Annotated in this window: 55 protein-coding genes and 1 pseudogene (2 of these 56 running past the window's edge); 42 read left to right on the top strand and 14 right to left on the bottom strand. The window is 63.8% G+C overall.

Going from position 1 to position 57,671, the window contains the following annotated elements:
• From EA473_RS09225 to EA473_RS09200, 6 genes are all read left to right on the top strand, one after another.
• Positions 1 to 81 carry the final stretch of an FIST signal transduction protein gene (locus EA473_RS09225; protein ID WP_124195374.1) on the top strand. The gene continues 1,113 nt to the left of window position 1, outside the view, so 81 of the gene's 1,194 nt are visible here — the last part of the coding sequence; the start codon falls outside the window, past its left edge; its stop codon occupies positions 79 to 81.
• Complete coding sequence (locus tag EA473_RS09220; RefSeq protein WP_124195373.1) at positions 81 to 1,325, top strand: two-component system sensor histidine kinase NtrB; 1,245 nt, start codon at positions 81 to 83, stop codon at positions 1,323 to 1,325. Before EA473_RS09225 ends, EA473_RS09220 begins: the two co-directional genes overlap by 1 nt.
• Before the next feature lie 84 nt (positions 1,326 to 1,409).
• Positions 1,410 to 2,189 carry a hypothetical protein gene (locus EA473_RS09215; protein ID WP_124195372.1) on the top strand — a complete coding sequence of 260 codons (780 nt, stop codon included), beginning with the start codon at positions 1,410 to 1,412 and terminating at the stop codon, positions 2,187 to 2,189.
• A 26-nt stretch (positions 2,190 to 2,215) separates the two neighbouring features.
• Positions 2,216 to 4,105 carry an excinuclease ABC subunit C gene (locus EA473_RS09210; protein WP_124195371.1) on the top strand — a complete coding sequence of 630 codons (1,890 nt, stop codon included), beginning with the start codon at positions 2,216 to 2,218 and terminating at the stop codon, positions 4,103 to 4,105.
• Between the two features lie 784 nt (positions 4,106 to 4,889).
• Positions 4,890 to 5,165: a hypothetical protein gene (locus EA473_RS09205; RefSeq protein WP_243645220.1), complete on the top strand. Its 276-nt coding sequence runs from the start codon at positions 4,890 to 4,892 to the stop codon at positions 5,163 to 5,165.
• A gap of 337 nt (positions 5,166 to 5,502) precedes the next feature.
• Positions 5,503 to 5,847: a cupin domain-containing protein gene (locus tag EA473_RS09200; RefSeq protein ID WP_124195370.1), complete on the top strand. Its 345-nt coding sequence runs from the start codon at positions 5,503 to 5,505 to the stop codon at positions 5,845 to 5,847.
• A 267-nt stretch (positions 5,848 to 6,114) separates the two neighbouring features.
• Here EA473_RS09200 and EA473_RS09195 read toward each other — a convergent pair whose 3' ends face one another.
• Positions 6,115 to 6,723 carry an IMPACT family protein gene (locus EA473_RS09195; RefSeq protein WP_124195369.1) on the bottom strand — a complete coding sequence of 203 codons (609 nt, stop codon included), beginning with the start codon at positions 6,721 to 6,723 and terminating at the stop codon, positions 6,115 to 6,117.
• A 269-nt stretch (positions 6,724 to 6,992) separates the two neighbouring features.
• On the opposite strand from EA473_RS09195, the gene EA473_RS09190 reads away from it, so the two are divergent.
• Positions 6,993 to 7,388, top strand: a complete 396-nt coding sequence (locus EA473_RS09190; protein ID WP_124195368.1) for a DUF7522 family protein — start codon at positions 6,993 to 6,995, stop codon at positions 7,386 to 7,388.
• A gap of 45 nt (positions 7,389 to 7,433) precedes the next feature.
• On the opposite strand, the gene EA473_RS09185 is transcribed toward EA473_RS09190, so the two are convergent.
• A complete protein-coding gene (locus EA473_RS09185; protein ID WP_124195367.1) occupies positions 7,434 to 7,937 on the bottom strand; it encodes an amino acid-binding protein in 504 nt (167 codons plus the stop codon).
• A gap of 94 nt (positions 7,938 to 8,031) precedes the next feature.
• Between EA473_RS09185 and EA473_RS09180 the strand changes: the two genes are divergently transcribed.
• The gene (locus EA473_RS09180) at positions 8,032 to 9,069 is read left to right on the top strand and encodes a hypothetical protein (RefSeq protein WP_124195366.1); all 1,038 of its coding nucleotides are present in this window, start codon (positions 8,032 to 8,034) and stop codon (positions 9,067 to 9,069) included.
• A gap of 15 nt (positions 9,070 to 9,084) precedes the next feature.
• Here the strand turns inward: EA473_RS09180 and hisB are convergent, their stop codons facing one another.
• On the bottom strand, positions 9,085 to 9,672 hold the full coding sequence (hisB, locus tag EA473_RS09175) for an imidazoleglycerol-phosphate dehydratase HisB (protein WP_124195365.1): 588 nt from the start codon (positions 9,670 to 9,672) through the stop codon (positions 9,085 to 9,087).
• Positions 9,673 to 9,957: 285 nt separating this feature from the next.
• Between hisB and EA473_RS09170 the strand changes: the two genes are divergently transcribed.
• Both EA473_RS09170 and EA473_RS09165 read left to right on the top strand, forming a co-directional pair.
• Positions 9,958 to 10,224, top strand: coding sequence for a hypothetical protein (locus EA473_RS09170; protein WP_124195364.1), 267 nt, complete (start codon positions 9,958 to 9,960; stop codon positions 10,222 to 10,224).
• Between the two features lie 163 nt (positions 10,225 to 10,387).
• Complete coding sequence (locus EA473_RS09165; RefSeq protein ID WP_124195363.1) at positions 10,388 to 11,917, top strand: TrkH family potassium uptake protein; 1,530 nt, start codon at positions 10,388 to 10,390, stop codon at positions 11,915 to 11,917.
• 28 nt (positions 11,918 to 11,945) lie between these two features.
• Here the strand turns inward: EA473_RS09165 and EA473_RS09160 are convergent, their stop codons facing one another.
• Together EA473_RS09160 and EA473_RS09155 are read right to left on the bottom strand one after the other, a co-directional pair.
• Positions 11,946 to 12,542, bottom strand: coding sequence for a DJ-1/PfpI family protein (locus tag EA473_RS09160; protein ID WP_124195362.1), 597 nt, complete (start codon positions 12,540 to 12,542; stop codon positions 11,946 to 11,948).
• 231 nt (positions 12,543 to 12,773) lie between these two features.
• A complete protein-coding gene (locus tag EA473_RS09155) occupies positions 12,774 to 13,592 on the bottom strand; it encodes an inositol monophosphatase family protein (RefSeq protein ID WP_124195361.1) in 819 nt (272 codons plus the stop codon).
• 99 nt (positions 13,593 to 13,691) lie between these two features.
• On the opposite strand from EA473_RS09155, the gene EA473_RS09150 reads away from it, so the two are divergent.
• On the top strand, positions 13,692 to 13,997 hold the full coding sequence (locus EA473_RS09150; RefSeq protein WP_124195360.1) for a MazG nucleotide pyrophosphohydrolase domain-containing protein: 306 nt from the start codon (positions 13,692 to 13,694) through the stop codon (positions 13,995 to 13,997).
• Positions 13,998 to 14,007: 10 nt separating this feature from the next.
• Here EA473_RS09150 and EA473_RS09145 read toward each other — a convergent pair whose 3' ends face one another.
• Positions 14,008 to 15,183, bottom strand: coding sequence for an HD domain-containing protein (locus EA473_RS09145; RefSeq protein WP_124195359.1), 1,176 nt, complete (start codon positions 15,181 to 15,183; stop codon positions 14,008 to 14,010).
• Positions 15,184 to 15,406: 223 nt separating this feature from the next.
• Entirely contained in the window at positions 15,407 to 15,907 is a 501-nt protein-coding gene (locus EA473_RS09140; protein WP_124195358.1) for an AAA family ATPase, read from the bottom strand.
• Positions 15,908 to 16,233: 326 nt separating this feature from the next.
• Here EA473_RS09140 and EA473_RS09135 point away from each other — a divergent pair, with 326 nt between their 5' ends.
• The 10 genes from EA473_RS09135 to pheT all read left to right on the top strand — a co-directional run bounded on the left by EA473_RS09135 (position 16,234) and on the right by pheT (position 29,867).
• Positions 16,234 to 17,307: a PhnD/SsuA/transferrin family substrate-binding protein gene (locus EA473_RS09135; protein WP_124195357.1), complete on the top strand. Its 1,074-nt coding sequence runs from the start codon at positions 16,234 to 16,236 to the stop codon at positions 17,305 to 17,307.
• A gap of 36 nt (positions 17,308 to 17,343) precedes the next feature.
• A complete protein-coding gene (phnC, locus tag EA473_RS09130) occupies positions 17,344 to 18,111 on the top strand; it encodes a phosphonate ABC transporter ATP-binding protein (protein ID WP_124195356.1) in 768 nt (255 codons plus the stop codon).
• Positions 18,108 to 18,992, top strand: a complete 885-nt coding sequence (phnE, locus tag EA473_RS09125; protein ID WP_124195355.1) for a phosphonate ABC transporter, permease protein PhnE — start codon at positions 18,108 to 18,110, stop codon at positions 18,990 to 18,992. The genes phnC and phnE overlap by 4 nt, the downstream gene beginning before the upstream one ends.
• Before the next feature lie 234 nt (positions 18,993 to 19,226).
• The gene (locus EA473_RS09120) at positions 19,227 to 20,003 is read left to right on the top strand and encodes a DUF91 domain-containing protein (RefSeq protein WP_124195459.1); all 777 of its coding nucleotides are present in this window, start codon (positions 19,227 to 19,229) and stop codon (positions 20,001 to 20,003) included.
• A gap of 181 nt (positions 20,004 to 20,184) precedes the next feature.
• The gene (gene endA / locus EA473_RS09115) at positions 20,185 to 21,237 is read left to right on the top strand and encodes a tRNA-intron lyase (RefSeq protein WP_124195354.1); all 1,053 of its coding nucleotides are present in this window, start codon (positions 20,185 to 20,187) and stop codon (positions 21,235 to 21,237) included.
• Positions 21,238 to 21,390: 153 nt separating this feature from the next.
• The gene (locus EA473_RS09110) at positions 21,391 to 22,731 is read left to right on the top strand and encodes a cell division protein FtsZ (protein WP_124195353.1); all 1,341 of its coding nucleotides are present in this window, start codon (positions 21,391 to 21,393) and stop codon (positions 22,729 to 22,731) included.
• A 148-nt stretch (positions 22,732 to 22,879) separates the two neighbouring features.
• Positions 22,880 to 24,460: a tryptophan--tRNA ligase gene (locus EA473_RS09105; protein WP_124195352.1), complete on the top strand. Its 1,581-nt coding sequence runs from the start codon at positions 22,880 to 22,882 to the stop codon at positions 24,458 to 24,460.
• Between the two features lie 135 nt (positions 24,461 to 24,595).
• Positions 24,596 to 26,119: a hypothetical protein gene (locus EA473_RS09100; RefSeq protein ID WP_124195351.1), complete on the top strand. Its 1,524-nt coding sequence runs from the start codon at positions 24,596 to 24,598 to the stop codon at positions 26,117 to 26,119.
• A gap of 488 nt (positions 26,120 to 26,607) precedes the next feature.
• Positions 26,608 to 28,134, top strand: a complete 1,527-nt coding sequence (pheS, locus tag EA473_RS09095) for a phenylalanine--tRNA ligase subunit alpha (RefSeq protein ID WP_124195350.1) — start codon at positions 26,608 to 26,610, stop codon at positions 28,132 to 28,134.
• The gene (gene pheT, locus EA473_RS09090) at positions 28,134 to 29,867 is read left to right on the top strand and encodes a phenylalanine--tRNA ligase subunit beta (protein WP_124195349.1); all 1,734 of its coding nucleotides are present in this window, start codon (positions 28,134 to 28,136) and stop codon (positions 29,865 to 29,867) included. Before pheS ends, pheT begins: the two co-directional genes overlap by 1 nt.
• 441 nt (positions 29,868 to 30,308) lie before the next feature.
• On the opposite strand, the gene EA473_RS09085 is transcribed toward pheT, so the two are convergent.
• From EA473_RS09085 to EA473_RS09070, 5 genes and pseudogenes are all read right to left on the bottom strand, one after another.
• Entirely contained in the window at positions 30,309 to 30,827 is a 519-nt protein-coding gene (locus EA473_RS09085; protein WP_124195348.1) for a hypothetical protein, read from the bottom strand.
• Complete coding sequence (locus EA473_RS23060; RefSeq protein WP_279387655.1) at positions 30,817 to 30,945, bottom strand: hypothetical protein; 129 nt, start codon at positions 30,943 to 30,945, stop codon at positions 30,817 to 30,819. Before EA473_RS23060 ends, EA473_RS09085 begins: the two co-directional genes overlap by 11 nt.
• A gap of 105 nt (positions 30,946 to 31,050) precedes the next feature.
• Positions 31,051 to 31,323, bottom strand: a pseudogene (locus tag EA473_RS22755) (nucleotidyltransferase domain-containing protein); the annotation flags it as partial.
• Between the two features lie 691 nt (positions 31,324 to 32,014).
• Positions 32,015 to 32,932, bottom strand: coding sequence for a DUF7551 domain-containing protein (locus tag EA473_RS09075; protein ID WP_124195346.1), 918 nt, complete (start codon positions 32,930 to 32,932; stop codon positions 32,015 to 32,017).
• Between the two features lie 351 nt (positions 32,933 to 33,283).
• A complete protein-coding gene (locus tag EA473_RS09070; RefSeq protein WP_006111025.1) occupies positions 33,284 to 33,481 on the bottom strand; it encodes a hypothetical protein in 198 nt (65 codons plus the stop codon).
• 238 nt (positions 33,482 to 33,719) lie between these two features.
• Here EA473_RS09070 and EA473_RS09065 point away from each other — a divergent pair, with 238 nt between their 5' ends.
• From EA473_RS09065 to EA473_RS09025, 9 genes are all read left to right on the top strand, one after another.
• The gene (locus EA473_RS09065; RefSeq protein ID WP_124195345.1) at positions 33,720 to 34,028 is read left to right on the top strand and encodes a non-histone chromosomal MC1 family protein; all 309 of its coding nucleotides are present in this window, start codon (positions 33,720 to 33,722) and stop codon (positions 34,026 to 34,028) included.
• Positions 34,029 to 34,243: 215 nt separating this feature from the next.
• Positions 34,244 to 35,056: a prephenate dehydratase gene (gene pheA / locus EA473_RS09060; protein WP_124195344.1), complete on the top strand. Its 813-nt coding sequence runs from the start codon at positions 34,244 to 34,246 to the stop codon at positions 35,054 to 35,056.
• Between the two features lie 101 nt (positions 35,057 to 35,157).
• Complete coding sequence (locus tag EA473_RS09055) at positions 35,158 to 35,616, top strand: peroxiredoxin (RefSeq protein WP_124195343.1); 459 nt, start codon at positions 35,158 to 35,160, stop codon at positions 35,614 to 35,616.
• 114 nt (positions 35,617 to 35,730) lie between these two features.
• Entirely contained in the window at positions 35,731 to 36,150 is a 420-nt protein-coding gene (locus EA473_RS09050; protein ID WP_124195342.1) for an Hsp20/alpha crystallin family protein, read from the top strand.
• A 218-nt stretch (positions 36,151 to 36,368) separates the two neighbouring features.
• Complete coding sequence (gene leuS / locus EA473_RS09045; protein WP_124195341.1) at positions 36,369 to 39,029, top strand: leucine--tRNA ligase; 2,661 nt, start codon at positions 36,369 to 36,371, stop codon at positions 39,027 to 39,029.
• A gap of 234 nt (positions 39,030 to 39,263) precedes the next feature.
• Positions 39,264 to 41,093, top strand: a complete 1,830-nt coding sequence (locus tag EA473_RS09040; protein WP_124195340.1) for a sensor histidine kinase — start codon at positions 39,264 to 39,266, stop codon at positions 41,091 to 41,093.
• A 265-nt stretch (positions 41,094 to 41,358) separates the two neighbouring features.
• Positions 41,359 to 42,114, top strand: a complete 756-nt coding sequence (locus EA473_RS09035) for a hypothetical protein (protein WP_124195339.1) — start codon at positions 41,359 to 41,361, stop codon at positions 42,112 to 42,114.
• A 163-nt stretch (positions 42,115 to 42,277) separates the two neighbouring features.
• Positions 42,278 to 42,556 (top strand): hypothetical protein, encoded by a 279-nt coding sequence (locus tag EA473_RS09030; protein ID WP_124195338.1) that lies wholly within the window; start codon positions 42,278 to 42,280, stop codon positions 42,554 to 42,556.
• Positions 42,553 to 42,990, top strand: coding sequence for a type II toxin-antitoxin system VapC family toxin (locus EA473_RS09025; RefSeq protein WP_124195337.1), 438 nt, complete (start codon positions 42,553 to 42,555; stop codon positions 42,988 to 42,990). The genes EA473_RS09030 and EA473_RS09025 overlap by 4 nt, the downstream gene beginning before the upstream one ends.
• Before the next feature lie 747 nt (positions 42,991 to 43,737).
• On the opposite strand, the gene EA473_RS09020 is transcribed toward EA473_RS09025, so the two are convergent.
• Complete coding sequence (locus EA473_RS09020) at positions 43,738 to 45,903, bottom strand: (Fe-S)-binding protein (RefSeq protein ID WP_124195336.1); 2,166 nt, start codon at positions 45,901 to 45,903, stop codon at positions 43,738 to 43,740.
• A 373-nt stretch (positions 45,904 to 46,276) separates the two neighbouring features.
• Between EA473_RS09020 and EA473_RS09015 the strand changes: the two genes are divergently transcribed.
• The 12 genes from EA473_RS09015 (at position 46,277) to sufU (ending at position 57,260) form a co-directional block, all read left to right on the top strand.
• Positions 46,277 to 46,867, top strand: a complete 591-nt coding sequence (locus tag EA473_RS09015; RefSeq protein WP_124195335.1) for a conditioned medium-induced protein 4 — start codon at positions 46,277 to 46,279, stop codon at positions 46,865 to 46,867.
• 155 nt (positions 46,868 to 47,022) lie between these two features.
• A complete protein-coding gene (locus EA473_RS09010) occupies positions 47,023 to 47,718 on the top strand; it encodes a CRISPR-associated protein Cas4 (protein WP_124195334.1) in 696 nt (231 codons plus the stop codon).
• Positions 47,719 to 47,812: 94 nt separating this feature from the next.
• Positions 47,813 to 48,619 (top strand): tetratricopeptide repeat protein, encoded by an 807-nt coding sequence (locus EA473_RS09005; protein ID WP_124195333.1) that lies wholly within the window; start codon positions 47,813 to 47,815, stop codon positions 48,617 to 48,619.
• A gap of 2 nt (positions 48,620 to 48,621) precedes the next feature.
• Positions 48,622 to 48,912 (top strand): DUF424 domain-containing protein, encoded by a 291-nt coding sequence (locus EA473_RS09000; protein WP_124195332.1) that lies wholly within the window; start codon positions 48,622 to 48,624, stop codon positions 48,910 to 48,912.
• Between the two features lie 94 nt (positions 48,913 to 49,006).
• Entirely contained in the window at positions 49,007 to 49,918 is a 912-nt protein-coding gene (locus EA473_RS08995; protein WP_124195331.1) for a hypothetical protein, read from the top strand.
• An 87-nt stretch (positions 49,919 to 50,005) separates the two neighbouring features.
• Positions 50,006 to 51,250: an aminotransferase class V-fold PLP-dependent enzyme gene (locus tag EA473_RS08990; RefSeq protein ID WP_124195330.1), complete on the top strand. Its 1,245-nt coding sequence runs from the start codon at positions 50,006 to 50,008 to the stop codon at positions 51,248 to 51,250.
• Between the two features lie 212 nt (positions 51,251 to 51,462).
• Positions 51,463 to 52,665, top strand: coding sequence for a PGF-CTERM-anchored ABC transporter substrate-binding protein (locus EA473_RS08985; protein ID WP_124195329.1), 1,203 nt, complete (start codon positions 51,463 to 51,465; stop codon positions 52,663 to 52,665).
• Between the two features lie 12 nt (positions 52,666 to 52,677).
• Positions 52,678 to 53,565, top strand: coding sequence for an ABC transporter substrate-binding protein (locus tag EA473_RS08980; RefSeq protein WP_124195328.1), 888 nt, complete (start codon positions 52,678 to 52,680; stop codon positions 53,563 to 53,565).
• A 136-nt stretch (positions 53,566 to 53,701) separates the two neighbouring features.
• The gene (locus EA473_RS08975) at positions 53,702 to 54,334 is read left to right on the top strand and encodes an HD domain-containing protein (protein ID WP_124195327.1); all 633 of its coding nucleotides are present in this window, start codon (positions 53,702 to 53,704) and stop codon (positions 54,332 to 54,334) included.
• 308 nt (positions 54,335 to 54,642) lie between these two features.
• On the top strand, positions 54,643 to 55,044 hold the full coding sequence (locus EA473_RS08970; RefSeq protein ID WP_124195326.1) for a carboxymuconolactone decarboxylase family protein: 402 nt from the start codon (positions 54,643 to 54,645) through the stop codon (positions 55,042 to 55,044).
• A 342-nt stretch (positions 55,045 to 55,386) separates the two neighbouring features.
• Positions 55,387 to 56,604: a DUF418 domain-containing protein gene (locus EA473_RS08965; RefSeq protein ID WP_124195325.1), complete on the top strand. Its 1,218-nt coding sequence runs from the start codon at positions 55,387 to 55,389 to the stop codon at positions 56,602 to 56,604.
• 236 nt (positions 56,605 to 56,840) lie between these two features.
• Complete coding sequence (gene sufU, locus EA473_RS08960; protein ID WP_124195324.1) at positions 56,841 to 57,260, top strand: Fe-S cluster assembly sulfur transfer protein SufU; 420 nt, start codon at positions 56,841 to 56,843, stop codon at positions 57,258 to 57,260.
• Between the two features lie 297 nt (positions 57,261 to 57,557).
• On the opposite strand, the gene radA is transcribed toward sufU, so the two are convergent.
• Positions 57,558 to 57,671, bottom strand: the 3' portion of a protein-coding gene (gene radA, locus EA473_RS08955) for a DNA repair and recombination protein RadA (protein WP_124195323.1). The gene runs 918 nt beyond the window's last position; the window shows 114 of its 1,032 coding nt (coding positions 919-1,032); its start codon lies beyond the right edge, outside the window; its stop codon occupies positions 57,558 to 57,560.

Genomic DNA, 57,671 nt, shown 5'->3' with positions numbered 1-57,671 from the left:
TACGGCGAAGTCTGTATGGGTCCGGGACAGTTCAGCGGCTATCACAACACGACGACCGTCGCCCTCCTGCTCCCCGAGTGATGGATCACGACGAACTCGTCTCGACGTTCGGCCAGACGGTCGGCGTCGAAAAAGCGCGCTCGCTGGTCGACGATGCCCTCGAGGACCTCGGGATCGATCGGGCGGAGACGTACTCGAGTCACGAGGTCGCCGACATCTGCGAGACGATCCGTCGGAACACCGACGGCTACCTCGAGATCGTCGCGAGCGAGATACGGGTGCGCGAGAAAGCCCAGCGCCGGTTCGACGCCCTGCTCGAGGAGATCTCCGACCCCGTGGTGACGGTGTCGTTTAACCAATCGTCGCCGGTCGTCACCGCGATCAATCCGGCGTTCGAGGAGACGTTCGGCTACGGAACGGAGGTGATCGGGGAGTCGCTACCGGAGTTGATCGTGCCCGAACGGGCGCGAGCCGATCCGATCGATCTCTGGTTCCGATCGGACGAGAACGGAACGGAGATCGATCGACTAACCGCGGACGGCGAACGGCGGACGTTCATCTTCCAGTCGGTCGTCGTCTCGAGTTTCGACGGCGAGATCGAGGGCTATGGAATCTACACGGACATCACCGAGCGCAAGCGCCGCGAACGGACACTCGAGCGCCAGAACGAACAGCTCGAGCGATTCGTCAGCGTCGTTTCACACGACCTTCGAAACCCTCTGACCGTCGCCCAGGGAAACGCCGAACTCGCCGCCGAACTCAGTTCGGATCCGGAGGTCGGCGAGCGCCTCGAGGGCGTCATCGCCGCACAGGAACGGATGGGGACTCTCATCGACGATCTGCTGACGCTGGCCAGCCAGGGGAAGATCGTCGACGACCCCTGTCCAGTCCGACTCGAGGCCGTCGTCTCGAGGAGCTGGCAGTACGTCGAAACGTCGGCCGCGGAACTCGAGGTGGACGTTCCCGACGGGTTGCGGATTCAGGCCGACGGCGAACGGCTCTGTCAACTGTTCGAGAACCTGTTTCGGAACGCGATCGAACACGGACGCGCCGACGCTCCGGCGGGCGAACCCGCCGACGTCACCGTTCGGGTCGAATGGGAGGAAGGCGTCCTGTTCGTCGAGGACGACGGTCCCGGTATTCCGCCGGACAAACGAGAGGAGGTCTTCGATCACGGGTACACGACCTCGGCGGAGGGAACCGGGTTCGGCCTCGCGATCGTCGAGGCGATCGTGGACGCCCACGGGTGGGCGATCGACGTCGACGAGGGACGGACCGGCGGTGCGAGATTTGCGATTCGCGGGATCTCCGTCGGCGATCGGTAACTGGCCCGTACGTACTTGTCCGTCGGCGATCGATAACTGGCCCGTACGTACTTGTCCGTCGGCGATCGATCCAGTACCGAATCCATGAACTGGGGCGACCGCGTCGACCGGTTGCTGTACGACGGCGAACGGGTCGAGTGTCGCGTCGAACTGGGAAACGGCGAGTTCGTCGTCACGACACATCGGGTGCTCGCGTTCACCCCTCGCGGCGGCGGCCCGTCCTATCGCCACGCGGATCTGCCGAACGTCGGCGACGTCTCCCTCGAGACCGGCGGGCGGCTCCGCCCGCTCCTGTTTTCGGTCGTCTCGATGGTCCTCGGGACTGGCCTGCTCGCGACGAGCGCGGCCGTCAGCTTCGTCGATCTGGTCGCGCTTCCCGACCTCGAGCCCGACGGGGCACAACCTGCGGCGAACCCGGCCGGAGACGCCGCCAGCGACGTCGTCGGCACCGTCGAGACGGCGCTCGCCCTCGTCGACCTCGCGGTGCTCGCCGTCGGAACCCTCTCGATCGGGATCGGCGTGGCGTTCGCCCTGCTCTACCTTCGGTCGCGTTCACGTCGACTGGTACTCGAGATCCGCGGACAGGACGACATCGAACTGGCCGTCTCGGAGGGCGACGACGCCGGATCGGCCGTCCTTGCACTCGAGGAGGCCCCTCACCTCGGACCGTCGCCCGGTGGGATCGGGACCGGCGGTGGTGGTCTCGGACCCGATGAGAGTATCGACTCGGGGAGCGGCGTCGGTGAGGACGAGTCGATCGGCGGGTTCGACAGCGATCGGGTCGACGACGAGGGCGACGCCGATCGACTCGACTCGGAGCCTGCGGACGCCCGGTTCGAGGGCGACCGCGAGGAGTCAACCTGAAACCCGCCGACGCCCTAGGGCCGCCGATGAACGCAGACGGGGTCCGCGACCGTGCGCGATCGCTGCCGCGCGAGCCCGGCGTCTACCAGTTTCTTGACGGCGACACGACCCTCTACGTCGGAAAGGCCGTCGACATCCGGAGCAGAGTTCGGTCGTACGCCGATCCGCGAAGCGCGCGAATCGGCCGGATGGTCGACCGGGCCGACGACCTCGAGATCGCCGTCACCGACACGGAGACGCAGGCGCTGTTGCTCGAGGCGAACCTGATCAAGCGCCACCAGCCCCGGTACAACGTCCGGCTCAAAGACGACAAGTCCTACCCGATGGTCCAGCTGACCGGCCACGAGGCCCCCCGGATCGAGGTGACTCGCGATCCCGACGGCGAGAGTGGGAAGGGGGCAGGCGGTGGCTCCGGCGCAGCCACCGTCTTCGGGCCGTACACGAACAAGGGGCGAGTCGAGACGGTCGTGAAAGCCCTGCGGGAGACCTACGGCGTGCGGGGCTGTTCCGATCACAAGTACGCGAACCGGGATCGACCCTGCCTCGATTACGAGATGGGGCTCTGTACCGCCCCCTGTACCGGCGAGATCGACCTCGAGAGCTACGGGGAGGACGTCACCGCGGTCGAGCGCTTCCTCGAGGGGGAGACGGGGATCCTGGCCGACCCGCTGCGACGGGAGATGGAGGCCGCCGCGCAGCGTCAGAACTTCGAACGAGCGGCGAACCTGCGGGATCGGCTGGAGACGGTCGAGGCCTTCCACGGCGAGGGCGGCGAAGCCGTTCAGTCGGTCGGTGGCGAGCGGGCCGTCGACGTCCTGGGCGTCACCATCGAGGGCGAGGCGGCGACGGTCGCCCGGCTCCGATCGGAGGACGGCAAACTGGTCGACAGGGAGCGACACGCGCTCGAGGCACCGGGTTCTGGGTCGGTAGGGACACCCGGTTCGGGGGCTGCAGACGCGCCCGGCTCGCAGGCAGCAGAGGGACGCGAATCGGGGACTGCAGACGCACCCGGCTCGCAGCCAGCGGGGGGAGGCGACGGCGAACGCGGCGGCGTTCCCGGGGTCCTCGCGGCGTTTCTCGTCCAGTACTACGCCGAGCGCGAGCTTCCGGACGCGTTGCTCCTGCCGGAGCGCCACGGCGACGAGGAGGTCGCGGCCTGGCTCGAGGCCGAAGGCGTCTCCGTCAGGGTGCCCGGCGCGGGCCGGGAGGCGAAGCTGGTCGAACTCGCCCTGAAAAACGCCCGGCGGAACGTCGGCGGCCGCGACGAGTGCGGCATGCTCGCCGACGCCCTCGAGATCGACGCCGCCCACCGGCTCGAGGGCTTCGACGTGAGCCACGCACAGGGGAAGTCGGCGGTCGGCAGCAACGTGACGTTCGTCGACGGCAGCGCCGAGACCGCCGACTACCGCCGGAAGAAACTGACCGAACAGAACGACGATTACGACAACATGCGGGCGCTACTCGAGTGGCGCGCTCGCCGCGCCGTCGAGGGGCGCGACGACCGGCCGGACCCGGACCTGCTGGTGATCGACGGCGGTGAGGGCCAGCTCGAGGCCGCCAGGGACGCGCTCGCGGACGTCGGCTGGGACGTGCCGGCGGTCGCGCTCGCGAAGGCCGAAGAGCGCGTGATCACCCCCCGACGCGAGTTCGACTGGCCCGACGACGCCCCCCACCTGCACCTCCTCCAGCGCGTTCGCGACGAGGCCCACCGCTTTGCGGTGCAGTACCACCGGACGGTCCGCGACGAGGTGAAGACGGTCCTCGACGACGTGCCAGGCATCGGCCCCGAGACGCGAAAGCGACTGCTCGGACGCTTCGGCAGCGTCGAGAACGTCCGCGAGGCGACCGTCGAGGACCTCACGAGCGTCCCCGGCGTCGGGGAGAAAACCGCCGAGACGATCCACTCGAGGCTGTGACGCGCCGGTCGTCTCGTGAGAAAATATCCGTGATCGAATGCCCGAACGTTCCAACGGTGCGACGCCGCGACAACCGTCAGCGCCCGCTCGTCCGTACCCCCGGCGCGTGCTGGCTCGCGCCGAGCGATCGCGAGGCGCGAGTCGACGCCGCGCGAGGGGGGAGCGACCGCAGGGAGCGACCCGGCTGGGGAGGACGAGGCTACTCCCCGTGTTTCGTGCGAGCAGAGCGCTCGAGCGAACGACGTCTCGACGCCTCGAGCCAATACTTCGAATTTCAAAGTAACGTAGAAGCGTCTCTCTCGGCCCCTCGCTATCTGGTTCGTGCGATTTCATAAGACGACGGATGCGTGAAGCCACAACTGAGCCTCTCGAGCCAATACTTCGACTTTCGAAGTAATGGAGACTAGCGCTTCTACAGCCGATCTTTCTCGAGAAATCCCCACTCGAGTATCTTCGAGTCCTCGGAAAACCCGCCGGCCGTGATCGAGAACTCGAGTCTTCAGTCCGACATCACCAACAATTATTCAAGCTGCCATCGGAAATTATAATAGCCATTACGCAGAATTCTACGATGGAAGTCAGTTCCAACGAGCCGCGGGGGCGTGCGCTGAAACGCCCCGGGTGCAGGAACACCCGAAGCTGGCTTCCAAGCTCATCCGGCTTCGAAAGCCATGTTTGCATTCCTGCTCGCGAGATATAAACGTCTCGCACGACGAGCGTACCGTTCACGACCGAAAAGCGACCGCCAGCCGGCCGAACCGCCGTCTCGAGCGCCCGCGCTCACGTGGACCCGGGTCCCGCTCGAGCCGCCGGAACCCCGTCGATCGCGGACGAATCGAACGGCCGATCGGAGGTCCCGATGACGGGCTGTTTCTGGGCGGACGACCCCTTCGAATCCGTCGATCCTGGCGGGCCCGACGAAGACGGCCCGACGCGGTGTCCGCGCTGTAACACGCCGATCGCCATGGTCTCGAGCATCGGCCCGACGACCCACGTCGCCACTCCCTGTGGCTGTCGGGTCCCCGGCGACGTCCTCGAGCGCGACGGCGACGGAACGTAGCGGACCACTGTCGGTTTTTCCGACGGCCGGCGCTGGGAGTGCCGACTGGCAGCGGTACTCGAGCAGTCGACTATTCATAGGGATTAGCAGGGCAATTCATAGTTTTACTTCAGTTCTCTCTACAGACTGATAGATATGCGGTGATGAATACACAGCGCGAATGTGGCACAGATTGAGGGCGATCTTTGAGAGGTGTGGTTGATCAGTGGAGGTCGTAGATGTCACGCCGTAGATTCAATCTTCCTGCCATCTGCCAGAACCGACGCGCTGAAGACAGCGATTGCGCGTCCTGTCCAGTGAAACAATTATCTCCTCTTCCAGCGTGCTACAAATTGCCATGATAGATGAATTAGTGGTTAAATCGTTCGAGTCACCTGATGAGACAATGACTCTCGAGAATGCGAAAGGTGAATGTGTACAATTGGGAGAGCGGAAGTTCTGGTTGGCAACGGCAGAACCGGGATGGAAGTTCTCCAGAGATAACGGTCCCGATATGGGAACGGAGTGGTGCCCGTCTCCACACCGCCTGTACATGCTCTCTGGACAGATGACTGTTGAAATGGAAAACGGGACCCGGAAAACAATCGAGAAAGGCGATGTCGCCTTGCTTCCACCTGGACACGATGCATGGGTGGAAGGTGACAAACAGGTTGTGTGGTTCGAGGAAGAACTTGACGAATAATCTCTCCTACGAACCCTCCTGTGTCTACGTGCGTTGAATGTTGTAGAACTTATCTACTGTGATTGGCAGAACCATCGATGGTCATTACGCAGATCCACTGATCGGCTGCTTCAGCGTGATTATATTGGAACAAACGGAGTCCGTTTGCTGCATCCATCCTCGATATTCATCACACCGGATTACACGTATCCGTGATCTTCCACACCGAAACGTATGAGAATCGACGCTACCCCCTATCACTTGCTCGAGCACCCGGAACCCACCCACTCACTCGAGGTCGACCCGGCCGCTGGTGGCGCTGTTGAGCCGATCCCGCAGGGCCGCGCTCTCTGCGAGGGGAACCCGAACCGAAAACGAGACGTCGGCTCCGTAATCGGCGTCGAACTCGTGGCCCTCGCTCTCGAGGATGCTCCGAACCGTCCCCGAGTCGTCGTACTCGACGGTGATCGAGAGGGTTTCGTGGGGCCGGCGTTCGACGATCCCAGCCGCGTCGACCGCGTCTTTGACCGCCCGTGAGTACGCCCGTACGAGGCCGCCGACGCCCAGGTTGGTGCCGCCGTAGTAGCGGGTGACGACGACCGCACAGTTCTCGATATCCTGCTGCGTGAGGACGTTCAGCGCCGGCTTTCCGGCCGACCCCGACGGCTCGCCGTCGTCGCTCGAGTACTCCCGCAGGAGGTCGCCGTCGGCGTCGGCCCGCACCCGGTAGGCGGGGACGTTGTGCGTGGCGTCGTCGTACTCGGACTCGATCGCGTCGACGAACGCCTCGGCGGCGTCGACGGAGTCGACCGGCCGGGCGTGACCGATGAATTCGGACCCCTGGACGACGAACTCGGCCGTCGCGGGCTCCTCGAGCGTTCGAAACGAGCGGCTCACGGCCGGTCACCGCGTTCGGATCGCGTCCCGCCGTCACCGCGCGTGTCCGGGTCGTCGACCATAGCGGCGGTAGTTTCGCCGCCGAAAAGAGCGCATCGGTCCGATCCACGCGGAACCGTCGCCGTTTCCCTCGAAGTCGTTACGTCCTTCTCCGGGGCCGTCACACCCAACTCGAGGCTGTCACATCTTTCCCCGAAGCCGTCACGCCTTCCCCCGAAGCCGTCACGCCCTCCCCCGAAGCTATTGGCCTGGGCGTGGTGTTCCGTCCCATGACGCCGGACTCGAGCGAGCCCCCGATTGCGGACGAACTGATCAGCGCCTGTCGGACGACCGTCGGCGACGAACTCCGGAGTATCGCCTACTTCACCGAAGACCGGGTCGACCAGCTGTACCTTCGTGCCGACCTCGAGCAGACGGCCGATTTGGTCGGCTTCGCGGACCACGAGCGGTTCGGATTCCGGTCGCAGTCGGCTTACCGCAACACCGAACTCGGCGAGTACGAGGCGACGATTCGCATGTTCGAGAACGGCTACCTGACGCGGGTGATCCGGGGCGACCACGGCACCTGGGTCACCACGGACGAACTCTCGATCGAACGGTTCGAGGAGCTCACGAGCGCACTCGCGGCGATCCTCGGCGACGCGGATCCGGGCAACGGCGGCTGACGGAGGAAATAGCCGGGCGACGGCGGCCGACCACCCGCTTCCCGGTCACTGAATTTCGATCTTGCGCACGAACTCGAGGTTTCGCAACGCCGTGATGGCTTCGCCCGACAGTTCCTGGTCGGTGATGAGGTAGAGCCGGGGTTCGTCGGTGAACTCCGGATCCTCGCTGATCGTCTGGCGGATCGAGACGTCGTTGTCCGCGAGCGTGCCGGTGACGCCGGCGACGATACCCTTGGACTCCGGATCCGCCACCGCGATCGACAACACGGTGAGGTCGAGAACGGGCGCGAGATCCATCAGACTCGGCACTTGCGAGATGTTCTGGAAGATCCGCCGGAGTTCGGGATCCTCGAGAATGGTGTCGGTCGTCGAGTCGACGACCCGCCGATCCACGTCGATTTCGCGTGCGATTCCCGTGTTCGGAATCTCGATGCCGCCCGAGACGACTCGACCCTCGTCGTTGACGGAGAAGCCGCGCTCGAGTAACAGGCGGATGACCGCCTGCTGGCTCGGCGACCCCTCGAACTTCTCCATGATCTCGTCGAACATTTGCCGGATCTACGGCCCCGTCCGTATAATGGTCGGTGGTTGAGACGGAACCGTCTGACTGACGTTTTTAGGGTGGCGAGTACTACCCCCGCTCATGCGAGCACTTCGCAGCTGTGACTTCTGTGAGGACGACGCCGCCGGGACGTTCGAGGTCCTCCCGGCGGAACTCGAGCCGACGGAGGACGAACAACGCCGCGTCGTCCTCTGTCGCGAGTGCAAAGACCAACTCGAGGCGCTGCTCGAGCCGTTGCTCGCCCGGGCCGGCGCGACGGGCGATCCGTCCACGAGCGGAGGCCGATCGACGCCAGAAAACCTGGGCGGGTCGGCCACGGAAGACCGACGCAGTTCGACGGCGGAAGACCGACGCAGTTCGACGGCGGAAGACCGAAACAGCTCGACGGCGGAAGACCGAAACGGTCCAGAACCGAAACCGAAAGACGACCCGGACGCACCTGAAAGCGAGTCGGGAACCGTCGTCGCCTCCGCAAACGAGACGACGCGGAAACGAGACCGAACGGCGAGCCCGAACGCGACCGTCTCCGAGGGCGAACCCGAACCGAACGCGAAAACGGGAATTACACTCGAGCAAGGCGAGCCGAGTCCGGAACCGGAGGGAACTGGTGAACGCGACGAGTCCAATGGCGCTGGTGAACGCGACGAGCCCAGTTCGAACTCGAGGGAAACAGTCGAACAAGACGACTCCGTGTCGGAGTCAGAGCGACCACCCGAAGAGGGCGAAGGCGGATCGACCCGTCGCTCCGAAGGGGACGAAGGCGCATCGGCCCGACGCTCCGAAGGAGAACAAAACGGATCGACCCACCGTTCCGAATCGGTCGACTCGAACGCCGGTTCTCGACGGGAAACGACGACAGCAACCGACTCGAGGAACGCGAGCAAGCAGACGACGACAGCAACCGACTCGAGGAACGCGAGCAAGCAGACGAGGCCGCGAAGATACGCCAAAGCGGTCCGACTGCTGCAAAATCGGGAGTTTCCGATGGAACGCGGGGCCGTCGAGTCGTTGATCGCCGGCGCGTACGACCTCGAGTCCCACGAAACCGAGGCGATCGTCGATCACGCACTCGAGACCGACGAGTTCGTCGAACGCGGCGGGAAACTCCACCGGTCGTAGCCGACGCCGAGCGGGCTACAACGTCCCTTTCGTGCTCGGCGTTCCGTCCCGACGGTCGTCGATCCGCGTCGCGTCGTCGAGCGATCGGGCCAGACACTTGAACAGCGCCTCGACCTCGTGGTGGGCGTTCTCGCCGTCGACCTCGAGGTGGAGCGTCACGCCGGCGTGGGTGGCAAGGGACTCGCCGAAGTGTCTCGCCATGTCGCTCGTAAACTCCCCAACGGTGTCCTGGGAGAACGACCCGTCGAAGTAATATCGCGGCCGACCGCTCACGTCGACGACCGCACCGGCGACCGCTTCGTCGAGCGGGACGCGCCGATCGGCGTAGCGGACGATCGCCGATCGATCGCCGAGGGCCTCGTCGAATGCCGTCCCGATGACGATCGCGACGTCCTCGACCGTGTGGTGGTCGTCGATCTCGAGGTCGCCGTCGCAGTCGATCTCGAGGTCGAAGAGGCCGTGTTTCGCGAACGCCTCGAGCATGTGATCGAAGAACCCGATCCCCGTCTCGACCGCCGCAGTCCCGTCCCCGTCGATCGCGATCGTACACTCGATCGCCGTCTCCGCCGTCTCGCGCGTTACGGTCGCGGTTCGCTCGCTCATGTCGAAGCGATCGCACTACCAGTACAAGGGGATTGCGCTCGCGGTGGGAGGACCCGTTTCGGCCGGGGTTTGATCCGAGCCGCCCCATCGCGAGACGAACTCGAGTGCGAATTTTACTGGGGCCGCTAAGAACAGGTTATAAAACGTCTGCGGCGTTCTAAAAGCGTCGAGAAACGTGGTTGACACAGGTTACGATACTAAAACGGACCGAAACCAAGACAATATTCACTCCATTATATGATCGGAGGAGCGAATGTCGTTCGTACGAAGAGGTGCCCCGACTCGATGTCAAATCACTCTCCACTCCCGAACGAATCTATCGGTCCGTCAGGTCCGGAATCGGATCGACGATCCGGGACCAGTCGTCTCGTCCGCTCGCTCAAAGGCCCCGCACAGTTCCTGTCGTTCTGGGTCGCGATTGCACTCCCGTTCGTCCATCTCCCGCTGCTCGCACAGGGCCTCGGCGATATCGGCGTCACGACCGCGTTCTTCGCCCTTCTGGCGATCAACGTCCTCGCCCTGTACGTCGGCCACGGCTACAATCAGGAGTGAAACCGGATGATAGAGATTCGAGGGGAACGCCAGCGAACCACCGCGCTGTGACAGGCACAGACCATCCGGACCAGTCTCCAAATCGGTACCGTTCGAACCAGTCTCCGAACCCATTCGGTCTCCGAACACATTATTTTCTCCCGCGCAAAACGGCCAGTAACCGATGAGAGTCCGCGTCGACTGGCGCTCGAGTTGTAGTCTCACGGGGGCGGTGCTGAAGTGGCTTTCAGTGCCGCTCGTAGCCCCCGCGATGCTCGCGGTCATCGACGGCGACGACCCGGTTCCGTTTCTGGTCGCGATCGCGCTCACCGTCGTCGCCGGAGTCGCTCTCGAGCGGTTGAGCGACGACCGCGAACTCCACCAGCGAGAGGCGTTTCTGATGGTCGCGCTCACGTGGCTCGGCATCGCCGTCGTCGGAGCCGTGCCGTTTTTCCTCGCCGGACTCGGAGCCGACGGAAACTCCTCGTTTTCCGGGATCGTCGACGGGCCGATAAACGCCCTCTTCGAAAGTATGAGCGGGCTAACGACGACCGGCGCGACGATCATGAACGGGTGGGACTTCGAGAACCAGTCGCGTGCGATCTTGCTCTGGCGACAGCTCATCCAGTGGCTCGGCGGCCTGGGAATCCTGATCGTCACGATCGGCTTGCTCTCGCATCTGATGGTCGGCGGTGCCCAGCTCATGGAAACCGAAACGCAGACCAGAAGCGTCCGAAAGCTCCGACCGCACATCTCCGAGACGGCCCGGCTCATCTGGGGCATCTACGTCGGAATTACGGTGCTCGCGGTCGCCGTCTTCTACGGACTCCACCTGATCGGACTCGCGCCGAACATGACGCTTTTCAACGCCGTCTCCCACGCGCTCACGAGCGTCGCGACGGCTGGATTCTCGCCGGAATCCCAGAGCATCGCCGCGTTCGAGCCGATCGTCCAGTGGTCGATCATGCCATTCATGATCGTCGGCTCGACCAACTTCGTCCTGCTTTACTACGTCACGCGCGGAGAGTTCGAACGGCCCTTCGAGTCCGAAGAGTTTCGGTTCTATCTAGGGGCGCTCGTCTGCTTTAGTGCGGTCGTCGTCGCCATCCTCGCGTTCGACCCCGAAATCGAGATGGGCCTCGAGCCGACGATTCGTCACGGCCTGTTCAACGTGGTCTCGCTGGTGACGACGACCGGCTACGCCTCGACGGACTTCGACCTCTGGACCCCCGGCGCGAAGCACGTGCTCTTTCTCTGTATGTTCATCGGCGGGATGGCCGGCAGCACGACCTGTTCGATCAAATCGCTGCGGTGGCTGATCGTCCTCAAGGCGTTTCGCCGGAACCTCTTCACCTCCGCTCATCCCGCTGCAGTCCGCCCGATCCGCCTCGGACGTGACGTCATCGACGAGGAGACGATCAACGACGTCTTCGGCTACGTCATGCTCGCGATCGTCATCTTCTTCCTGCTCACGATCGTCCTCGTCGTCGACGCGGCTCGAGCCGGCGAGTTCGTCACCGAGTTCGAAGCCCTCGGTGCCGCCGCATCGATCTTCCTGAACATCGGTCCCGCCTTCGGGATGGCCGGTCCGATGGACAACTACGCCGGCTTTCCCGCCAGCTCTCGAGCGGTTATGGTCGTCATGATGTGGATCGGCCGCATCGAAATCGTTCCCGTCCTCGTCCTCCTGTTGCCGGCGTTCTGGCGATCCTGACGGGAGACGGGCGCGCGGCCGAGGCGATTCACCCGAAAACCTCGCCCCGCCGCTCGTGTGCCATCTCTCGAGCGAAGTCGGCCGCGACGTCGTCGCCGAACTCGCGTTCGAGTAGCCACAGCGCCAGGTCGATACCGGAGGTGACGCCGCCGGCGGTGAGGACGTCGCCGTCGTCGACGACTCGTTCGTCGACTACGTTCGCGTCCGTGGCCGCGAGGTCCGCCGTGGCGACGTGATGGGTCGTCGCGGGGCGGCCCTCGAGCAGCCCCGCTTCGGCGAGGATCATCGCGCCGGTACAGACCGACGCGACCGTGGCACCCGCGGCGAATCGCTCGTCGACCGCCTTTGGGAGGACGCCGTCCTCGACGACGGCACGGACCCCCTCGTTCGCCGTCGTCCAGCCGCCGCCGGGGACGACCAGCAGATCCGGCTCGCCGAGCGTCCCGTGGGGCTCGACGCGGAGGCCGTGACTCGCCGTCACGACGTCGGTCTCCTCGAGCGTCACGAGATTCGTCTCGATCGACGCCCCGGCCTGCGCGCCGTTTGCGAGCACTTCGTACGGACCGATCGCGTCGAGTTCGTCGAACCTCTCGAAGAGGACGATTTCGGCGGAGATATCGACCATAACCGGAGTTCGACGCTGGGAGGGATACGCGTTGTGCCTGGGGAAACTGCCGCGAAACGTCGTGCGCGTGAGGGCTGCCCACGAAACGGACTCGAGGGACCAACCCACCACCAACGCGGTCCGGCGCTGTCGACTGCCGATGCAGTCCGGCGCTGTCGACTACCGATGCAGTCCGGTGTTGGTGCCCACTAACTCTGGATCGACTTCTCGCCGACCGCCGTCCGACTCGTACTACTGGCCGCCCGCGTCGATGGCCTCTGTGACGTCCGTTCGAAGCCCCGCGAGCAACTCGCGGGAGCAGGCACCGACGAACCAGTCCTCGCCGGCGTCCGTCTCGAGTCCGCTCTCCGCTGCGAACAGTTCGCCCAGCAACTGTTCTTCCCGATCCGGACGGTAACAGACGATTCCGTCCAGCCGACCGCGGGCGAGCAGCCCCCAGTGGACCGTCGGCGACCAACTCTCGAGGCGGCGCTTGCACCGGGACTCGAGTGCGCGGTTGATCGATTCCGAAATCGCTGCGTGCTCCGGACGGCGTTTGACGTCGTGGCCGATGACGGAGACGACGGTGGCCGTCGACGGGTTCACGTTCCGCTCGTCGTGACCGCTACGCTCGTCACCACCGCTAACGGGTCGACCGTTGTAGCGGACGCCCTCGCCGCGCGTTCCGACGTAGAGGTCGTCGAGCATCGGAACGTACGCGACCCCGAGAACCGGTTCACCGGCCTCGAGAACCGTAACCGCCGTCGCGAACGACGGGAGGCCGGACTCGAAGTTGTTCGTGCCGTCGAGGGGATCGACGATCCACTCGTAGGCTCCGCCGTCACCGTCGTGGATACCGGATTCCTCGGCGTCGATCCGGTGGTCCGGAAAGCGAGATCGAACGACCTCGAGGAGTCGACGCTCGGACGCCGTGTCCGCGCTCGATTTCACGTCGTGGTCGAGGCGCTCGGCGTCGGTCTCCCCCGAGCGGTAGGCTTCGCGCAGATAGTTTCCGCCGGCGGTGCAGGCCTCGATCGCGGTCGCCTCGAGTTCCGAGAGTGGCGGGGCCATGACACTACTGGTTCGTACGTGGCCAGATGGGAATTTCGATTCGGGTCGGCCGTCGTCTCCAGTCGGACGATTCTTGTCCGACGACCGAAACAATCGCGTATGGACGGACAACAGGCGGTCGCCGACTTCGTCGAGACGCACGACCTCGAGACGCCACCCGCGTTCAGGCTGCTCGATCTCGTCTCGGAAGTGGGCGAACTGGGCAAGGACGCGAACGAGTCGACCGACTACGGCGCGTCGCCCGACGACCTCGAGATCGCGTCGGACGAGATCGGCGACGTTCTGTTCGCGGCGCTGGCGCTGGCCGACTCGCTGGAAATCGACGCGGGCGAGGCCCTCGAGGAGGCCCTCGAGAAGTACGAACGGCGGATCGAAGACAGCGAGACGCCGGGGTCGGGAGCGTAAGGCAAAGAACTCACGGACCCGCGTCGGTGTCCACCTCGAGGACGGTCGCCGCCGCCTCGCGGACGTCCTCGAGTCGGTCCTCCGGCGCGTAGACGCCGAGTCGCCATATCTCCCGCGCACAGGCATCGAGGCCCGCGACGAGCGACGACAGCTCCTCGAGCCGGCGGACCTCGCCGTCGACGACGACTTTCGCACGGGACTCGGGCGAACTCGGCACCGTGGGACTGTCGACGACGACGGCGGCCGGATCGACGCCCGCGACGTCGGCGATTTCGCGCTCGAGGGCACGCGTCCGATCGTACCCGATACCGGCGACGTCCTCCGGAACTGCTCCTCGGCGAGCCCATATCGCCCGCTTGTACAGGTCGCGTTCTCTGATTCGGGTCGCGAACTCGGCCGTTCGCTCGTACTCCTCGAACGCCGCGAGTAGTTCCGCGTCGGTCAGCCGGGCGAACCGCTCGGGCTTGAGGACGCCGTCGGCCAGCAGGCGTTCGCTCGCTCGGTCGAGCATCGCACCGGCGATTCGGGAGACGTGGTGGCGGTAGACGGTCGCGTTCATCAGCGTCCGGGCGATCAGCGCGCTCTCGGCCGTCGCGACGGTGCCGTCCTCGAGGGCGAGTTCGCCGTCGACGACCCGGAGCGCGTACAGAAGGCGGGCGTGGTCGATCGTCCCGTAGGGAACGCCGGTGTGGTGGGCGTCGCGCACGAGGTAATCCATCCGGTCGACGTCGAGCGCGCCGGAGACGAGTTCGCCGAGCGGGCCGCGACCGTCGACCGTCGCGGCGACCGCTTGCGGCTCGAGGCCGTACTCGGTGAGGACCCGGCCCAGATCGGTGTCGGCGAGCAGCCACTCGATCTCGTCGTGGTGGCGGCCGAGGTGGCGCTCGATCGCTGCTTCGGTCTGGTGGCCGAACGGACCGTGTCCGGCGTCGTGGACCAGCGCGGCGGCCCGAAGCCGGTCGGCCAGGTCCGCCTCGAGGCCCAGTTGCTCGACGGCACGCGAGGCGAGGTGGTAGACCCCGAGACTGTGCTCGAATCGAGTGTGGTTGGCCGAGGGATAGACGAGCTGGACCGTGCTCAACTGGCGAACGTAGCGGAGTCGTTGCATCGCGGCGGTGTCGAGAAGCGCCTCCGCCATCGGACGGAGTTCGATGTAGTCGTGAACGCTATCCTTGACCGTAGTCATGGTCGAACATCGGGAGTCGGGACCTTAGCCCCGGTGGTCTCGAACGATCCCGGTGGTCTCGAACAGCACCGACGGTCTCGAACAGCACCGACGGTCTCGAACAGCACCGACGGTCTCGAACAGCACCGACGGTCTCGAACGATCCCGGTGGTCTCGAACAGCTCCAGCATTCTCGAACTACTCCGGCGGCCGTCCCCGGGAGACGAGCGGCGAGACCCGACGATCACAGGATCCGCCGATCGATCTGGCGGTAGGTTTCCTCGAGCGAGTCGGAGTTGTCGACGACGACGTGATCCCGCTCGAGCGATTCGAAGGAGTCACGGACGTGTTCGTACACCTCGACGTCGGCGTCGCTGACGTCACCCTCGCGGGCGGCCAGACGCTGTTTGACGACGGTTTCTTCACAGGAGACCTGCACGAAAAGCGAGTGAGCTCCCGCTTCCCGGGCGAGTTCGTCCGCGCGGTCGCGAAGGCCCCGCGTTCGAAACGTCGCATCGAGGACGACGCTCGATCCGGTCTCGAGGTCCGTTCGGGCGCGCTCGAGCAGTTCCTCGTAGGTCGCGAGCGTCTCCTCGGTCGTGTACCTCGGATCGGGAAACAGCTCCTTTCGGATCTCGTCGCTTCGGTAGCGTTCGGCCGACGTGTTCGCGGCAGTGTAGGCTGACGCTGCGGATTTTCCCACCCCTGGCAGCCCGCAGTAGACGGTCAACGTAGGGCGTTCCACGGCACACGTTCTGGAATGCACCTACTAAATCGGACCGGTATCGCCGTCGTTCATACGGATTGCTGTCACTGTGTACCGGATCGACCGCGGGACTGGCCGGTCGCTCCGGTACTGACGTACAGTAAACCGTATCAGTCGGTGGCCTGTGCTCTCTGGTTGCCGGGAGGGACACAGCCCGTTTGCGGCCACGTCGGTGATGATCTCTAACGATCCGTATCGGAACCAACGGACGGATACACGATTTTCACCGTTCGTTCTGAAAGAGCGGACAATCCGGTAGTTCGGATCATCATTGACTTTATAGTGATTCGATTGTCCTTCTAGACATGGTCCGGAAATCACGCTGTGGTGGCAGCAATCGGCGAACGTTCCTGAAGGCAACCGGTGGGATTGCGATTACCAGCGCGGTCGCCGGCTGTCTCGGTGAGAACGGAAACGGTGATGGAAACGGTGTAGACGACGGCAACGGGGACGGAGATACCGACGATGGAAACGGCAACGGAGCCGCCGACGCCGATCCCGTTCGGTTCGTCCTCAATCCGGCCGAAGAGCAGACGGACATCATCGAAGAGTACACGCCGATGGCGGAGTACTTAGAGGCCGAAACGGGTGCGGAAATCGACCTGATTCGTGCCGGCAGCTACGTCGAGACGCTCACCGCCCTCGAGACGGATCAGGCGGACATCGCCGACACCTCGCCGACGGCTGTGCCCGGCGGCGCAGGGTTTGCAGACGTGATCGGAATGCGAACGGCGTTCGGCGGACCGCTTTACTTCTCGACGATCGTGACCACGCCGGACAGCGACATCGAGGAACTCGCTGACCTCGAGGGAGAGACGGTGACGGTCGGCTCCGCGCTCTCGCTGAGCGGAACGCTGGCCCCGACGCTGATGCTGAGCGATGCCGGTCTCGACGTCGGGGACTTCCCGGACGGGAACGCGGTCGATCTGGAACTGCAGACCGCCGGCGATCACGACACGTCACGCGAACAGATGATCAACGACCCGGGCGTGGCGGCCGCGGGGACGGGTGCGTTCGCCTCCGCGCCACAGATCCCCCAGGAGCAGTTCGACGACTATCCGGAGTTCGTCGAACACTCCGCGGAGTACGACGGCGCTGGCTCCGATATCGACGACGACAACCCCGAACTCCAGCTTCTCGCCGTCTCGGATCCGCTTCCGCGTGCACCGATCATGGCCCGAAGCGACTGGGACGATCCGGTCCGTGAAGACATCGAAGCGGCGTTGGTCGCCGCCGACGAGGAAGACCTGATCCCCGAAGACGTCGACGAGGACTACGAACTCTGGTTTACCGGCATCGAAGAAGCCGACCGGAGCGACTACGAACCCGTCGAAGACGTACTCGACGAACTCGGCCTCGAGTTCGAGGACTTCTCGTAACGCTCGATCGAGAGCCAGACGACCACACTAGTTACAATGTCCGCGATTCGCGTCGAAAATCTCACGAAACGATTCGGCGAAACCGTCGCGCTCGACGACGTCAGCTTCGAGGTTCCGGAAGGGGAGTTCGCAATCGTCCTCGGCGTCTCGGGGTCCGGAAAGTCGACGCTCCTCCGGTGTATCAACGGGCTCACACACCCGACAGACGGGCAGGTGTTCGTCCAGGGCGACCCGGTTACCTCACACCGGGACGACGTCGCGATGGTTTTCCAGCAACACAACATCATCGGCGGGATGAGCGCGTACTCGAACGCACTCACCGGCGCGCTCGGCCGAACCGACCTGCTCCGGAGCGTCCTCCGACTCAACAAGCGCTCGGACAAGGTGCGAGCGCTCGAGGCGCTCGATACGGTCGGTCTGCTCGGGGAGGCCGAACAGCGTGCGGGCCGCATGAGCGGCGGCCAGCAACAGCGCGTGGGGATCGCCCGCGCGCTCGTCCAGGAACCCGACATCCTCCTCGCGGACGAACCGGTCGCGAGTCTCGATCCTGGCAGTTCACAGACGGTGATGCGATATCTCCGGGGTGCGGCCGAAGAGCGTGGACTGACGGCGATGATCAGCCTCCACCAGGTGAATCTGGCCCGGCAGTTCGGCGAGCGGTTCATCGGACTCGCCGACGGAGAGGTCGTGTTCGACGGCTACAGCGACGAACTCACGTTCGACGTCATCGATCGCCTGTACGGCGGGATCGACATGGAGGAGTTCCTCGCCGGTGAGAACGGCCACTCCGAGGTGACCGGATGAGTTCCTCCCCGATCGAGCAACGACTCGCGGAGATCCGGCTGACTCGACGGGTTCGGTGGGTACTGTACGCCCTCGGAGTGGTCCTGTTCGGGGCTTTGCTCTATCGGTCGCTGATAGCGGTCGAGTTCTCGGCTTCTGACCTCTATCAGCAGTGGCCGATCTTCGTCGACGCGTTGCGAAACTACGTGCCCGACTGGTGGTTCATCGTCGAACGGAACCTCTTCAGGGAGTCGGGAATCACCCTCGCGATCGGCTTCGCCGGAACCGTCTTCGGGATTCCGCTCGCGTTACTTCTCGGCGTCCTCGGAAGCGGCCGCGTCACTCCCTTCCCGTTTAACTTCATCTTCCGGGGAATCATGGGCGTCTCCCGGGCGATCCCGGCGCTCGTCTGGTTCCTGATCTTCCTCCCGCTGGCGGGACTCTCGCCGCTTTCCGCGACGATCGCCGTCGCGGTCAGTACGATCGGGAACCTCGGCAGGCTGTTCACCGACGAACTCGAGGAGGTAAGCGACGGGCCGATCGAGGCCATGCAGACGACCGGCGCGTCGAAGAGTCAGACCGTCATCTTCGGAATGTTGAGTCAGGTCAAAACCTCCTTCGTCGCCTGGACGCTGTACATCTTCGAGGTGAACGTCCGGGTCGCCGTCACGCTTGGTCTGCTCGGCGGCGGCGGCATCGGCGAGATCATTCAGGTCCAGCAGGGGCTTCGCAACTTCCCCAACATGATGGCCGGCATCGTGGTCGTGCTCGTCCTGATCATCGCCGTCGAGATGGTCAGCCAGCGGATCCGCTCGTACCTCCGCGAGGACAAGGAAGCCGGTGGCCTGATCCAGCTCCTCGTCGGCTTCCCACAGCGGATGGCCGAATCCGCACTCAAGTAACTCGAGCGTCGGTTTTTTGGTCCGACCGGAACGGCTGATCCGGGCGAATCGGCTCGACTGCTGTCCGCGAGCGAGTTCGTGATCGATCCCGGGTCCAATACTGGCGGACAGAACTATTCGGCGATCGGTCGCTCTCCTGTGGCCGTCTCCGATGGCGACGGCCGCGAATTCGCGACTGACGTCTCACTGACTTCTGCCCCACAGTATAAGTACGAAGCCGCGGCCAACGTCGGCATGATCGACGACGCGATTCGCGTGCTCGCGGGCGATTGCACCGTGATCTCGGAGGCCGGCGACCGCGAGGAGTACCGCGGGAGAGTGACGACGATGGTCAAGCCCGACAACACCGTCCTCGTCCACGACGTCGACGGCTACCAGCCGGTCGCCTGGCTCACCCGCGCCGACAGCGTCTCGAGCGAGCGCGCCGACGGCTTCTCGCTCGTCGCGAAGAAAGACGACCGGACGCTTCGCATCGCCGCCCACGACCAGGACGGGTTCGCCCACTATCCGTCCTCCGCGGCCGGGAGGCCGGTCGGAACCTGTCCGGACTGCGACGGCGCACTCGTGCGCTCGTCGGGGGTCAACTGCGTCGACTGCGGGACCCGCTACGGCGTTCCCGCCGACGCGACGGTCCGCACCGATCAGAGCAACTGCGACTGTGGTCTCCCCCGGATGCGTATCGAGCGCGGCCTCGCCTTTAACCTCTGTCTCGACCGGAACTGCGAGTCCCTCGACGACGCGGTCACGGAGGCGTTCGACCGCGAGTGGGGATGTCCCGAGGCGGATTGCGACGGCGACCTCCGGATCCTTCGACGCGGCGGCCTCATCGCCGGCTGCGAACGGTACCCCGAGTGTGACACCGGGTTCGCCCTCCCGGCGGGAGTCGTCAGCGGCGAGTGCGCCTGCGGGCTGCCGACGTTCGAGACGCAGACCGGAATCCGCTGTCTCGACGCCACCTGCGATCGGCCGGGAGAGCGGACGCTCGAGGCCGAACCGGCGAGCGACGACTGATTCGGATTGTGATGGCCGACTGCCGTCCCGACGTGGGGTGCAAACGCAGGCGTTTCGCGGTCCCACCGAGAGTGCCTTGCAACAATCCGTCTAACAACAGTCCGGACGAGTGTCCCTACTGGTGAGTCACCCCAGCCGACCGATCCACAGCCACTTAGTGGCCCCCGGCTAACCCACGGTTATGTCACTCGAGGGGAGCTACGACGTCGCGTCGAACGTCGTCCGCGTGGGCGGCGACGCCCGCCAGCGGTATCACGACTCGCGGGGGTACGGCTATCCGCTGTCCGGAAACGAGATCGCGCTGGCCCCGGTGGAGGCGGCACACTTGCTCTTTCGCGGCGACCTCGAGGCGGTCGTCGACGAAGAGAGTGACGAGCGACTCGATTTTCGAACGTTCATCGCCCGCGAACCGGGCGAGAGCTTCGGCGTCAGGTTTCTCGTCTACGCCGACCTGCGATCCCGCGGGTTCTACCTGTCGCCGGCCGCAGAGCCGTGGGTCGCCGACCCGCCCGCGAGCGATTTCGCGGTCTTCCCCCGCGGGAAAGGCCCCGGTGACGACGAGATCGCCTACGCCCTGCGGATCATCGGCGAGCGGACGGACGTCGCGGCGGACGACCTCGCCGACGGCGTGCTGGCGGTCGTCGACGAGGAGAGCGAGATCACATACTTCGACGTGAACCCGGTGGATCCTCAGGGCACTTCCGAGTCCGCGCTCCCCGACGGCTGTGGGGCCGACCTGCTGGCCGATCGCGTCGTCGTCTGGGACCCTCCGCTGGCGCTGTACGAGGAGGCGTTTTACGGCCAACCGCTCGAGGGGCGGGAGTACGATCGGCCGACGCTCCAGTGTTCGTTGCTCGAGGCGACCTACCTCGCCGAGGAGGGCGCGATCGACCTCGCGCCCGAGACGGTTCGAGAGCGCGGTCGGGAGGTCGAGGGTGAGCGATTCGAGCGACGATTGCGCGTCTACGCGGAACTTCGCGATCGGGGTGTCGTCCCCAAGACCGGCTACAAGTTCGGCGCGGACTTTCGGACGTACGCGAACGTCGAGTCGGTCGACGAACTGGGCCACTCCGAACTCCTGGTCCGCGTCCACCCGTCGACGTACGTCTTCGAGCCGCGAGATCTCGCGCTCGACGTCCGACTCGCCCACGGCGTCCGCAAGACGATGGTGTTCGCGCTCGTCGGCGAGGGCGGCGGGATCGAGTGGTGGTCGCTCGAGCGGTTGACGCCGTGATACGGGTTACTGTCCGTCATGTCCGGAGTACCGGGCACCGTCCCGCGGTCTCCGGTACACAGGTACAGGAATCCGTATGAGAGTTAAGCGGCGATTCGGGAGACGAGGTCGTGCCCGGAAACGTGAAATCCCCGCCGAACGATACGTCGAGGTATGCAACTCGAGGTGATCGGCGTCGGCGGCGCGGGGTGTCGGATCGCCGATTCGATTCTGGATGCGGATCCGGCCGAGCACTCGTTCGTCGGCGACGCGTTCGCGTTCGATACGGACGCGAGAAGCCTGCGAGCGCTCTCCGCGATTCCCGACGACCACCGACATCGGTACGGTGGAACCGTCGAGAACGGGCTCAACGGAAACCTCCAGCGAGGGGATTCGGTCGGCGAGGAATCGGTCGACGAACTCGAGCGACAGTTAGACCGAGGGCAGCCGTCGATCGCCGACGCGTTTCTGATCGCCGTCGGCCTCGGCGGGGCGACAGGTGGCGGAACGGTGCCACACCTCGTCGCGACCCTCCAGACGATGTACGACGCGCCGGTGTACGTCCTCGCCACGTTGCCGGCCGAACGCGAACTCGAGGCCCCGGAGTCGGACGACGGCGATCCGCGAGCACCGAACGCCAGCGGTTCCGGGGAAGGGGGTGTCGACGGAGAACGCGTTCCGCCTGCCGGTGACGGACGCGCGGAAACCCACGGTATCGATGATGAGCGCGTGGAAACCAACGATACCGGTGATGAGCGCGTGGAAGCCGCCGGCACGGTCGGTGTGGGACCCGGTGAGAGCACGAGGCCACCGGACGACGATCCCACCGAAGAACTCGAGCCGGAACCCACGACCCGTCCGCTCGCCGAGGAGAACGCGACCCGGACGCTCGAGCGCCTCGAGGGGCTCGCGAACGCGATCGTCTGTTTCGACAACGAGCGCTGGCTGAAATCCGCCGAAGGCCTCCTCGAGGGACGCGATCGGCTCAACCGGGAACTCGCGGCGCGGGTGGCGGCGTTCTTCGGTGCAACTGCGGACGCCAGCGACGGGGGGACTGGTCCCGACGCCGAGACCGTCATCGACGCGAACGACGTCGGCCGGATTCTCGGCGACGGAACGGATCTGGTGACGCTCGGCTACGGCGAACAGCGGGTCGAGGCCGAAAGCGGATCGCGGTTCGGCCTCGGGCTGTTCGCGACGGAGCCGTCGGTCGACACCGCCGCGGCGGTGAGCGCGATCGAGACCACGGTCGGCAAGGCCTTGCGCGGCAAACTCACCCTCGAGTGCGACCGCGAGCACGCCGACCGCGGAATGCTCGTCGTCGGCGGGCCGCCGGAGTGGCTCAACCGACGGGCGATCACGGACGGCCGAAAGACGATCGAGTCGGCGACGGGGTCGGTGGAGATCCTCGGCGGCGACGCACCACGGCCCGGCACGGACCTCGTCTACGCCGTCGTCGTGCTCGCCGGCATCGAACCGGTCGAACGCCTCGAGGAGCGACGAAACGAAGCCTGATACGGACTGACCGGAACCGTTCGTCCGATCGATGCGTAACGGTGATTCCTCAGGTCGATGGCGATTCGTTACGTCGACGGTGGTTCGTTAAGCCGGCGGCGACCCAGAAGCGAAGGTTTTTGCGCGCCGGAGCGCCAAGGCGGTGGTAATGACCGGAGACGACGAACTCGAGGAGTCCGAGTCAGGGACCACGTTACCCGACGGTGGGGCAGCAGGAGCAGACGATGTCGCGCTCGACCCGTGGGGTTCCTCGAGCGTCTCCGACTACCGCAAGCTGTTCGAGGAGTTCGGCATCGAAGAGTTCGACGAGATACTCGAGGACGTACCCCACCCACACTACCTGATGCGCCGCGGCGTGATCTTCGGCCACCGGGGGTACGAGCCGGTCGCCGACGCGATGCGAAACGACGAGCCCGCGGCCGTCCTCTCGGGATTCATGCCGACCGGCGATCCGCACATCGGACACAAACTTGTCTTCGACGAGATCGTCTGGCACCAGCAACGGGGCGCGGACGCGTACGCGCTAATCGCCGACCTCGAGGCCAACGCCGCCCGCGGGATGAGCTGGGCCGAGATCGACGAACACGCGCGGAGTTACCTCCTCTCGTTGCTCGCACTCGGCTTCGATCCCGAGGAAGGCACGCTCTACCGCCAGTCGACCAACCGCGAGGTCCAGGATCTCGCGTTCGAACTCGGTGCCGAGGCCAACTTCTCGGAGTTTCAGGCGATCTACGGCTTCGACGGCGAGACCGACGTCTCGCACATGCAGTCGGTCGTCACGCAGATGGCCGATATCCTCTACCCGCAACTCGAGGAACCGAAACCGACGGTCATCCCCGTCGGTCCCGACCAGGATCCCCACGTTCGACTGGCGCGGGACCTGGCCGAGCGGATGCGCTTTTTCAAGGTGAGCGACGCCTACGCCAGCTTCGAACTCGAGCCCAACGAACGCGCTCTGGTCGCCGAACGGTACGATCAGCTCGATCCGGAGGCGTTCGACGACGACCAGCTTCGCTGTGTCCACGTCGCCGAGACGCTCGAGGAGACGCCGCTGTCGGAACTCGACGTCGACGCGGGCACGCTCGAGTCGACCCTGCGGAAGCTGAACGAGGCGGGGATGGAACCGATCCGGCCCCGGACGCGGTTTTTCGACCGACGGGCGACCGACGAGGCGTTCGAGGCGCTGATCGACGCGATCGACGGCGAGAAGCGAGTCTACGAGAGCCACGTCGACGCCTTCGAGATCGACCTCGCAGAGGCCGAGGAACTCGCCCGCGAGGTCGAAGTCGACAACGGCGGCTACGGCTTCCGCCCGCCGTCGTCGATCTACCACCGCTTTATGACCGGCCTCACGGGTGGAAAGATGTCCTCGTCGATCCCAGCCAGCCACATCTCCTTGCTCGACGATCCCGAGACGGGCTACGACAAGGTAAAGTCGGCGACGACCGGCGGGCGAGAGACGGCCGAAGAACAGCGCGAGAAGGGGGGTCGGGCCGACGAGTGTCCGGTCTACGAACTGTACGCCTACCTGCTCGCGGGTGACGACGACGAGTTCGCAAAGCTCGTCTACGACGAGTGCGTCGGCGGCGAGCGCCTCTGTGGCGACTGCAAGGAACAGGCCGCCCAGCTCATGAAGGAGTTTCTCGCCGACCACCAGGAGAAACGCGAGGAGGTCGCGGACCTGCTCGAGGCGGCGGATATCGAACTCGAGTCGCCGAGACGGCGATAGGAACGGAGGAAACGCAAGCCGTCGCTTCGGCGGCGAAGTCGGCGACGTCGGCCCGTAATTTTCATCCCCTAGTGACGATATCTTACAGCGTCTGACGTAGATATATACGGCTGTTCGTAAAACCGTCCTCTCAGGATGGTCCCCGAGCCCCCCAACAGCGACGAGGGACTCCTGATCTCCGTCGACGTCCTCGGCGCGTTCGGCGTCACGTCGACGGAGATCAAGCGGGAGAGCGAAATCGACGGCCCGCTCGAGGAGGTCCTCGCCGGCGCGCTCGAGGACGGACGGGACCGAACGTCGATCCTTCGGCGGATGATCGCCCGGAGCAACCGCGGTATCTCCTGTTCGGCGCGATACACACAGGAGAGCCTCGAGCGGGAACTCTCGGGTGTCTTCGAAGCCGTCGGCTGGTCGTTCGACTGCGCGAGGTCGGTTGCGCGCGACCGACTGTCGGTGAGCGTCGTCGACCACAACGGCCGGCGGCGCGAGGCAACCCTCGAGTATCCGGAGAGTCCGCTCGGAACCGACAATTTGCCGGCGATCCTCGCGAAGATCGAGGAGACGCTACTGGCGGGAACCGGGGCCCGCTTCGTGTTGCTCTCCTCGGGCGTCGACCGGTGGCGTGGGGTGCTGGTCGACGGCGACGAACTCGCGGATCTGCGCGATCGGTACGGGCCACGAATCGACGCGGTCGGTCGACCACTGGTACCCGAAGACGGGCTCGAGGCGTACGTGCCCGACGAAGGGGGAGAACCGGCCGCGAGCGGCGACGAGCGCAACGGCCCGTGGCCGGCGTGGGCGAGCGACCGCGAACGGGACGGAACGAGCGTCCCCACGAGCGACCGGCGGGCGTCGACCGGGAGTTCGCAGGCGACGCTCGACGACGTCGCGTCGTTCATCGAGGAGGCCGAATCGGATCCCGGATCGGAGGGCCGGTCGCCGGCGGAGAGCGAGCCCGAGAATCGTGGCGGGGAACGAGACCGGTCACACCGAGAACCCACGTCGGAACCGGCGTGGACCGCGTCGTCGGACGCCAGCGGAGATGGCGACACTGACGGGTTCGAACTCAGTGGCTCACCGACGGTGTCACGGGTGAGCGGCGCGGACGAGTCGCAGTCGGCGTCCCCGACGGGCGGGCGCTCGAGCGCGATGGACGCCGCGGCTGGCTCGTCGGTGGGGATCGCCGCCGGCGACTCGAGGCAGACGGACGACGGTGGATCACGCTCGAGGCGGATGGACGACGGTGGGTCACGCTCGAGGGAAGCCACAGGGGAGAAAACCGACGAGGCGTGTGAAGACGGACCGTCCGATTCCGAAGAGGAGTCGGCGGGGTTCGGGACGCTTTCGGGAACGACGAAGACCGCTCGCGTCTCGAACGATTCCTTCGGGTCGGACGTCGAGTGGGAGACCGAGGACGATCGGTACCGGGCGCTCGGAATGGCGCTGGGTGCGGGCGGAGCCGTCTCCGTCGAGGGGGTTCTCGATGACGACGAGTTCCTGCCGGAGCTTCCCGCGGTCGAGCCGGAACGGACCCGTATCGAATTTCGAGAGGAGTTCGATCCGACGGCGCTGCCGGAGGCGAAAGCGACCGCCGAGGAGTCCGGCTTCGTCTGGATGGGGTCGGGATCGCTCGAGACGACGCGCGTTTCGGACGGCTGAGACGGTTTGCTATGACTGATACGGATCGCTGCAACTGTTTACCGGAGCGACCGCGGGATTGCACCCGGTCGCTCCGGTAATGACTTGCAGTAAACCGTATGATTGCCGGTCGATCGCCCACCGTTCTGCGATCGACCGCTAAAGACTCATAGCAGACCGTATGACCAGCGCACGAGGCCGACGTGTTTCGAACGAGGACAGACCGGAATTTCCGACGGTCTCGAGCGGCGTGGTACCGTCCCGCAACACTTTTGCGATCGGCTTCGAATCGAACGTATATGGCACCCGAATCCCACACGGCCAGCGTCGTCAGCCAGCCACAGCGCGCGCGTTCGGGGTTCGGCTTCTTTTTCGCGTGATGGGAGGCGGCGGACCCGCGGGGGCCCACACCGGGCGTCCGCGGCGAAACCGTCCACAGCACGCCGGTCACAGACCGGCGTCGAGTCGGAACCGCTAACTGACCGCCACTCGGCCATACCAACAAGCGAATGCAACTGAAGGAATCACAGGTCGCGGTCTTGGAGGCCGCGAGCGCGGACGAAGCGACGTCCGTCGACGCCCTCGCCGGGGCGACCGACCTTCCACCCGAGACCGTCACCGGGGCGGCGTTCGAACTCGAGGAGGAAGGGCTGGTCGCCATCGAGGAGCGCGTCGACGAAACGATCTCACTCACCGACGAGGGGACGACCTACGCCGACGAGCGGCTTCCGGAAGTTCGCCTCTACGAGGCCGCCCTCGAGGCGGGTGCGGACGACGCTCCCGTCTCGATGGGGCAAGTCATCGGCGCGTCGGGACTCGAGGGACCGCAGGTCGACATCGCGCTCTCGAACTACGCGCGAAAGGGCTACGGCTCGATCGACTCCGGCGAGATCACCGCTGATCCGGACGCGGACCCGAGCGCGGACGCGGAGGCGAACGCCCTCGAGGCGCTTTCGGGTGTCGATGACGCGCCGGTCGATAGTGTCGACGTCGACGCGGAGACGCTCGAGGAACTCGATCGGCGCGGCCTGCTCGAGCGGACGGAGTCGACCGTCCGTGAGGTGACGCTTTCGGAACTGGGCGTCACCGAGTTGATGGCCGGAGTCGAGACCGCCGAGACGGTCGGGCAGGTCACGCCGGAACTGCTCACGAGCGGCGAGTGGGAAGGCGTCGAGTTCGCGGAGTACAACGTCGAGGCCGACGCCGAGCGGTTCGAGGGCGGCAGGGTTCACATCCTGCGCCAGACCGCGGATCGCGTGAAGGACGTCCTCGTCGGCATGGGCTTTCAGGAGATGGAAGGCCCCCACGTCGACGCCGACTTCTGGATCAACGACTGCCTGTTCATGCCCCAGGACCACCCCGCGCGCACCCACTGGGACCGGTTCGCACTCGAGGAGCCAACCCACATCGACGACCTTCCCGAGGACCTCGTCGAACGCGTGGAACGCGCCCACCGCGAAGGCGTCGGCGACGACGGTGAGGGCTATCACTCGCCGTGGGACGAGGACTTCGCGCGAGCGCTCGCGCTGCGGGGACACACCACCTCGCTGTCGACGCGCTATCTCTCGGGCGAAGAGATCGGCGAGATCGAGCCGCCCGCTCGCTTTTTCAGCGTCGAGAAGGTGTACCGCAACGACACGCTCGATCCGACCCACCTCCTCGAGTTCTTCCAGATCGAGGGCTGGGTGATGGCAGAGGACCTCTCGGTTCGGGACCTGATGGGTACCTTCGAGGAGTTTTACGCCCAGTTCGGCATCACCGACATCGAGTTCAAGCCCCACTACAACCCCTACACCGAACCGAGCTTCGAGCTGTTCGGCACGCATCCGACGACGGGCGAGTTAGTGGAGATCGGCAACTCGGGTATCTTCCGCGAGGAGATGTTAGAACCTCTCGGGGTGGAGTGTGACGTGATGGCGTGGGGGCTCGCACTCGAGCGACTGCTCATGCTGATGTACGGCTTCGAGGACATCCGCGACATCCACGGCACGCTGTGTGACCTCGAACTGCTGCGGGAAACGGAGGTGACCTACTGATGCCCACGGTCGACATCGACCCCGACGAACTGCGCGAACTGACCGGCCGCGAAGAAAAGAGCGACGACGAACTCAAAGACGACCTGTTCGGGCTTGGCCTCGAGTACGAGGGCCAAACCGAGGACGGTGCGTTCGAACTCGAGTTCGCCCCAGACCGCCTCGACCGGCTCTCGGTCGAGGGCGTCGCGCGCTCGATGCGCTACCAGTACGGCGACGCGCGCGGAATCCACGTCCCCTCGCCGAACTCGCCGGAGTGGACGATCGTCGTCGACGACTCCGTGCCCGAGGAGCGACCGTACGTCACCGGGGCAGTGATCCGCGACGTCGACCTGGACGAGGAGAGCCTCGAGTCGCTGATCCAGCTCCAGGAGAAACTCCACGCGACGATGGGCCGAAAGCGCGCGAAGGGAGCGATCGGCATCCACGATCTGACGATGCTGAAAGGCTCGGCGGCGACGGAAGGCAACCCCACCATCGAGTACGTCGGCGTCGAGCCCGACGGAGACCGGTTCGTGCCGCTCGATTCGGACGCCGAGATGACCCCCGCCGAGGTGCTCGAGGACCACCAGACGGGGCAGACGTACGCCGACCTCGTGAGCGAGTACGAACGTTATCCCGCGATCTACGACGACCTCGGGCTGTTCTCGTTCCCGCCGGTGATCAACGGCCGCCGGACCGAGGTCTCGACCGACTCGCGGGACCTGTTCGTCGAGATGACCGGCACCGATCAGTGGACGATCGACAAGATGCTGAACATCGTCTGCTACGCGCTCGCGGCGAGAGGGGCGACCCTCGAGGAGGTGCGGGTCGAGTATCCCAACGGCGAGTCCGGCGGACGCGAACTCGTCCGCCCCGATCTCTCGACGAAGACCAAGTCCGTCTCACACGACCGCATCGAGACGATCCTCGGCATCGACCTCGATCCCGACGAAGTGATCGACCTCGCGGAACGGTCGGGACTCGAGGCGGAGAAACGAGAGGGCGGAGCCGACGGCGACGACCTCGTCTACGTGGTGACGATCCCACCGTACCGCGTCGACGTCCTCCATCCGCTGGACGTCATCGACGATCTCGGGCGCGCCTACGGCTTCAACGACCTCGAGCCGAAGTATCCCGACGTGGGCACCGTCGGCGGCCGCCACGAGCGCTCCCGGCTCGAGGACTCCGTCCGGACCCAACTCGTCGGCCTCGGCTTCGAGGACCTGCTCAACTTCCACATGATCAGCGAGGCGGAGAACTTCGATCGCCTCGAGATCGCTCCCGACGACGAGGTCTACGGTGCGGGTGAACCGCCCGCCATCAAAGGTCCCTACAGCGAGGACTACACGATGTTGCGGACGTGGGTGACGCCCTCGCTGCTCATGGTCTTAGAGCGGAACACCCATCGGGCGTACCCGCAGAATCTCGCGGAGATCGGCTTCACCGCCGCGGTCGACGACAGCGAGAACACCGGCGTCGCCGAGCGCCGGCGCGTCGGTGCCGTCCTCGCGAGCCACGAGGCCGGTTACGAGGACGCCAAAGCCAGACTGCAGGCGCTCTGTCGCCGGTTCGACGTCGACCTCGAGACGCCGCCGACCGACCACCCGACGTTCATTTCGGGTCGAACCGCGAGCGTCATGATCGACGGCGAGGCGGTCGGCGTCATCGGCGAGGTCCATCCGAAGGTGCTCGTCGAACACGACCTCGAGGTGCCCGTCGCCGGCTTCGAGTTCGACCTCGAGGCGCTGCGCTGAACGAGACGTCGGTCCGTATCGAGGACGACCGTCCGCGGCCGAATCGCTCGAGCGTGACGGTTCGTCCGGATATTGTCACCGTGTCTCGAGACAACCACGAGTATCCGGACGGATACGCCGGAGAAGCGCGTAAATCGAGAAAGCTGCTTTCTGAGTATAATCTTCGAATGGGCGAAAATCCTCCCAGTTCTGCCGTTGAACGTACGGCCACAATTCTCACTTCTTTTCGGTTCCACGGCGACAGCTTAGTACCCCCCAAGCGTCGACTGATGAGCAAAATCGGACCACACCGCGTGATTTCGCTCATCAGTGCAGGCTTGGGACGCCACTTAGCATCGGCAATCTCTCGACAGTAATCGGTAGCGCGATTTCTTTGTTCAAGCTCACACCTGAAACAGGCGGTTCGGTAACTACGTGTACGAAGAAGGAGTCATACAATAGTCAGGGCTTGTTCTCGTGGCGCTCCTTGCAGTTACACCGGGAATGCGCATCGGCGAACTCGACAGCGTACGAGTGGACCTCCTCAGCTAGCTCGTGCATCCCGACTGCTAGATCTCGACCGGGCCGATCAATATCGTAATAGATCCGGGCACGATGCTCCGATCGGAACGCATCAATTCGGGCAGGCACACCCGTATCAGAGAATACCCCGCGACTCTCGATGTCCTCGAACACTTGCTCGTGCTTTCGGAAATCAGACGATTCAGCTGCAGTCTGATCCACCAAGTAGAACTGGAACGACCGTTCGATCGCGTTGAACGACAACTCGACGATACTGACGTAGTTATTCGTTCCGCTGCGTAACTGCCGACACGTTCCGAGCATCGCACACGCTTTCCCCAGTTGTACGTCAGCATCCGCTTGCTGCCACGACAACGAATCTTGAACGGGGCCTGTCTCCTCGTCAGCTAACAACGACTCAACGTGTTCGACAGCGGCAACAACGTCTTCAAGTCCCATCCGCGAACACCTCCTGTTTCACCGCGTCGAGAACCGGGGCGTCGTGAAGCGTGATCCCTTCCACGAGGACGTCACGGATTCGGTCGTGCGTTGGGGCTGAGTCGCGCGTCTCGACCACGACGTGCGGTTCGAATCGATCGCCATCGAACTGTTGCGACGTGATATCTTCTTCAATGCTGTGAGCCGCTCGTTGCGCCGCCATTCGGTCATCATCGACAACGACGAACACGTCGATATCGCTTGCCCGGTCGGCGTCGCCGCGAGCGACACTCCCGAACAATACGATCGCTGCATGATCACCGACACGGTCAATAAGCCGATTCCGAACAGTTCGCACCGGGTCGTGGAACTCGGATTGCGGAATTGTGGTAACCGGATCATCACTGTGAACGAATCTCTTCGGGTTGATCTGTACGGCATTTGACCTGCCGTCGCGATCAACGTGAATTATACCGAGGGCTTCGAGGGAGAGAACCGCCGCGTTCACGTTTGACATTCCTCTTTCCGTCAATCGGTGGAGTTCGCGGTTCGAGAACGCTGTATCTGGATTGTCAGCGAGTACGTGGAGGATGTCAGTCGCTGCGCGGTGGCGGAACGCCTCACGGTCACCGAGCGGAATCGGGAGGCAAACGTACGTTCCCTCACATCCATTCGACGACTGAACGGCCTCGCGGTTCATGAACTGTTGTACGGTTCGACCGCTGGTAAGTGTTCCGCTCACGAGCGCCACTTCTGGAATGCTCTTCGAACCGGTGATCGGTCGATGATGTATGAATTTCCTATACTGATCGGCATTTCCGAAAATACTTTGGATACAGAGCCTGTATCACCAACTACTATCAAATAGAAGGAAAATTTATCTATATTTTAGTTTTAATTAATAATCATAGTAAATGATAAAGAACGATTAAGCATAATATTGGGTGTTTTTCTAGTCCTGTGGGGAACTGTGGAACTCTATCGTGGACGGAAGGACGGATTGTCCGCAGTTTATTTTTATTCGCGGTCGTAGTAACCGGGAGTTATATGATTCTATTATCATACTCGAGCTAAACGGCAACTACCGGGGTTGTCCAATACCCCCCAACAGTCCACATGAGTCGATGACACCGACGAATCGGGAAAATAACTTGCTGACGGTGAGCAGGTACTCGAATCGATCGCCGCGTGAACGGACGTCCCGACCGTCATCGGTGGGTTTCCCCGGTCACGCTCAGCAGGCCGCTGGGCTGGCCCGCGGGTCCGGTTTCGACGTTCATTTTCCAGGACGATCCACCGCGAGACGGGATCCGTTCGGCCGCGGAAATCGCGAGGTTACGATTCGGGCTCTGGCAGAACACCTCGAGGACGATCGGAAGGGTCACGACTCGCTCGGCCGACCGGTCGAGGACGTATTCCTCGAGGGTCACGTCCCAGGAGCGGTTCCCCGTCCCCGAATTTTCCGATCGAGTGTGAAGCGTGTACGCTTCGACGACGGCGGCGGACTGTAACGTCGACAGCGCTGCCTCGAGCGGATCACCGTCCGCCGGTCTCGACGGCAACCGCCGTGCTGCCGACAGGAGGACGTCGATCTGTTCGTCAGCATCGAGCCCAACGTCGAGTTCGGCTGCCGTACTCTCGAGCAGACGAAAACAGAGGTCGTCCGGCTGTTCGGTCGTCTCGGCCAGGGCGAAGTACGTGTCCATGATCGCGGCCTCGATCTCGTGGTGGGGCGAGTCCGCGATCGCTTCGAATACTGCGCCGGCAACGGTGTGACAGAAGTCGATCACCGACCGGTTGGCCACCGGTCGTTCCGCCGCCTCGCGGTCGACTTCGGTAGGACCGGAGCGGTGTGATTCGGTCCGGTCATCGGCGGGATCGTTCACCGATCGCTGACAGACGATCACGTTGGTGTACGGGAGTTGCGGATCGTACCGACGGAGCGCCGCCCGATACTGTTCGGTCGCTTGCGCCGCCACTCGAGCAGTCGCCCGTGTTTCGAACGCGAGACCTGCAGCGGGTACTGGACATTCGCCGGTTCGCCCACAGACGAGGTGGTATTCGCCCGAATCGGTCGCCAGCGATTCGATGTACCGTCGGATGTCCCCGAGTGTCGCACCGACCATTTTAGGCTAGCCTAAAAACCCTCTGGACACAAATACCTTCAGGTTCACCGGCAACGAAGTGGGTCGCCGCACGGTGAGTTGCCGCCGAACTGGTCGTACTGCGAGCGAACGACGTGAGCGAGCGGGCCGACGACTGATACGGATTACTATACCTGTGTCCCGGCGCACCCGCGACCCGGGCGGCGGGTGCGCCGGCAATGACGTACAGTAAACCGTATGACGTAGAGCGACGCTCCGCGTCACGGAACGGAAAGAGGAGTGCTTTTGCTCGAGCGTTTGCTGAGCGACGACGAGCCGTCTGGTGGCACTGCTGCCAGCGGCGTGAAACGAACGCGGCGCAAAAGGTGGTGGCTAGAATTCGTGTTCGACGTCTTCCTCGTCGGCTTTCTGGATGATGATCTTGCCGTCTCGAACCCGGACGAAGACTTCGTCACCGATATCCATCCCCGCGACTGCGAGTTCGTCCTCGTGGAGGTTGAGGTGGACGTTGTGGTAGTTTCCATCTTCGTCTTTCGCACCGCTTGGACTCAGCTTCTTTTTCCGTACCATCGCGGGATTCTATGACGAACTTCGCCGTAGGATATACTTAAGTGTTTTCTACGACAGGACCGACGACCGTACCAGATGAACAGTACGTAAACGAACAGAGACCGACGAAGAAACACGAACGAGGGTTGGTGCGGAAAAGTAGCGAACCCGACTTACTTAAAGATACCGACGCTGTCGGTCGGTTTTCGGGGATATCTTTATGTCAGACCGTGCGCTGAATTGACACGGAGGTAAAACCATGGTACGTGAAGACGGTAAGCGGAACTTCGCACTGCGAGAATCGAGCGGCGACGAGTCGAGCGTCTTCTCGGGGAACACCCCGCGACAGGCTGCGCTCAAAGCCGCCCGGCGACTCGAGCCGGGATCGAGTGAGGACGCGGCCGAACGCGTCGAACTTCGGCTTCGCGAGAAGGGGACGGACAAAGTCCACATCTACGACGGCTGGGCGTGGGAAGAGACCGCACCAGACGACAAGCCGGACTGGATGCCGGGCGAAATCACCGAGGCGAACGTGTCGAAAAAGGGGATCGAACACCTGGACGAGTGAGTGATCCAGTGGTTTCCACACAGTGAGTCGTAACTGACGGTCCGAATCCCACGTTGTTCTACCGCGTCGAACGTCCTACCGATCTGTGCACCCTCGAGAGAGACCGATCTGTTCATCCTCGAGAAAGTTTGCTATCGATCCGACGACGACCCTGACCGCCGGCGCTCGCCACAGAGGCGACGGTCTTTTGATGCTCTCCGCGTAACTGACGAGCGATGGCTGCAGTTACGCTGGGCCCCGAAGGGACGTATTCGCACCGAGCTACCCGTGCGATCGACGACGAGATCGACTTTCGCCAGTCGGTGACGGCCATCGTCGACGCCGTCGCGGCCGGCGAGTACGACCGCGGCGTCGTTCCGATCGAGAACAGCATCGAAGGCAGCGTTACCGAGAGTCTCGACGCGCTCGCGGAGTACGACGTCGCCGTCGTTCGCGAGATCGTCACTCCCATCCGACACGCGCTGCTCGCACAGGGCGAGGAGTTCGACACGATCGCCAGTCACTCCCAGGCGATCGCACAGTGTCGCTCCTTCCTCGAGCGTGAGTACCCCGACGCTACCCTCGAGGCGGTCGCCAGCACCGCACAGGGCGTCGAGTTCGCCCGCAACGACCCCTCCGTCGCGGGCATCGGCCACCCCGCAAACGCCGAAAACGGCACCAGCCTCGAGGTGCTCGGCGAGGATATTCAGGATCGGGATTCGAACGCGACGCGTTTTCTGGCGCTTGCACCCGCCGAGGAGCGGACGAAAGGCGGCGGCAAGACCTCGCTCGTCGTCTACCCGGACGCGGACTACCCCGGTCTCCTGTTGGAACTGCTCGAGCCGTTCGCGAATCGAGACATCAATCTGGTTCGCCTCGAATCACGCCCGAGCGGTCAGCGACTGGGCGATTACGTCTTCCACATCGACATCGAGGCGGGGCTGTACGAGGCTCGCACGAAGGAGGCGCTCGAAGAGATCGAAGCTCTCGCGGAAAACGGCTGGGTGCGCCGGCTCGGTTCCTACGATACCGAACACGTCGTCGAGTAGCCGACATCGTATCCGGACGACCGAGTACCGTCCCGGTGACCGATCGGCCGGCCCACACCGCCCACCCCAAACGGTTTTTCGCGTCCCGCCGAGGGTGGGATATGACACTCGACGAAGGCAGCGACGCGCCGACCGTGACTGCGCCGAACCAGAACGGCGAGGACGTGACCCTCGAGTTCGAGGAGCCAACAGTGCTGTACTTTTACCCGAGAGACGAGACGCCCGGCTGTACGATCGAAGCGCGCCAGTTCGATCGCGAACTCGAAACCTACCGCGAAGCGGGGGTGTCGGTCTACGGCGTCTCGACCGACGACGTCGACTCCCATCGAGCGTTCTGTGACGCCGAGGGCCTCGCGTTCGACCTGCTCGCCGATCCGGACGGGGAGGTCGCCGAGGCGTTCGACGTCGACGCCAGCTCCGGTGCGGCCGAACGGACGACGTTCGTCCTCACCGACGGCAACGTGCAGTCGGTCTACGAGAGCGTCGATCCGGACGGACACGCCCGCGAGGTCCTGCGCGACGCGCTCGAGGACGGACTCGCTACGTTACCTGAACGGTAGATCCGGCGGATCCGTCCCGCACCCGATCGATCGAACCCGTCCACGAACGGGACAGTCCGTTCTGTCGTTCGAGTGCGGGCAGAATTTATCCCACTCGAGGTCGTAGCTCCGTCCATGCGAGGAAACCCGTTCAACGATATCGAGGAGATGCTCGACCGCATCAGCCGGCAGGTCGAAGGCGGAATGACCAGCGGCGGTCTCCAGGTACCGGGCTCGGTTCCGGTCGACGTCGCCGACACCGGCGAGGAGTACGTCGTCACCGCGGATCTCCCGGGCTACGAGACCGACGACATTTCGCTGACCCTCTCGGAGGGAACGCTTCGTCTCGAGGCGAATCGCGAACACGAGATGGAGTACACCGAAGGGCAGTACATCCGGCGCGAACGGACGCGAAAGACGGCGAGTCGACGAATCCGACTGCCAGACCCGGTCGAAGAGAACTCGGTCTCTGCGGGGTACGAAAACGGCGTGTTGACGGTTCGACTGCCGAAAGTCGGCGGCGGCGAGGAGTCTCGAGAGATCGACATCGAGTAATACGGTTTGGGACGACTGATTATCGGCCGATCGCCCACCCTCGTGCGATCGGCCGGTACGGACACATTTCGACTGTATCAGATTGGCAGTAACAGTTCGCACGATAGGACGCGCGACGAGTGCGATCACCGCGAGCGGATGACGGTTCTCGAGCAGTTGGAACGGGTCGGCGGGTGGATGGAAAGCTATAGGGCGGCGTCGCGTCCACGTCTACACAAATGAGCGACGCGGGATACGACCACGAGCCGGTCGAACGGCGCTGGCAAGAGGCGTGGGACGATGCGGACGCCTACCGGACGTCCGACGACGTCGACGAGCCGACGTACGTGCTGGGAATGTACCCGTATCCGTCGGGGAAACTCCACATGGGCCACGTCCGAAACTACACGATAACGGACGCGTACGCCCGGTACCGGCGGATGTGCGGCGACGAGGTCCTCCATCCGATGGGGTGGGACGCGTTCGGCCTGCCCGCCGAAAACGCGGCCAAAGATCGGGATACGAACCCGCGAGACTGGACGTTCGACTGCATCGAGACGATGCGCGAGCAGATGCACGCGATGGGCTTTGGCTACGACTGGGATCGCGAAATCGCGACCTGTACGCCGGAGTACTACCAGTGGAACCAGTGGCTCTTCTCCCGATTTCACGACGAGGGGCTCGTCGAACGCCGAGACGCCGACGTCAACTGGTGTCCCGAGTGTGAGACCGTCCTCGCGGACGAACAAGTCGAGGGAGAGGCCGAACTCTGCTGGCGCTGTGAGACGCCGGTCGAACAGCGCGAACTCGAGCAGTGGTTCCTGAAGATCACCGAGTACGCAGACGAGTTGCTGGAGGCGATCGACGACCTCGAGGGGTGGCCGAACTCGGTGCGCCAGATGCAGCGCAACTGGATCGGCCGCCAGTACGGCACCGAACTCGACTTCGAGATCGACGGTCACGGGGCCGTCACGGCGTTTACCACTCGCGTCGACACCATCTTCGGCGCGACGTTCTTCGCGCTCGCGCCGGACCACCCGATCAGCGAGGAACTCGCCGCCGCCGACGACGACGTTCGTCACTTCATCGAGCACGAAGCCGATCCCGACGGCGACGAGCCAAACGGTGTCGAGACGGATCTGACCGCCACGAACCCCGTAACGGGCGAGGAGATTCCGGTGTACGTCGCCGACTTCGTCCTCTCGGACGTCGGAACGGGCGCGCTGATGGCCGTCCCCGGCCACGACGAGCGCGACCACGCGTTCGCGACGAAGATGGACGAGGATATCGTCCCCGTGATCGCACCCGAACCCGACGACTGGGACGGCGAGACGGTCCCCGACGCGCCGGACGTCAGCGAGCAAGCGTTCACCGACGACGGCGTGCTGGTAAACTCCGATGAGTACTCCGGCCTCGAGAGCGAGAGCGCCCGCGAACGACTGACAGAGGACGTCGAGAGCGCCGCCCATGCGGCACAGTATCAGCTTCGTGACTGGGGAATCTCCCGCCAGCGCTACTGGGGGACGCCGATCCCCGTCGTCCACTGTCACGACGACTGTGGTTCGGTCGTGGTCCCCGACGAGGAGTTGCCGGTCGAACTGCCGGAGTTCATCAACACCACCGGCAATCCGCTGGATGCCGCCGAAGAGTGGAAAGAGACCAGGTGTCCGGAGTGTGGCGGGACGGCCACCCGCGAGACCGACACGATGGATACGTTCGTCGACTCTTCGTGGTACTTCCTGCGGTACGTCTCGCCCGACCTCGAGGACGCCCCCTTCGACGCAGAACGGGCGAACGACTGGATGCCCGTCGACCAGTACGTCGGCGGCATCGAACACGCCGTGATGCACCTGCTCTATTCGCGCTTTTTCACGAAGGTGCTCGCCGACAACGAGGGGCTCGAACACCGCGAGCCGTTTACGAACCTGCTCGCCCAGGGCATGGTTCAACTCGAGGGCGAGAAGATGTCGAAGTCGAAGGGCAACGTCGTCTCCCCCCAGCGGATCGTCGAGGAGTACGGCGCGGACACCGCGCGGCTGTTCATGATGCAGGCCGCCCAGCCCGAGCGTGATTTCGACTGGAGCGAGGAAGGAGTCCGATCGACGAACGCCTTCCTCTCGCGGCTCAAGGAGATGGTCGAATCCTACACCGCGAACGAACCCGACGGCGCGGACGACGCCGTCGCGAGCTACGTCGAAAGCGAGATCGACGCGACGATCGCCATCGCCGGCAGCGAGTACGACGACCTGACGTTCAACCGCGCGCTCCGCGAGACGCAGGATCTGGTGGGAACGTTGCGGAGCTACGCCGACTATACCGAACCCCACGCCGAGACCTACGAGCGCGGCCTCTCGGCCGTCGTTCGCCTGCTCGCCCCGGTCGCGCCGCACCTCGCAGAAGAGCTGTACGAGGCGCTGGGCAACGACGGTTTCGTCGTCGACGCGCCGTGGCCCACTGCGGAGGTCGACCGCGATTACGTCACCAAACGCCGCCGACTCGTCGAGAACACTCGAGAAGACGTCCGCGACATCGTCGAGGTCGCGGGCATCGAAGATCCGAAAGCGATCGACGTCGTCGTCGCCCCCGAGTGGAAGTACGACGCCCTCGAGCTCGCGATCGAGAGCGACGCCGACAACCTGATCGGCGAACTGATGCAAAACTCCCACATTCGCGAGCAGGGCGACGCCGCCGCCAGCTATGGACAGGACCTGCAGGCCGAACGCGAAGCGCTCTCGATGACGCTGGGACCCGACGAGGAGTTCGCGGCACTCGAGTCCGCCGCGTGGCTGATCGAGCGCGAGTTCGACGCGCCGGTGTCGGTCGTCCGCGCCGAAGCGGTCGACGAGAGCGTGTTGAAAAACGCCGAACCGGGACGGCCGGCGATCGAAATCGAAGACTGATACGGACTGCTGTACGTCATCTTCGGCGCACCCACGACCCGGCGGTGGGTGCGGCGGTACATCGGTACAGGAATCCGTACGAACGGAATCGGCCCGGCGGCCTGGACCGGCGTGGAAACACGCGGGTGCTACGCCGGAACTTATACCGGTCTGTCTATTACTACGGTCGTGACTCATTTCGGCGATCGACAGTCCGCCGACGGGGGATCGGTGGGCCCTCAGGACACGATATCGATGCTAACGGGAGCCGACGTCGCGATCGTCGAACTCTCCCCGGGCGGCGAAATCGTCGCGACGACGCAGGCACTCGCCGAGCGGACGGGCCACCCTCTCGCCGACCTTCAGGGACGGAGTTTCGAATCGGTGCTGGAGAGCGTCCCCGAACCGGTCGACGACATTCTGGCGGACGACGTCTCGAGTACGGGCCCCGTTACGCTCACGGTGGAAACCGCAACTGGCGATTCGGTCGCGTTCGACGCCCAGTTCGAGCGTAACCAGCGTACTGAGACCGAAGACGTGATCGTCGGAACGCTGCATCACAGATCACAGCCGTCGTCCGCTGGCGGCTCGTCCGAACGGGAACCGAATCGGAACGGAGGAACGGCACCCGCGAGAGCGTTCGTCGCCCTCGCCGACGCCCTGTCCGACGGGATCATCGTCCTCGATACGGCAAGCGAGATCCAGTACGCGAATCCCGCAGTCGAGCGTATTCTCGGGTATCCCCCTCGGGAACTCGTCGGCGGAAGCAAACTCGACGTCATCCCGGAACGCCTCCGGGAAACCCACCTGAACGCGCTGAATCGCTACCTCGAGACGGGAGAGCGAAACATCGACTGGGAGTACGTCGAGCTTCCGGGTCAGCACGAAGATGGCCACGAGGTGCCACTCGGGATCTCGCTCAACGACTTCTTCTTCGACGGCGACCGGTACTTCGTCGGTCTCTTTCGGGACATCTCGCCCCGGAAAGAGGTCGAACAGGCCCTGCGCGAGCGCGAACGACAGCTCGATCAGTACAAAGAGTACACCGACGACATCCTGAACGCGATCGACGACGTCTTCTACGTCGTCGATCAGAAGGGGACGCTCCAGCGGTGGAATCGACGTCTCCGCCAGGTCGTCGGATACACGGACGAAGAGATCGAGTCGATGCACGCACTGGAGTTCTTCGGAGCGGACGACCGCGAGCAGATCGCTGGCGCAATCGAAGAGGGGTTCGATGCGGGACACGTTCGCGTCGAAGCGGAGGTCCTGACGAAAGACGGCGATCGAATCCCCTACGAGTTCGTGGCAGCTGCGCTAGAAGACCCCGACGGGGACCCAGTTCTCACGGGGATCGGACGGGACATCACCACGCAGAGGAAACAGCGGCGCAAACTCGAGGAGTCGAACGAACGCTTAGAGCAGTTCGCCTACGCCGCCTCCCACGACCTCCAGGAGCCGCTTCGAATGGTCACGAGCTACCTCCAGCTCGTCGACCAGCGGTACGGCGACGAACTCGGCGACGACGGCGAGGAGTTCGTCGAGTTCGCCGTCGACGGCGCCGAGCGGATGCGCGGGATGATCGACGGCCTCCTCGAGTACTCGCGAGTCGATACACGCGGGGATCCGCTCGAGTCGGTCGCCCTCGAAGACGTCCTCGAGGACGTGCGTGCGGACCTCCAGCTGAAAATCGAGGAGTCAGGCGCGGAGATCGACGTCGGCGAGTTGCCCCGGGTCGCTGGCGATCGGAGCCAACTGCGTCAGGTCTTCCAGAACCTGCTTTCCAACGCAATCGGGTACAGCGGCGACGAGCCGCCGACCGTCGAGATCGCTGCCGAACGGACGGGGCGAATGTGGCGAATCGACGTCGCCGACGCCGGCGTCGGAATCGATCCAGACGACGAAGAGCGCATCTTCCGGGTGTTCCAGCGCTCGAGCGCTCACCAGGGCCACGGCGGAACCGGCATCGGACTCGCGCTGTGTCAGCGAATCGTCGAACGCCACGGCGGCCAGATCTGGGTCGACTCGGAACCCGGCGAGGGGTCGACGTTTTCGTTCACGCTTCCGGACGAAAACGCGCGATGACCGTACTGACCGGGCTGGCGTAGCCGTCTTCCTCGAGTCGTCCGCAACCAGAGCGTCGAACTCGAGTGCGAAAGGCCACCGAGGAGGTCACACGGCCGCTCGAAACGGTCGCCGGTGACGGTGTCCCGGTGGGAATGGGGATGGGTTGCCCACACGGCAACGAGAGGAGTCGTGGTCGGCGGCGACGGAGTATCGTTCACCGGTCACCTGCAACCACGACGGTCGTCGCCTCAAAGTATTTACCCGGGACTGTTAATCGACAGGTATGCGCCGCCGAGCCCTCCTCGGAGCGATCGGAACCGCTGGCTTCTCGGGCTGTCTGGACGGGGGAACCAGCGAGCGCGAGACGCGATCGTCCGACTCGACGACCGACGAGTCCGGATCCGACGACGGATCGCAAACGGACGGTGACGCCGAATCCGACGACGATCCACGAACCGGTGAGAGAACCTACGACGAGTGTAACGCTCCGTACGTCACCCACGATCAGTTGCCCGACGAAATCGCCGCCGAAGTGGACGTCGCGTTCGACGACGGCGAGTACGTCACCGATGGCGAGTTGCTGTACGAGCAGGCGATCGGTGACGGAACGCCCCTGTGGAAGGATCGGCCGTACGACCACCGCGTCGAAACGGACGGCGAAACGCGGCGACTCTCGTTCGAGGCACAAACCGAGTACGCCTCGCCTCGAACCCTCGAGCTCTGGAACGATACTGACGAGTCGGTCACTGCGACGGTGACGATCACCGACGAAGACGACGAGGCCGTCGTCGACACGACGTTCGCCGTCGAGGGAGACGAGCGCGAACGGGTCGACGCCGCGAGCCGCTTTGGCACCTACGACGTCGAAATCGAACTCGAGGACGGCAGGCGGGAGACGGATACGTGGGAACTCTTTGCACCGAAAAGCGAAGGAGTCGACGGTCTCACCGTCGGAATCACTGCCGACGAAATTTCGATCGAGCCGTTGATCTGGGCGTACGACTTCGAGCCGTGTCCGATGCAGTGGGAACGGACGTGAAGCTGTGGCCACTACGACAGGACGGGGCGAGCCGATCGTGGATGCGTGGCGCATGGTGGAAGCCACCGCTCGAGCGGGATTTTCCGCCCCCTCACGATCCGTTGGTCACGAGTTGACCGTCGCTGGCGGAACTATTTTCCGAGTAGAAAACTCTACTACTGTTATGAGCACGTCGGTCAAAGTAACGGACACCACGAAATCCCGCCTCGAGGAACTCCAGGCGGAGATTCGTCTCGAGACGGGGCGAAACGTAACGCAACAGGAACTGCTCGAGCGGATCGTCACGAGCAGCTACGAGTCGAAAGACGAGTTGATCGACTCGTTTCGCGACGAGTTCGAGCCGCTCTCGGAGGAGGAAATCGACCGGTGGCTCTCGGGCACCATTGATTCCGGAGTCGAGACGAAGGAAGAAGACATCGACGACGTTCTCTACGGCGAATGAGCGTATTCATCGATACCGGCGTCTTCTTTGCCCACCACGATCAAGCGGCGGCGAGATACGAGGCGGCGTCGACCGCGATGCAAGCCGTTCTCGAGGGAAAGTTCGGAGAACCTTACACGAGCGACTACGTCGTCGACGAGGCGATAACGCTCACTCGGAAACGAACCGGTAACTACGAGGATGCGTGGGAAATCGGGCGGCGAATTCTCGGCCGCGGTCGATATCCGGATCGGATCGAACTGTTAGTACTAACACCGGACCTGTTCGAGGATACACTCGATACGTTCGAAACGTACGACGATCACTCGCTGAGTTTCACCGACGCGAGTACGATCGCCGCCGTCGAACGGAACGATCTCGATGCCGTTCTCAGTTTCGACGACGATTTCGACGGGGTCGTCGAACGAATCGATCCGGCAATAATTGGGGGGTAGATCCGCGGTACTCGAGCATCGTTGATTACGGACCGAAGAGACGGTGACGGCGCGGTCCCCGGCCGTCGCCCGGCAGTCGGTCCGTGTACGGAATGTCGTGCTCGAGCACGAAACCGTGTCGAGTATCAAAGCCTTTGCTCGAGGTGACGTCCGCTTCGAGACGAACGGACAGGTTTGGTGGTACCTCGAAATGACGACCATCGGGTCCGAGTGGAGCCGTTCGACGGCGTTCGATCAGTTCCTGTCGGGATCAGCGAGTCGTTCATCAACGCGTGTGATATACGAGTTTATGATACGTCCAGTACATGACTGAGAGTACGGACAGGACTCCGACGAGAGTGCCAATAAAAAGCAGCGGCCACGAGGCCGTCAAATAATATCCGAGCGAAATCATGATAAGAGATCCAGTACAGTAGACAAAGAGATACGTGCGTCTACTTACTTCGGGGTGATACACACCCATTGCCGTTAAAAAAGTGTATGCTAAAAACAAACTGACAACAGATTGTGTGATGTTTCCACGGGAATACGACTGATAGCTCAGAAGAAGCGTTATTATCAATAGTATACTTACCGAAATCACGCCAAAGAATTTGTAGCTTTTCCGGAAGGTCGAAGGACAGTTATACGTATCCATTCGTGCCATCTAAATTCGATCATAACACTCATTAGATTAATTCTTTTCACTACCTATTCTCCTCACTAACAGTACGGTTTTTACAAATATCGCCAACGACTGCTTCGGTATTACTCGATCGCCTCGACGATCAGTTCGGCGATATCGACGACCTCGAGGTCGTCCTCGAAGCCGCCGGTCTTGCGGCCGTCTTCGTACATCGTCATGCACATCGGACAGGCGACGACGAATTTTTCCACTGCAGCGCCGGCGTCGGTGTCCTCGAGGGCCTCCCGGAGCCGTTCCTCGCTGGGTTTGGGTTCCTCGTCGAACTCCATCCAGAGGCCGCCACCGCCGCCGCCACAGCAAAACGAGTTGGCGCGGTTGCGCGGCATCTCGAAGAGGTCACAACCGGTGGCCTCGATGAGGTCGCGCGGAGCCTCGTACTCGTCGTTGTACCGCCCGAGGTGACACGGATCGTGGTAGGTGACGGTGTAGTCGAGTTCGTCGCCGTTCAGGCCGAGTGCGCCCTCGGTGACGAGTTCTTCGACGGCCTGGGTCCAGTGGAGGACGTCGATGTCGCCGTCGGCGTTCCACTGTTCGTCGTACTCGAAGGGCATCATCGGATCGTCGGCGAACTCCTCGAAGTCGACCTCGGGATACTCGTTCTCGAAGGTGTTGTAGGAGTGGGGATCGGTACAGACGATCGTGTCGAACTCGCAGTCGTCCCACGTCTCGACGTGGTGGCCGGCGAGTTCGACGTAGAGGAACTCCTCGCCGACCCGGCGAATGTCGTTGCCGTCGTACTTCTCGTCGTCGAAGAGGATGCCGAAGCTGACGTCGGCCTCCTGTAAGATCGTCGCCAGCGAACGGGCGACCTGCTTGTTGCGGTCGTCGTAACTCGGGTAGTCGCCGACGTACCAGAGGTAGTCGACTTCTTCCTCGCGGGCGTCGGTGACGTCGAACTCGAGGTCGTCGGCCCAGTCGCCGCGGTTTCGCGGCGGATCGCCGAACGTGTTGCCGTTTTGCATGACGTTCTGGAAGACGTCCTGCATCGACGAGGAAACGTCGCCCTGGTCGGTCATCTGGCGGTTGAGCCGGGTGAACGACTGGAGGTGTTCGATCTCGACCGGGCAGGCGTCCATACAGGCCATACAGGCCATACAGGACTCCATCGTCTCCGTGTCGATCACCGACGCGCCGCCGTCGGCGATGATAGGTTTCTCCTCGCCGCCGGTCTCGAGGCCTTCGCGGTAGGCTTTCAGGTCGAGAATGACGTTTCGCGGATCGAGCGGTCGGTCGGAGGCTTTGGCCGGACAGACGGCCGAACACCGGCCGCACTTGGTGCAGGCGTCCTGATCGAGGATCTCCTTCCAGGTGAAGTCGTCGATGGATTCGGCGTTCGTGGCGTCGAGATCCGACGGGACGTTGGGGAGGCGTTTTCCGGCCCGCTCGTCGCGGGTGACGACGTTCGCGAACGAGGAGATCATGTGGAACGGCTTGGCGTAGGGGATCCACGCGATGAAGAAAAAGGCGAGCAACGAGTGCTTCCACCAGATGAGCCAGTGGAACGTCTCGGCGTTGAACCCCAGCACGGAGACGGCGGTGTAGTTCGGATCGGTCGCCGTCCCCGCGATCGTCGACAGTCCGACCGCCTGGAAGACCATCGCGAGACCGTAGCCGACGAAACTGACCACTTCGTGGTCGGGCATACCGGTCGCGTAGATACGCAGTCCCTCGAGGAGGAAGCCGCCGACGCCGAGGCCGAACAGCGTCCAGATAAAGATGTCGTCCTCGTTACTGGTATGGCGGTCCAAGAGGCGCTCGTTGCCGACCCAGTAGCGTCGGTACATGGCCATTCCGATCCCGACGACGAATAGAAGTCCCATCGCGTCGACCATGAACTGGTAGGCGAGATAGAAGTCGTCGATCCAGAACGAGCCCTGTGCGATCGGTTCGTACACGTAGCCGTCGATCGCGAGGATCGAGGTCGCGATGAACAGCGTCAGGAATCCCCAGAGAATAAACGAGTGCATCAGCCCGCCGTAGAGATCGCGGTTGAACTGTTTCTCGTTCGAGAGGGCAATTCTGGCCGCGGTGGCGATCCGGTTCGGTAACTCGTCGAGGCGATCGAACGGATCGTCGTCACCGGCGGCGTACCGCGAAAACCGCTGGTAGACGCCGTAGAGGAAGACGAGTATCGTTATCGCCGCGAGGAGATAGAACACCGCGAACTCGGTGTTGCTGATTCCCCAGTAGGTTTCTCTCGTCACCTCTGTCTGGGCAAAGACGTTCATGTCCAACCACGTGGGGGGACGGAACTTAATTCTTGTCACGTGTTCGCAATCCCGACCCGTCGCCGTCACGTGAAAATGTGAAACGTATTTTCAGTTCATAGTGATTTTTTATAGTAGTCGCTGAAACTCATTGCACTCCCACTCGCGTATTATAGTAACAACTGGAACTATTTACACACTGATCGCACAGCTGTCGTGCGATCAGGTGTGCATTGACTTCCAGTGGCTACTATAGCTGCCAACACTGGTGGTGCTGGTCGTTTGCGTGCGAGCGGTGAGTAAACCGTGTCAAAGATTACCGTGACTCACAGCTTTTCCGCTCTACGCTATCTGGCAACAGGCTTAAATAGCCACCCGTCGGGAGTGTCCACCCATGAACGAAAAAACCGAGGAACTCAAAAATATCTTCACGGACGTCACCGACGGAGAGGCGACCGTCACCGAATCACAGGAGGACACCCGTGGCTCTCTCGAGAAGGACGAACAGACGGACGAACAGCGCATCGAGAGCGTCATCACCCAGTTGCGAGAGCGATACGAGTTCGAAACGCCGCTGTCGGACGACGAACTCCACGAGGTCGCCGTCCGGTTTTACGACGGAGAAAGCGACGAGACGATCGCCCAGCGTCTCGAAACCGAACCCGACGTCGTCTTCGAGGCGCGAATGTCACTTCACCTCATCGACGACCACGACGCCGACGAGATCGATCTCGCGGCGATCCGCAACCGCGAGGAAGACGACGCGACGCTGGCCGAGGAGTACGACGTTACCGAAGAGCGGATCCGACGGTATCGCCGCGTTGCCGCGGCCGAAGACGAGTCGCGAACGGCCAACGATCGCTATCGCGACGAGTTCGACAGCATCCTCGCCGACGCGGACCTCTCCGCGCGAATGACCACCGACGTCCGCGAGGACGGACTCGAGGACGCGACGGAGGGCATGGAAACCGACGTCGACTTCTGATCGCTGCCAGCAGACGGGCCCGAGGACGTCGACAGTTGCGCGACACGACGAAGTTACGCACGGGTTGTGGCGCGAGGAGGCACAGTACCTCACGAACGAGCACGGCGCGGCGCGGTGTGCCGACCTTTTTGTAGGAAGGCGCGGCCAGACAGTCCGTGACACGGACGCACGTCTCGTTTAGCGACCTTCGGACGGCCGCCTACTGTCCGCGGAAGTGTTACTATCGCCGAACCGCCGAGGAGGACGACCGCGAGCCGCCGCCGCGCGTCGACGCCGTTCGAAACCTCGAGACCCGGTACGAGAAGTTACTCGAGGCACCGCCGGGTGCGCTCGCCGCCGAACCGATCGAGGTGTCCCCCGTCTGCTACCGCGAGGCGCTTTCCGGAACCAAGCGACGACTCGAGGACGCGGGCTGTTGGGAACGTCTTCGGAACCCACGGGATCGGGACGTGCTCGCGACGGGTCGGGACTGTCGTGGGATCGTCCACAAAGTGCTCGCCGATCCGCTCGAGCCGGTCCTCGTTTCGACCGGGAAACCTCCCGAACGGGGCGTCTGGGAGAGTCAGTCGGTCCACGCGGTCGCAGCCGCGAAGGCGCTCGCGTGGGAGCATCGGACGGCGATCGAACGAGCCTGGCTCGAGTATCCGGCCTACGGTGTGATCAGGAGCGTCAAGCTCACGACGCGTCGGAAGGCACGGTATCGGCGGGCGCTACGCACTGTCCGCGAACTGGACGGTCCACCGCCCCGGATCAACAACCAATCGAAATGCAACTCCTGTGAGTACGCCGGCACGTGTGGCGTCCGGACCCGCACGTTGCGATCGCTACTCGGGTTCGGAGGAGGCGGGTGAGAGCACCCGAGTGGCCCGAATGCGTGGCGGGTCGCAGCCCTTGAACGCGTGGCGGGTCGCAGCCCTTAACAGTCGTGGTCGCCACTATCCAGTCATGACCGACCGAGAGGGCGACCGCGACCACCGATTCTCCGAAGGAGAGGGGTTCGACGACTCCTACGACGAGTTCGATCTGGATCCGCCGGAACTGGACGTCGATCCCTCGAAGGTCGATCCCGTCGACTCCCGCGTCGTCACCGACACGCTCGATACGCACAACATCGCGAGCGACGAGGTCGACGCCGGGGAACTGCTCGACGTCGGGTTGAACTACATGCGGATCAACCGCTACGAACAGGCGACGGACGCCTTCGAGCGGACTGCACAGTTCGCGGACGACGATCGACTCGAGCAGGAGGCCTGGGTGAACAAGGGGGTCGCCCACGCCGAACTCGAGGAGTGGGACGAGGCAATCGGTGCCCATCGGGAGGCGCTGTCGATCGACGACGAGAGCGAACACGCGGCGACGGCGGAGACGAATCTCGCGTACGCACTCTGGGAGTTCGGCGAGACGGCACAGGCGCTCGAGCACGCAGAGCGCGCCGTCGAGATCGATGAACGCTTCGCGCAGGGCTGGTTCAACCGGGCCTTTTTCCTCTCGGAGCGCGGTCTGAACGAGGAAGCGCTGCACTGTATCGACAACGCCGTCCGTCTCGGCATGCACAACGCGAAGGTCTTAGAGGAGAAAGCCCGCATCCTCGAAGACCTCGGAGAGTACGACGAAGCCGAAGAGATCGCCGACGAAGCAAACGAGATGCGCGAGCGAGCCGAACAGCGGCTGATGGAACAACGCCAGGAGATGCACGGTCAGTCGGGAACGACCGCCGGTGGAGAGGCCGACCGCGAATGGGAACTCGAGTGACGATGCGGCTCACCGAACGCGACACGCCCGAGGGGCTGTTGGTAGCGGTCTGTGACGACGACGTTCTCGGCGAAACGTTCGAGGAAGGAGCGGTTTCCCTGACCGTCACCGAGGAGTTCTACGGCGGCGAGGAAGTCGACGAGAGCGCGGTGATAGACAGCCTGGCGAGAGCCGACGTCGCGAACATCGTCGGCACCCGCGCGGTCGAACTGGCTATCGACGAGGGCTTTATCGACGCCGGGAACGTCCTCGAGGTCGACGGGACCCATCACGCCCAGTTACTTCGGATGTAGCACGCTGCTCCGACGAAATCTCCGGCTCCGAACCGTCGCGAGTACGGTCGATCGGCGCGCAATCTTTTTTACATCCTGGATGTGGCATATAGCTATGGAATCCGGACAGCGGTCGGGTCTCGATCGATTTCGACAACCGGAGTACACCGGAGAGAACCGGTGTGTGCCGTGTACCGCCGTCAACGTCGTGATCGCGGTCGTCATCGCGGGAGCCGTCGGTTTCCTGTATTTTCCGGCTGGGCTGGTCGTTCTCGCGGTCTCGGTCGTCGCGATCTACCTCAGAGGCTACCTGGTTCCGGGGACGCCAACCCTGACGAAGCGGTATTTCCCAGACTGGCTGCTCGCGACGTTCGACAAGACTCCCGATCCAGGCGGCGGTGCGCTCGAGGGCGACGCGGGCGATCCCTCGAGAACTGCTGGACCCACCGACGACCGGGCGAAAGAGGATCACGACGGCGAACCGGCGATCGATCCGCTCGATCCCGAGACGACGTTTCTCGACCACGGCGTGATCGCCCCCTGTGGAGACGTCTCGTCGCCGGGCGACGACCGGCCCGAGGACGACCTCTGTCTGACCGAGCCGTTTCGCACCGCGTGGCGACGCGAGATGGACGCACGACGCGGCGGCGACCGAGAGACGCAGGTGGGCGCGTTCCTCGAGGTCGAGCCGGAACTGGTGACGAGCGAGCGGGCTGGTGATCCCGGTAGTGTCGAGATTCGGATCGACGGCGAACTGACGGGACGCTGGGAGTCCGACGCGGCGCTGGTGGCCGACCTCGCCGGGGCGGCCGCCCTCGAGGACAGATTGCCCGGGTGGGACCGACTTCGGGTGGAGCGTCGTAGCCAACTGGTAAACGGGCTCCGGACGTTTCTCGATCGGTGTCCGACCTGCGGGGAAACCGTAACGCTCGGCGAAGAGCGGGTCGAATCCTGCTGTCGATCCCGCGCGGTGTACGTGATCTCCTGTGACGGCTGTGACGCGCGACTGATCGAAGTCCCTCGGTAGACGATCGTCGGCCGATTTCCACGGGAGAGGGTGTCTCGAGCGGACGGATCGAAGGAGTGTTTTGTGTGGGGCCCCTGCTAGTCGCTAATGAGTCAACGGAATCTCGAGTCGCTCGACGTCGAGGCCATCCGCGAGGAGTTTCCCATCCTCGAACGGGAGTTCGACGGCCAGCAGGTCGTCTACCTCGACAACGCGGCGACGACCCAGACCCCCGATCCGGTCGTCGACGCGATGAGCGACTACTACCGCGAGTACAACGCGAACATCCACCGGGGCATCCACCACCTGAGCCAGGAGGCGTCGATCGCCTACGAGGAGGCCCACGACCGGGTCGCGGAGTTCATCGGTGCAGCGGGTCGCGAAGAGGTCATCTTCACCAAGAACACGACCGAAAGCGAGAACCTGGTCGCCTACGCCTGGGGGCTGAACGAACTCGAGCCCGGCGACAGAGTCGTCCTCACGGAGATGGAACACCACGCCTCGCTGGTCACCTGGCAGCAGATCGGCGAGCGCACGGGAGCCGACGTGGAGTTCGTCCGGGTCGACGACGATGGACGGCTCGACATGGACCACGCCCGCGAACTGATCGACGACGACGCCGCCATCGTCTCGGCGGTTCACGTCTCGAACACGCTGGGAACGGTCAATCCTGTCTCCGAACTCACCGACCTCGCCCACGAACACGGCGCGCTGTCCTTTATCGACGGGGCACAGGCCGTTCCCAACCGCCCGGTCGACGTAGACGAGATCGACGCCGACTTCTACGCCTTCTCGGGACACAAGATGGCCGGCCCGACCGGCATCGGCGTCCTCTACGGGAAACGGGAGTTGCTCGAGGAGATGGACCCCTTCCTCTACGGCGGCGGGATGATCCGGAAGGTTACCTTCGAGGAAACCACGTGGGGCGACCTCCCCTGGAAGTTCGAGCCCGGAACGCCCCAGATCGCCGAAGCCGTCGGCCTCGTCGCCGCCATCGACTGGCTCGAGGAGATCGGCATGGAGCGCATCCAGGCCCACGAGGAGGAGATCGCCCGATACGCCTACGAACGACTCGCAGCCGAGGGCGACGTCGAGATCTACGGTCCAGAGCCCGGCCCCGACCGCGGCGGCCTCGTCAGTTTCAACCTCGAGGGCGTCCACGCCCACGACCTCACCTCGATCATGAACGACCACACGATCGCCGTCCGCGCCGGCGATCACTGTACGCAGCCGCTACACGACGAACTGGGCGTTCCGGCGTCGACTCGAGCGTCGTTCTACGTCTACAACACTCGCGAAGAGGTCGACAAGCTGGTTGCGGCGTTGGACGACGCGCGGCAACTGTTCGCGTGAATGCCGCGAACGAAGTGAGCGGCGTTTCGACCTAGATCATTGGCGGTGGGTTTTCGCACCGGATAGCTGACACGATCGTAGGCGACGGCGGGGTCACCGACGGATCGGACGGCGGTACTCGAGTCGCGCTTATCTCGCACCGACGCACGCAAGGTGAACAAGCCGACTTGCAATAGTCACGTATTTATTGTACTACTGGTGAGGGTACTGGTATGTCCACGATTCGGATCTGTTTCGTCGCGTTGCTCGTTGCGCTGGCCGCGGTGAGTCCGGTCGCCGCCGTCGCCGACGCCGGGGGCGAACCGGTTCACTCGAGTGCCGCGGTCGACCCGACGACGGAGTGTTCGTTCCCGATCACCGAAACCGACGACATGGGGGTCGACGTGACGCTCGAGGAGGAACCCGAGACGGTCGTCACGCTCAACCCGAGTGCGGCCCAGACGATGTGGGAGATCGGCGCCGAGGAGAAAGTTATCGGCACGACCAAACACGCCGAGAACCTCGAGGGAGCCGAGGATCGAACCAATATTTCGACCGACGCCGAGACGATCGAGCCGGAGATCGTGGTCGACCTCGATCCGGACCTCGTGCTCGCGCCGAGTTCGAACTTCGTCTCCGAGGAGACGGTCGAGACGCTCCGTGAGTCCGGCGTGACCGTCTTTTACTTCCAGTCGGCGGAGTCGATCGACGAGGTTCGCGATCGAACCCTCCTCGTCGGCTCGCTCGTCGGCGAGTGCGACGGCGCAGAAGATACCGTCGACTGGATGGACGAGGAACTCGAGATCGTCGAGTCGGCCCTCGAAGACGAGGAGCGACCCGACGTTCTGTACACGTTCTTCGGCTTTACCGCCGGCTCGGAGACGTTCATTCACGATATGATCGTGGCCGGCGGCGCCACGAACGTCGCGGCCGAAGCTGGCGTCGAGGAGTATCAACAGCTCAGCGAGGAAACCGTGATCGACGCCGATCCGGAGTGGATCGTCCTCAACACCAACTCGCCGGACGTCCCCGACGGTTCGGCCTACGAGTCCACGACCGCCGTCGAGAACGATCAGGTGCTCGTGGTCGAAGCCAACCTCCTGAACCGACCCGGACCGCGAGTGATCCACGCCGTCACGACGTTCGCCGAAACGTTCCACCCCGAGGCGTACGCGGACGCGACCGCAGACGCAGTGGACGACGCCGACAACGGGGCGAACGAAACCGACGATGCGGACGCGACGGCGGAGGTAAGCGACGACGCAGATGGCGCCACGGTCGACGCCGAAGACGACGACGGAGCCGACGATCAATCTACCACCGACGGAACCGACGACGACGATCAGCCCGGCTTCGGCGTCGCAGCCGCTCTCGTCGCGATCGTCGCGGTGCTCGCCACCGTCGGCTCGAGCCGGTACCGTCATACTCGTCGATAAATACGATCCGATATGAACGTCGTCTCCACCTCGCCGTCGTCGACGGAGATCCTGTACGAACTCGGCGTCGAACCGGTCGCGGTTTCCCACGCCTGCGACCACCCGCCGGCGGCCACCGAGTTGCCGTCGATCGACGTCTCGAAAGTCGACGCGACCGCCAGCGCTGACCGACACGAGCAGGTCCGGGCCGCGACTGCGGACGGTCACCTCTACCGGATGGCGGCCGACCGAATCGAAGCCGTCCAGCCCGATCTGATAGTCACGCAGGGTGTCTGCGGCGTCTGTGCGGTCGACGACGTGCTCGTCGAGGAGACGCTCGCGGACCTCGAGGTCGACCCCGACGTCCTCGCCTTGCAGGCGAACCGCCTCGCGGACGTCCTCGAGTGCGTCGAAGACGTTGGGCAGGCAACCGGGACGGAGGCGCGAGCCGGGAGGCTGGTCGACGACCTCCGCGAGCGGATCGCCGCCGTCGAGGAGCGCGTTCCCGACGAGCCCCGGCCGCGGACGGCCGTCCTCGAGTGGATGGACCCGATCCGGCCCGCCGGAAGCTGGGTGCCGGACGTCGTCGACGCGGCCGGCGGAGAGTACGGCATCGGCGACCCCGGCGAACGGTCGAAACCCCTCGAGTGGGACGCCTTCCTCGAGTACGATCCCGAGGTGTTAGTCGTCGCTCCCTGCGGGTTCGACGCCGAGCGAACGCTCGAGCAGTTCCACGAACTGTCGGATCGGTCCGGCTGGGACGAGATCGCGGCGGTCCGCGACGATCGGGTGTTCATCCTCGACGGCAGCGCCTACCTGACACGGTGGACGCCGCGGCTGGTCGACGCCGTCGAGCGCCTCGCCGCGCTGTGTCACCCCGACGTGTTCGACTCGGTCCCAGAGGACATCGTACAGCCGTAATCCGTTCTCGAAGGCCGTTCGCCCGCGATTCTTCTCGAAAGACGTTCGCCCGCGATCCGCCCCCGAGAGACCGCTCGCCTTGGGTATGCCGGTCGAGACGAACCACTTATCGCCGTCAGTCGAAAACACGTCGGGTATGCTAGAGGACGTTCGCAGCCGCGCCCGCTCGTACTTCGAGGACGCCTCGCCGGCCCACGACTGGCAGCACGTCGAACGAGTCGGCGCGCTCGCGGAGACGCTTCTCGAGTGCCATCCCCGGGAGGCCGACGAGCGGACCGTGACACTCGCCGTTTTCCTCCACGATATCGGGCGAGAGCGCGAGGACCGCGGCGAGATCGACGACCACGCGACGTGGGGTGCAACGGAGGCAGGCACCGTTCTCGAGGACGTCGGTGCGCGGCCGGAGACGATAGAGCGCGTCCAGCACTGCATTCGCGCCCACCGGTACTCGAACGACGTCGACCCCGAGACGCTCGAGGCCCGACTCCTCAGCGACGCGGACAACCTCGACGCCCTCGGCGCGGTGGGACTCGCTCGCGTATTCTCCTACGGCGGCGAGAACGGGACAGCGATTCACGGTCCGACGGTTTCGACGGACGGAAACGCGACCGGGGACGGACAGTCCGGCTACGACCACCTCCACGAGAAGATCCTGGATCTCCCGGAGCGGATGTACACCGATCCGGGCCGGGAACTCGCACTCGAGCGGGCGCGGTTCGTCCGGGAGTTCGCGGATCGACTCGAGGCGGAAGTCGCGGGCGAACGGTGAGGACGGTGATGGCGGCGAGGGTGGCGAGAACAGCGATGGCGGTGAGGACAGCGAGACGGCGAGGATGGCAAGGGCTCGAGGGTGAAGCGTCGGACGGACGAGACGCGCAACCGGTACGGCGTCGGACGAGACGACGAGTGTCCTCGCCCGATCAACTGGATCGTCCGGCGGACACTGCGCGATAGTTACGAAAGTGTTTCTTGAAAAAGAAATAAGTGGTGGATCGGCGTAGGCCGAATGGTGCTTGGTATCATTGAACAGTATTGAGCGCCACGTACCGTTCGTCACGAAGAACGGGGGAACAAACCATGGCATCGCAACAAGCACACCAGGAGATCGAGGAATACCTCGGGCAGGTACCGAGCTGGATGGAGACCATCGCAGAGCCGGCGAGCGACCACAGCTGGGGTCTCTTCCGGGACCTCGTCCTCGCGGAGACCGAACTATCAGAGAGGGAAAAAGGGCTCGTCGGACTCGGCGTCGCGGCAGCGATCGGCTGTCCCTACTGCACCTACTTCCACAAGCAAGAAGCGCAGCTGGCCGACGTCTCTGACGCGGAACTCGAGGAGGCGATCAACGTCGCCAGCAACACGCGGTACTTCTCGACGATACTGCACGGCAACGAAATCGACCACGACGAGTTCGTCGCCGAAACGGACGAAATCGTCGACTACATCCAACAACAGGAGGCTGCGCCAGCGGACGACTGAATCGGACGCCGACCTGTTTTTTCGGAGGACGTACTCGAGCGAGCCTGCCGAACCCTCCCTCGAGACGCTCGTTCGGCATGCTCGAGTTCGCGGTCGGAACTCACACGGGCCCGCCGACGGACTTCGAGTGACTGCCCGCGGACGATCGCCGGCACTCGAGGTCGAGCGACGAGCACCACATCTTTTGTAGCGGCTACGTGAAGAGACAGGCACGCGATGACCTGTGACGGGCGGACGAACACGCCGAACGGTTTCGACGGGAGCAGGTCCAATGAGTTCTGAGACGGATTGCTGTACCGATGTATCGGCGCACCCGCCGCCCGGGTCGCGGGTGCGACGGAAATGACGGAAAGTAAACCGTATGAGGAGGGGCCGACGCCACCGTCGGAGCGCATCGTCGGCCTCGACGCGCTTCGGGGATTTGCACTTCTCGGAATTTTGGTGATCAACGTCTGGGTGTTCTCGATGCCCGAATCGGTTCTCGCTAATCCGACCGTGTACGGTGATTTCACCGGCGCAAACTACTGGACCTGGTTCGTCGGACACGTCTTCGCACAGCAGAAGTTCATCACGCTGTTTACGATCCTGTTCGGCGGCGGGGTCGTACTCTTTACGCGAAGCGCAGAGCAGAAAGGCCGACGCCCACTCGAGTTGTTCTTTCGCCGATCCGGGTGGCTCGTCGTGTTCGGACTCGCACACGCCTACCTGCTGTGGTACGGTGACATCCTGTTTGCCTACGGCGTCTGCGCGTTCGGCGTCGTCTTCCTTCGGCACCTCGAGGCGCGATTGCTCGCGTACGCCGGCGTCTTTCTGGTGGCAGTCCCCTCCGTCCTCGAGATTCTGGCGGGGCTGACGATGGACCCTGCAGCGATTGCGAGCACGTGGCAACCCCCGGAATCGGTTCTCCGGACCGAAGTCGAGACGTATCGGAGCGGGTGGAGAGACCAGATGGACCACCGGATTCCGGCGGCGTTCGAGCGACAGACGACCGGGTTTCTCGGGTACACCGCCTGGCGCGTCAGCGGTTCCATGCTCCTCGGGATGGCGCTTTTCAAGTGGGGAATCCTGACGAACGATCGTTCGTCGCGGTTCTACCGCTGGCTACTCGGAGTCGGAACGACCGCCGGACTCGTCGTAATTCTCACCGGCGTCTGGTACATCCAGTCGAACGACTGGGCCGGCGGGTCAGCGCTGTTCTGGCGACAGTTCAACTACTGGGGGAGTTTGTTGCTCGCCGGCGGGTACATCGGGGCAGTTATGCTGTACTGTCGGTGGCGGCCCGAGGGAGCGATAAGCCGGGCGCTGGCCGCCGTCGGACGGACGGCCTTTAGCAACTACCTCCTCCAGACGATACTCGCCACGTCGATTTTTTACGGACACGGACTCGGGTTGTTCGGCCAGGTAACCCGGCTCGAGGCGTTCGGCATCGTCGTGGCCATCTGGGCGATACAGATCGTTCTTTCAGTGCTCTGGTTGCGGTACTTCCGATATGGGCCGATGGAGTGGCTCTGGCGCGTGCTCACGTACGGAACCCTCCAGCCGTTTCGACGCAATCGATAGTACCCTCCCAAGCCACTAGTGGCGTCCCAAGCCTGAACTGATGAGCGAAATCGGACCACACCGCGTGATTTCGCTCATCAGTCGACGCTTGGGAGGGTACTAGCATCGATCACCAGCCGTTTGCCGGGCGATCGTACCGTTTTGCCGCCCTCGAGCACGGACGTAACCGTTTTCGGTCACCTCTCGACGTCGGCCCCGGAACCCTTTTACAACTCACCAGTCTATTCGGGATTACGATGGGACTGGGCTCGGATATGTACAGACAGCAGATCCTCGATCACTACAAAAACCCCCGCAACTACGGGGAACTCGAGGATCCCACCTTCACCCACATCGGCGAGAACCCGATGTGTGGTGACGAGATCCGCATGGACGTCAAGCTCGCCGAGGACGACGAGACGATCGAGCGGGTCGCCTTCTCCGGCGACGGCTGTGCGATCAGCCAGGCCTCCGCGAGCATGCTCTCGAGCGAACTCGTCGGGAAGAACGTCGACGAACTGCTCGAGATGGACCGCGACGACGTCGTCGACATGCTCGGCGTCGACATCTCGCCGATGCGGATCAAGTGTGCGGTACTCGCCGAAAAGGTCGCCCAGGACGGCGCGGAGATCTACCGGGGCGAACTCGACAAGGAGAAGACGTCGACTGAAGACTGATACGGGTTGCTGTACTGCACACTCGCCGCTCGGGTCGCGGGTGCACCGGAAATGACGCACAGCAACCCGTCCGAATCGGCGCGACGCCGTTGCTAGCCGATCCCCCTTTCGGTTTTTCGAGGAAGCTACAGACTCAAGCGAAGCGTCTCCGGTTCGGTACACAGAGACCCTCAATTGGAACGACGTACCGGCGAGAGCACAGACGGATCGCGGTCGGGCCGCCACCGACTGACAGGGGCCGAACGAGACGGCGAACGGAACGGCCGTCGAGGTGCGAATTCGACCAGGAGGTCGACGTTATTCCGGTTTCAGTCCGCCGTCCTGTACGCGCATGACGGCCTCGCCGTCGGCGAGGTTCGGCGCGTCGACGAGGCGGACGATCCGCTTGTCGCCTTTGGACTTGCGGAGGTA

The organism is Natrarchaeobius chitinivorans, from assembly GCF_003841505.1.
Classification (GTDB): domain Archaea; phylum Halobacteriota; class Halobacteria; order Halobacteriales; family Natrialbaceae; genus Natrarchaeobius; species Natrarchaeobius chitinivorans.
The sequence above is the reverse complement of the archived record's forward strand: the minus strand, read 5'-3'. Positions and strand labels throughout refer to the sequence as shown.

Coding starts and splice junctions, on each gene's coding strand:
- EA473_RS09220 (WP_124195373.1), top strand. CDS start 81: ATGGATCACGACGAACTCGTCTCGACGTTCGGCCAGACGGTCGGCGTC.
- EA473_RS09215 (WP_124195372.1), top strand. CDS start 1,410: ATGAACTGGGGCGACCGCGTCGACCGGTTGCTGTACGACGGCGAACGG.
- EA473_RS09210 (WP_124195371.1), top strand. CDS start 2,216: ATGAACGCAGACGGGGTCCGCGACCGTGCGCGATCGCTGCCGCGCGAG.
- EA473_RS09200 (WP_124195370.1), top strand. CDS start 5,503: ATGATAGATGAATTAGTGGTTAAATCGTTCGAGTCACCTGATGAGACA.
- EA473_RS09190 (WP_124195368.1), top strand. CDS start 6,993: ATGACGCCGGACTCGAGCGAGCCCCCGATTGCGGACGAACTGATCAGC.
- EA473_RS09185 (WP_124195367.1), bottom strand. CDS start 7,937: ATGTTCGACGAGATCATGGAGAAGTTCGAGGGGTCGCCGAGCCAGCAG.
- EA473_RS09180 (WP_124195366.1), top strand. CDS start 8,032: ATGCGAGCACTTCGCAGCTGTGACTTCTGTGAGGACGACGCCGCCGGG.
- hisB (WP_124195365.1), bottom strand. CDS start 9,672: ATGAGCGAGCGAACCGCGACCGTAACGCGCGAGACGGCGGAGACGGCG.
- EA473_RS09170 (WP_124195364.1), top strand. CDS start 9,958: ATGTCAAATCACTCTCCACTCCCGAACGAATCTATCGGTCCGTCAGGT.
- EA473_RS09165 (WP_124195363.1), top strand. CDS start 10,388: ATGAGAGTCCGCGTCGACTGGCGCTCGAGTTGTAGTCTCACGGGGGCG.
- EA473_RS09160 (WP_124195362.1), bottom strand. CDS start 12,542: ATGGTCGATATCTCCGCCGAAATCGTCCTCTTCGAGAGGTTCGACGAA.
- EA473_RS09155 (WP_124195361.1), bottom strand. CDS start 13,592: ATGGCCCCGCCACTCTCGGAACTCGAGGCGACCGCGATCGAGGCCTGC.
- EA473_RS09150 (WP_124195360.1), top strand. CDS start 13,692: ATGGACGGACAACAGGCGGTCGCCGACTTCGTCGAGACGCACGACCTC.
- EA473_RS09145 (WP_124195359.1), bottom strand. CDS start 15,183: ATGACTACGGTCAAGGATAGCGTTCACGACTACATCGAACTCCGTCCG.
- EA473_RS09135 (WP_124195357.1), top strand. CDS start 16,234: ATGGTCCGGAAATCACGCTGTGGTGGCAGCAATCGGCGAACGTTCCTG.
- phnC (WP_124195356.1), top strand. CDS start 17,344: ATGTCCGCGATTCGCGTCGAAAATCTCACGAAACGATTCGGCGAAACC.
- phnE (WP_124195355.1), top strand. CDS start 18,108: ATGAGTTCCTCCCCGATCGAGCAACGACTCGCGGAGATCCGGCTGACT.
- EA473_RS09120 (WP_124195459.1), top strand. CDS start 19,227: ATGATCGACGACGCGATTCGCGTGCTCGCGGGCGATTGCACCGTGATC.
- endA (WP_124195354.1), top strand. CDS start 20,185: ATGTCACTCGAGGGGAGCTACGACGTCGCGTCGAACGTCGTCCGCGTG.
- EA473_RS09110 (WP_124195353.1), top strand. CDS start 21,391: ATGCAACTCGAGGTGATCGGCGTCGGCGGCGCGGGGTGTCGGATCGCC.
- EA473_RS09105 (WP_124195352.1), top strand. CDS start 22,880: ATGACCGGAGACGACGAACTCGAGGAGTCCGAGTCAGGGACCACGTTA.
- EA473_RS09100 (WP_124195351.1), top strand. CDS start 24,596: ATGGTCCCCGAGCCCCCCAACAGCGACGAGGGACTCCTGATCTCCGTC.
- pheS (WP_124195350.1), top strand. CDS start 26,608: ATGCAACTGAAGGAATCACAGGTCGCGGTCTTGGAGGCCGCGAGCGCG.
- pheT (WP_124195349.1), top strand. CDS start 28,134: ATGCCCACGGTCGACATCGACCCCGACGAACTGCGCGAACTGACCGGC.
- EA473_RS09085 (WP_124195348.1), bottom strand. CDS start 30,827: ATGGGACTTGAAGACGTTGTTGCCGCTGTCGAACACGTTGAGTCGTTG.
- EA473_RS09075 (WP_124195346.1), bottom strand. CDS start 32,932: ATGGTCGGTGCGACACTCGGGGACATCCGACGGTACATCGAATCGCTG.
- EA473_RS09070 (WP_006111025.1), bottom strand. CDS start 33,481: ATGGTACGGAAAAAGAAGCTGAGTCCAAGCGGTGCGAAAGACGAAGAT.
- EA473_RS09065 (WP_124195345.1), top strand. CDS start 33,720: ATGGTACGTGAAGACGGTAAGCGGAACTTCGCACTGCGAGAATCGAGC.
- pheA (WP_124195344.1), top strand. CDS start 34,244: ATGGCTGCAGTTACGCTGGGCCCCGAAGGGACGTATTCGCACCGAGCT.
- EA473_RS09055 (WP_124195343.1), top strand. CDS start 35,158: ATGACACTCGACGAAGGCAGCGACGCGCCGACCGTGACTGCGCCGAAC.
- EA473_RS09050 (WP_124195342.1), top strand. CDS start 35,731: ATGCGAGGAAACCCGTTCAACGATATCGAGGAGATGCTCGACCGCATC.
- leuS (WP_124195341.1), top strand. CDS start 36,369: ATGAGCGACGCGGGATACGACCACGAGCCGGTCGAACGGCGCTGGCAA.
- EA473_RS09040 (WP_124195340.1), top strand. CDS start 39,264: ATGCTAACGGGAGCCGACGTCGCGATCGTCGAACTCTCCCCGGGCGGC.
- EA473_RS09035 (WP_124195339.1), top strand. CDS start 41,359: ATGCGCCGCCGAGCCCTCCTCGGAGCGATCGGAACCGCTGGCTTCTCG.
- EA473_RS09030 (WP_124195338.1), top strand. CDS start 42,278: ATGAGCACGTCGGTCAAAGTAACGGACACCACGAAATCCCGCCTCGAG.
- EA473_RS09025 (WP_124195337.1), top strand. CDS start 42,553: ATGAGCGTATTCATCGATACCGGCGTCTTCTTTGCCCACCACGATCAA.
- EA473_RS09020 (WP_124195336.1), bottom strand. CDS start 45,903: ATGAACGTCTTTGCCCAGACAGAGGTGACGAGAGAAACCTACTGGGGA.
- EA473_RS09015 (WP_124195335.1), top strand. CDS start 46,277: ATGAACGAAAAAACCGAGGAACTCAAAAATATCTTCACGGACGTCACC.
- EA473_RS09005 (WP_124195333.1), top strand. CDS start 47,813: ATGACCGACCGAGAGGGCGACCGCGACCACCGATTCTCCGAAGGAGAG.
- EA473_RS09000 (WP_124195332.1), top strand. CDS start 48,622: ATGCGGCTCACCGAACGCGACACGCCCGAGGGGCTGTTGGTAGCGGTC.
- EA473_RS08995 (WP_124195331.1), top strand. CDS start 49,007: ATGGAATCCGGACAGCGGTCGGGTCTCGATCGATTTCGACAACCGGAG.
- EA473_RS08990 (WP_124195330.1), top strand. CDS start 50,006: ATGAGTCAACGGAATCTCGAGTCGCTCGACGTCGAGGCCATCCGCGAG.
- EA473_RS08985 (WP_124195329.1), top strand. CDS start 51,463: ATGTCCACGATTCGGATCTGTTTCGTCGCGTTGCTCGTTGCGCTGGCC.
- EA473_RS08980 (WP_124195328.1), top strand. CDS start 52,678: ATGAACGTCGTCTCCACCTCGCCGTCGTCGACGGAGATCCTGTACGAA.
- EA473_RS08975 (WP_124195327.1), top strand. CDS start 53,702: ATGCTAGAGGACGTTCGCAGCCGCGCCCGCTCGTACTTCGAGGACGCC.
- EA473_RS08970 (WP_124195326.1), top strand. CDS start 54,643: ATGGCATCGCAACAAGCACACCAGGAGATCGAGGAATACCTCGGGCAG.
- EA473_RS08965 (WP_124195325.1), top strand. CDS start 55,387: ATGACGGAAAGTAAACCGTATGAGGAGGGGCCGACGCCACCGTCGGAG.
- sufU (WP_124195324.1), top strand. CDS start 56,841: ATGGGACTGGGCTCGGATATGTACAGACAGCAGATCCTCGATCACTAC.